We start from the raw sequence: 57,671 nt of genomic DNA, 5'->3' as shown, positions 1-57,671 counted from the left end.
CACAGAACTGGAACGCAGGATCGATGAGCACAACGGTTCGGACAAAGGGGCAAAATACACACGCGTAAGAAGACCCGTTAACTTGGTTTATAGTGAAGAATATGCAGATAGAAGTTCAGCCTCTAAACGTGAGTATGAGATCAAGAAGAAGATGAGCAGGGCAGAGAAGTTGAAGCTGATAGCTTCATCTTAGAACTCAAATCCTCCACCTGAACCTTTGCTCATACTGTCATAGACAGCCTGTACGTAGCTGTCACGTACCTCACAATCAAGCAGTTTTTCACAGCTCATACAGCTTTTGACCTGATGCTCTGACTGACAGGCTTCCAACTCGGATTTTTTCTGCTTCAGGGCGATCTGCCACTCATCGAGTATTTGATCTGACATTATACTTTCATCCCGTAGGCTTCTTTGAGTTTGTTTATTTCATAATTGGAACCGAAAAAACAAGGGCTTGTATCATGCGGATGAGCTGGTATCAATTCCATCAGTCGCACCCCTTCATTACTGATCGCCTGACCGCCAGCCTGTTCATACATGAAGGCAAAAGGGATCACTTCAAAAAGTTGTCTGAGTTTGCCATTTGGTTTGTCTGATGTCCCAGGGTATGAGAAGATCCCGCCACCCTTTAAAAGTATCTGGTGAAGGTCCGGTACCATACCGCCAGAGTATCTAAGACGGTACCCCTCAGCAAAAAGACCATCTACAAATGTTTTATGGACTTTGCTCCAGTTCTGTTGTGTTCCGCCAGGCGCATTGAGTTTTCCTTTTTCATCCAATGAGATCTCGGAGATAAAGTTGAAAAGACCTTCCTGTGCTCTGTAATGTTTGGGTTTGGCATCTCTTGTTGCTGTCACAAGTTCAATACGCGGACCATAGACAACATAGGCAGAAGCTACAAGATTTTCAGCTTTCAGTTCACCTTCATAAATACCGAAGATAGACCCTACAGAGAGGTTGACATCTGCAAGACTTGAACCATCCAAAGGGTCATAACAGATCGTATATTTTCCTTCATCATGCAATGCCAAGACACCCTCTTTCTCCTCACTCACCAAAGCTTTGACAATCGAGACATTTTTAAAAGCCTCTTCTACAATATAGTCGCTTTTTACATCCAGCTTCAGTTGATCTTCACCCGATGTATTTTCTGTGTCACTATATCCCAGGTCTTCTGTTTTAATGGCGTGGTCTATTTTGATCGCAATTTTTTCAATGGTTTCAAATATGGTTAACATCTCTTATCCTCTTTTACTTTATAGTTGTTTTGCATGGGCATGGATCCACTCTATGATCTGATCTGTGTTATTTAGATCCAGTATATCGATACTCTCTGGTATCGTATAGGTTGCCATATCGATCGTATCATCAATCGCTATGGCTTCACTGCAGGAAAAATAACTTTCGTCGATCTTGTTTCTGAAAACAGCGATTCGCGGCAGTGGGAGTGTTTTCAGTCCTTCAACAAGTAATATATCAAAGTCATTGATCATGGCTACGATATCATCGAGTGTTTTTTCTCTCTGTGAGAAGTAGGTGGTCCGTGTAGGTGATGTAACAACAACTTCAGCACCTGTTTGTGAGAATTTATGGCTGTCTTTACCTTCTACATCAAAATGTGCTTTGTCTTTAGGGTCATTTTTCATGATGGCAACTTTACGTTCTTTTATCAATATTTTTGCAATTTTTTCTACAAGAGTGGTTTTCCCACTGTTTGAAGGACCGGTAAATGCAACAGCAACTCTTTTACTCACAGTATGATTTCCTTGAATGATGATTGAATGAATTATACATTAATCTTTATTGAATGTATGTTAAAATCCGTATGAATTACAAGGAGTACGCATGGTTAGGTCATGTTTATCGTTCATAGCCATAATGCTTCTTTTTGGCTGCACATCAAAACAAGAGACAGATTTGATCGCAAGCTATAGTGACAAAATGACCTATCATAAGCATTTACAAAAAACAGAAAAGACGCAACTCTATCAAAATAATGAGACCAAGGTCTTGTTGACTGCAACATATCTTTATACTCCGAACTTTGAAAACAATGATACCCGAGATGAAGTTTTTATCGTAGGGTTGTCTGTGGAAGATAAAGCATCAGGAGAGTTAAATGGTGAGGGAAATATCTTAACTCTAAATGGGAAAAGAGCTAAATCTATCCAAGCACTTAGCCACGAGGATGAACAGTTAAAGAAATTATCTTTTGTGACCCCTTGGAGCAGTTATTATCTCGTAACTTTTCCACATGAATCAAATAAAAAGATCACGCTTCTCTTTGAGAGTACCTTATACGGAAAAGGTGAGTTACACTTCGCCAAAGTGGCGAAATATGTATTGAGTAAAGAAGCGTTCTGATCGTAAATATCTTGGGTGTTACTTTCTGAACTTATCGGTTTCAGAAGGTGAAGCCAGCACTTTTAAGAGGGGAAAGATACGTGTGGTTACACCCAGTTTATTGAGATAGATGACATAATTTGCCAATACCTTTTTCCCATACTCTTTAGCTTCCTCATTTTCCATTTTTTCCATACTCATATAGGGTTCATAAGGACCTTTCCTAAAGTTATGCTTGTTGGTAATATGTCTTCTTGTAAAACCTATCCCTCCATTGTACGCATAGGCAATAAAAAGAGGATGATAAAGGTACTTGGTAAGATAGTCAAGATGGAAGTCTGCATACTCTATGGCTTTGTAGGGATTGAATATGTCATCATAATCTATCTTCTCACCTTTCTCTTTGGAGATATGTTCGATGAGAAATGGCATGAACTGCATCATACCCAATGCAAAGGAACGTGAGACAGAGGCCGGTACAAAGCGACTCTCTTGTCTTGCAATAGCATAGATAAGTGCTTGCCTTTCGGGAGTCATATGTTTCATGGCCTTGCGGTAAGGCATAGGAAAGTAAGACTGCGTATAGTTACATGCTTTGGCTTTGAGATAGGTATAGATTCCTATTGTCTCTTGTGATTTATGATCCTCTGCCAGGTCATCCAGATCCACACCTGAATTCATCTTCTGTTTCACTTTGGCCCAATCGATCGGATCTTCGATATCAAACCCCCAGGTACTGCTTTTCCATAGGGATTCAGTGATCGTTTTAGGGTATCTCCCGTTGATGGTATCTGCTGCCATTAAGGTATAGATATTGACATCACAGCTTTCACGTAACATTTCTAGATATTTATCCTCTTTTGTGCTCAAATAGAGCCAGAAGAGAGACTTGTCTATGTCATAGCGCTGAAGATAGTTGTTACGGGCATCCTCAAAATAATCGGCTGCCTGCTTAGGTTTTCTCTGCTGCATCAAAGCAAGACCATGTTTGAAACTTTTGTGGGCATTGCTTCTTCTTCTCCAGTTTTTGTTTGTTTCTCCGGTTGCGACTATCTTTGGAAGTTCAATCGTTGACCCGGTTCTATTTTTGTAGGCCGTTCGAAGCTTTGTATTGAGCCTGCTTGCTTCATAGATGACCTTTTTGGCTTCAGCAGCTGTGGTGGTGATCTGTGAAAGAAAACGCCAGATATAGTAATCTTTTTCTATACTTTTTGGCATCTTGTGTATCTGTTCGTAGGTGAACGTTTTTGCCTGTAGTGTGGATGTACCCATAGAGAGTACAAGCAGCAATAAAATCAAAAGAAATTTCAGGTGCATTGATTATCCGAGTACAGCACGCATCATAAAGTTATCGATCAGTTGTAGACCTAAGATCACAACCAAAGGCGAAAGATCAATACCTGAAAATACAACAAAGGGCATTTTACGTCTGATGAAGTTTAAGACAGGTTCAGTTAGACGGTAGAGTACCTGTACGATAGGATTGTAAGGATCAGGTCGTACAAAACTCAGTAATGCAGCAATGATCACTATCCAGATATAAAGGTTCAGTACAGTGTGGATCGTTTGTACAATGGCGTATATAAGTGCATTCATGATGCTACCTCCAGTAAATATGGTTTAATAAGCGGATAGATCTCGGAGAGTTCAGGTCCATGCTCTGCACCCGTCAGGATGAGTCTCAGCGGTGTAAAGAAATCTTCTCCTTCCAGTCCGCTCTCTTTCAGAATGTGTGCTTTAAATGCGTTAAAGTCATTGATCATAGGAGCATTTTGGATGATATCTTCCATCGTGTGCATCTGGGCACTCCATTTACCTTCAAAATTCTTAGGTGCAAAGATCGGTTTGATCTTTGATTCAAGTTCGTTAATGGTACATACTTCCTGAAGGTAGAGTTTGGCGAGTTTTCCGATATCTGCATCTGCAAAGCCAAAGAGTGTAGAAAGACGTTTGTCATCCATCTGCTTAAGGTGTTCTGCGTTGATAGAACGGAGTGTGTCTATGTCAAATATTACAGGTGACTTGGAAAGTCTACTCAAGTCAAACCATTTTAATGCCTCAGGCATGGTGAAGATCTCTGATGGTGTTTGATTGCCAAGCAGTATCAGGTAGTTAGCGATCGCATCGGGAATGAATCCATGTTCAAATAGCCACTTGACCGAGCCGGCATCATCATTTGTACTCATTTTCTTACCCTCGGCATTAAGAATCATAGGCAGATGTGTATAGTCTGCCTGCTGCTCATATCCAAGGAGCGTTTTGATATGTATTTGTTTAGGAGTGTTTGAGAGTTGATCTTCACTACGGATGACGAGGCTGATCCCTGAGATCATATCATCACAGGCACAGGCAAAGTCATAGGTTGGTGTACCGTCAGCATTTAAAATGACAAAAGAGTCTACTTCATCGGCTGGAGTTTCGATATCCCCCTTGATCAGGTCGTGAGTGATGATAGGTGCATCCGGAGCCTTGATACGCACGACAAACGGTATTTTCTCTTCTTTGAGCTTATGAAGCTCTTCCGCACCCATAGCAGAGCACCGACCACTGTAGCGGTAAGGTACCTTGTTATGTTTTGCCTCTTCTTGCTCTTCATTAAGCTGCTCAGGGGTACAGGTACAGATGAACGCTTTTTTCTCTTCAAGGAGTCTGATCGCCAGTGTCTGGTGTATATGGAGGTTTTCACTTTGGTGAGAGACGCTGTCGTGAGGCAGTGCAAACTTCTCAATGATATCCATGATCTCCGTATCTTTGCCGGTAATGTTCCGTTCTTTGTCAAGGTCTTCGATACGTACAATGAAGTTGACATCTTTTTGTTTGGCTACCATGTAGTTAAACAGTGCTATACGAAGGTCTTCTATAGACATATCACCGGTCGGTGATGGGGCAAATCTAAGCATTTATCCTACTCCAAAAACTGTGCGTTTATAAGAGTGTAATTATAGTGGGTTTAATTTATAACTGTTTTAAAGAGCGATAGTATTGCTAGGCTTTTTTCTTTAGGAAACATCTCTCGTGATACAAGCTGCCATTTCTCTGAAGCTAAAACACTGTATCTAAGATGAGATAAGCTCTAATTAGATAAAATACAACTTTAAAATCAAAAGGTTTAATAAGAATGAGTGAGAGCAAAGATTTTTTACGTACGATAGTTGAAGAGGACTTAGCATCAGGCAAGTATCAAGAGATTCATACAAGATTTCCTCCGGAGCCCAATGGCTTCCCGCATATCGGACACGCCAAATCCATCGCTATAAATTTTGGTATTGCCCGTGATTATCATGGTCGCTGTAACCTTAGAATGGATGATACCAATCCAACGACAGAAGACACGAAATATGTTGAAGCACTCAAAGATGCTGTACAGTGGCTTGGGTTTGAATGGGATAATAGTGTGCGTTATACTTCTGACTATTTCCCTGAACTTTACAATTATGCTGTTGAACTGATTAAAATGGGCAAGGCATACGTTGACAGTCTTAGTGAAGAGGAGATCCGTGAATATCGCGGTACGGTCACTGAACCTGGAAAACGAAGTAAATACGCCGAGCGTTCTGTTGAAGAGAACCTGGACCTTTTGGAGAGAATGAAAAACGGTGAGTTCAAAGACGGTGAACACGTACTTAGAGCTAAGATCGATATGGCAGCAGCCAATATGAAAATGAGAGATCCGCTTTTATATCGTATCAGACATGCACATCATTATAGAGCAGGGGATAAATGGCATATTTACCCGATGTATGACTTTGGTCACTGCCTCTCTGACTATATTGAGGGGATTACACACTCTATCTGTACCTTGGAGTTTGAAAACAACCGTGATATTTATGATTGGGTACTTGATACGCTTGGGCTTAAGTCACCAAGACCGTATCAGCATGAGTTTGCAAGACTTGCAATCAACTATACAGTGATGAGTAAGAGAAAGCTTTTAGAATTAGTGAATGAAGGAAGAGTGAGCGGTTGGGATGACCCTAGAATGCCTACGATCGCGGGATATAGAAGAAGAGGGTATACACCAGAGTCTATTCTAAACTTCTGTGATCAAATAGGTATAGCCAAAGCAAACTCAACAGTAGATGTCTCACAACTTGAGTTTTGTATAAGAGATGATCTCAATACAAAAGTGCCTCGTGTCATGTGTGTACTGGACCCGCTCAAAGTCACCATTGAGAATTATGAGGGGGCAGAAGAACTCGATGCACCATACTACCCGCATGATGTGCCTAAAGAGGGTTCAAGAAAGATACCTTTTTCAAGAGAGATTTATATTGAGCGTGATGACTTTATGGAAAACCCTCCAAAAGGGTACTACCGTCTTACACCAGAACAACCGGTAAGACTTAGACATGCCTATATCATCACTTGCAAAGAAGTGATCAAAGATGCCGATGGCAATATCATAGAGATAAAAGCAGCGTATCATCCGGATTCCAAAAGTGGTGCTGATACCAGTGGTATCAAGGTGAAAAGTGCGATTCAGTGGGTTGATGTAGAGAAAGCTAAAAAAGTTGAACTGAGACTCTATGACAGACTCTTTAAAGATGAAGCGCCTGAAGGGTTGGAAGATATCAATCCAGACTCTTTAAAAGTGGTCAAAAATGCGCTTATCGAGCCTGCTGTCATCACAGACAAACCTGATGAGCGATTCCAGTTTGAAAGACAGGGGTATTTCTATGCTGATCCTATAGACTATACGGATGAAACACCGGTGTTCAATAAAATCGTTGGTCTGAAAGACTCTTGGAGCAAGAAGACCAAAGCACCTGAAAGCGCAACTAAAAATGAGCGTAAACCTCAAGCTAAAAAGGTACAAATTGATGGTGAAGTAGAGCCTATGAGTGAAGTTGAACAGGCACTGTTTGACAAGTATACGGGTGAGCTTAAACTCAATAGTATGGTTGCTGATATTTTAGCTAGAGATGAACAACTTTCATCATTTTATGAAGAGGCTTTATCTATAAACAATAGTCCTGTCACTATCGCAAATATCGTGGCCAATGAAGTAGCCAGAGAGTTTAAAGAGAAGCAGGCAGATGAACTAAGATTTGACGCAAAACAGATAGCTGAGCTTGTAAAGATGGTCGATGATGGGACTATTTCAAGTAAAATTGCCAAACAAGTATTTGAGGAGATGAGTAAGAACGGAGAAGACCCTGTACAGATCGTTGAAGCTAAAGGGCTTGTACAAATAAGCGACCCTTCACAGATTGCACCTATCATTGATGAGGTCATTGTGAAAAATCCAGATAATGTTGAAAAATTCAAAGCAGGAAATACGAAATTGTTAGGCTTTTTTGTAGGACAAGTACTCAAAGCCACAGGGGGCAAAGCAAACCCTCAAGTGGTCAATGAACTAGTGGCTGAGAAGTTGAAGTAATAAAAGAACGAAAACAACTCATTAAACACTTCTTAGTTTAAGAGGCTGTTCCCCTCGTTACACCTCGCATGAGGTGCATAAGGATGCATATGAACCATATAATTGACCTGACCATTAAACCGCAATATATCAAAAACTACAAGAACGGATACCCTTTGATCTCAAAAGAGTTTATAGTCGATTGGGACAAACTAAAAACAGAAGGAACGATCGTTAACCTACTTGATGATAGAAAAAAGTTTATCGCTAAAGGGTATTACGGTATCCAAAACAAAGGGCATGGTTGGATACTCTCCTGTAACAAAGAGGAAAAGATTGATGTTGCGTATTTCAGTAAGAAGATAAAAGCGGCTCTCCAATACCGAAACGATCTCTACAATGATAAAAACACTACAGCGTTCAGGGTATTTAACGGTGAAGGCGATGGTGTAGGTGGCTTAACGATAGATTATTTTGACGGCTTCTATCTGGTGACTTGGTACAGTTTAGGTATCTATGCATTCAGAGGGGTAATCTTGGAAGCATTGAAGTCTCAAGTAGCATATAAAGGGATCTATCAGAAAAAAAGATTTGATGCCAAAGGCAAATACCTTGATGACTCTGATGATTTTGTGTGTGGCGAGAGAGGTGAATTCCCTTTAGTCGTGAAAGAGAATGGTGCAAAATTCGCTATCTATCTGGATGACGGGCCTATGGTCGGGGTATTTTTAGACCAAAGGGAAGTGAGAAAAAAAATTCGTGATTGCTATGCCAAAGGGAAAACGGTACTGAATACCTTCTCTTACACCGGTGCCTTTTCTGTGTTTGCCGCTTTGGGCGGTGCAACCAAGACCACCAGTGTGGACCTGGCCAAAAGAAGCCGCAGTAAAACACAAGAACAGTTTATGCTCAACAACATCGATGTGAATGCACATGATATCATCGTTGAAGATGTCTTCAATTACTTTAAGTATGCTGTCAAGAAAGAATTATTATTCGACATCGTGGTATTGGACCCGCCTAGTTTTGCAAGGTCAAAAAAACATACCTTCTCTGTGGCAAAAGACTATGTCAAACTGCTTAAAGAGGCGATACAGATAACAAATAAGGATGGGGTGATCGTTGCATCGACGAATTATGCGAACTTGAAGATGGGTAAATTCAAAGAGTTTATAGACAAGGCATTTAAAGAGTTGGGAGGAAAGTACAAGATAGAACATACGTTTTCTCTACCCAAGGATTTCAGGGTCATGGAAAAATTTAAAGAGGGAGATTATCTGAAAGTAGTATTCATCAGAAAGGTAGTTTGAATACACTAATGTTGTCAAAATAATGCCTTTTAATAATTTTATGTTATTATAATAACCCAAAATTAGAATTAAAACGAGTACAAAAGAGTGTGTCTTATCAATATCAAGGATAAAAGATGCAAAAAACAATTTTTTTAGTACTTTTTTCTTATCTTTCCCTTCTCTATGGAGAAGTACAGTTAAAGGTACTGGACCTTTCAGACTCACACTATGAAATCGGTGAATCGATGCTTGAGTATGAGGATACGACTGCGAAGATGACATTATCCGAGATACGCCGTCTTCCTTCCAAAGATTTTATACCACTCAATAAACCTGTAGCAAGCCATCCCTTTACAAATTCAGCATTTTGGTATCAGTTCAAAGTGATCAATAAAGAAGAGACACCACTATCCAGACTGATCATCTTTGAACCGGCCTGGCTTGACTCCGTGACCTTCACTGTCATATCTTCAAAAGGAGAAGTCAAGACCTATCAGGGCGGGAATACCTATCCTTATTCAAAAAGAGCACTCGATCACTATCTTATCAATTTCGAACCACTGTTTGAACCGGGTATTTCTACCGTTTATCTTCAAGTGAAAACAAGAGATCCTTTTATTGTTGCGATGTCTGTCATGGATAAAGCAGCATTTTTAGCCGAACAGGTTGATGCGTCGATGTATATCGGTTTGGTGTATGGTGGTATTGTTGCCATGCTCTTCTATAATCTTTTTCTCTATTTTGGTGTGAAAGCCCGTTATTATGCTTATTATGTACTCTTCCTGGTTGCCTTTTTTGCGATGAATGCTTCTTATAACGGCTATACTTTTATGTACCTCTTCCCTCATTGGCCTACTGTGCAAAATTGGGCACAGTCTACATCGATCTATTTTTATGTGGTGGCCGCACTGCTTTTTGCAAAATCATTTTTAAACTTTGTGAAATACCATCATACCTTGTACATCATCACAACGATTCTGATCTTTGGTATTGTCGGGGTTGCAGTGCTCTCAGCTATGATCGGTGGCTATCATTATCATGTGATGCTTGCTATCATATCAATACTTTTGATCAGTGTCTATCTCTTTGGTATCGCACTGTATAGTCTACTCACGGGTAATCATTCAGCTCGATTTTTTCTTCTTGGTACTGCCAGTGGTCTGATCGGTGCTTTTATTACTGCGCTGACGGTCATGTCTTATATTCCGTATACCTATCTGACCTATAAGGCCAATGATTTTGGTATGTATATCGATGTGATTCTACTCTCTATGGCACTGGCTGATCGTATGAAAATGACACAGGAGAAAAGGCTCATCGCTGAAAAAGAGGCAAAAACAGATATCTTAACAGGACTCTATAACCGCAGAGCCTATTATGAGATCTCACATAAAGAGTTTAACCGTCTCTTACGGCACAATAGATGTCTATCGATCATTATGTTTGATATCGACCATTTTAAAGAGATCAATGATACGTATGGACATGACGCAGGAGACAATGTATTGAAAGCAGTAGCAAATATCGTAAAAGGTGTGATCAGGGAATATGATTATGCTTTTAGAATGGGCGGTGATGAGTTTTTGGTTTTATTGCCTGAAACCAATGAGAAACAAGCCTTGTTCCTTGCTGAACGTATCAGAAAAAGAGTAGCCAATAAAAAGTTCATGGAGAAGGATGAGAAGTTCTACATTACGGCCAGTTTTGGTATCAGCCAATATAACCACATTGAAAGAAGCATAGAGACCATTGTAAGAAGAGCCGATAAAGCCCTTTACCATGTGAAAGAGAGCGGCAGGAATAGGGTGAAAGCATTAGATAAATTTATCAGGGTGTGAGTGTAGCAAAAGGAACTTTCTACACTCTGAGACCCTATGAAGCCAGATAGTAATCGAGCGTAAATGTCATATCTTCATCCAGGTCCAGGTTGGCTCTCATCCATGTAATATAGCCTCTGTCCTCATTCACGACTTCAGCGATCTCTCTGTCTTTGTATTTCCCGAACTTGAAGGTTTTCATCATCACAGGGGTTTGGGTGAGTTTAGCCAGTTTTTGCATAGGGTTTATACCTGCAAATTTCTCTTGAGTCAGACGTACCAGTTTTGAAAGCAGCAATTTCATGACAAGTACATCACCTATCGCATCATGTGCTTTGATAGTGATACCGAGTTTTTGCGCTTCTGCCTCTTCGATCTGATAGAGTTCAAGTGCGTAGCGCAGATACTGCAGTCTGTGATTGGGACTGTCAGGAAGCAGGTGCTTGGCACATCGGAGTGTGTCTATCAGGGTGTAGTGGTTTTGAAACCCTTCTTTTTCCAGCATACCCAGATCAAAAGCAATATTATGTGCGATAAGATAATTCTCTTTTTGGTTGAACTGCTGTAATTTGAGTGCAAAATCGGTTTCATCGTAAAGTCCTTTGTCTTTGATGAGCTCCGGTGTGATGTTATGTACTTCCATCGCTTCTACAGTGATGGGTACAGGCGCCTGGCACAGTTCATCCAACACTTCGATCTCATCTTTACTGTGTACGATCATTGCACCTACCTGTATAATGCGGTCAGGTTCTTGATTTCCTGTGGTTTCTGTATCGAAAAGTACGTATATTGCCATGCTTTATCCTTGAATGATGTAGATAGATAGTATCGTATTTTATCTAACAACCCCAACCCTAAATGACAAATGGTATAATACTGCATATTATAGCTTCAATTACAGGACACACCATGGCCAAACACTTTACTTCGATCATCTCCAGTGCATTTGGAAAGTTCGCTTCTAAAGCATTTCCCTCACCGATACAACACTTTATTAACAATGGATATGTAAAACTTATGGGACTTGATATGAGTGAGTTCAAAGAGCCCAGTGCTTACCCGACACTGAACAAACTCTTTACAAGGGCTTTTGAAACTCCTAGAGCCTTGCCTGAAGATAAAGATGCTCTGATATCCGGTGTGGATGCACTCATTACGGATGCAGGGATGATCAAAGAGGGTAAAGCCTATCAGATCAAAGGAATGAGTTACTCTATTGATAAGCTTTTTGGTACCTATCATCAGGATGCGGTCAGTAAAGTAGAAGGAGGAGAGTTCATCAATTTTTATCTCTCTCCCAAAGATTACCATCGCTATCATATGCCGATGAGACTCAAGGTAAAATCATTGACACATATCCCGGGTAAACACTATCCTGTGAATTTCCCGTTACTCCGTCATAAAGTGGACCTCTTCATTGAAAATGAAAGAGTGATCATAGAGTGTGAAGATGAGAAGGGAAGAACACAGGTACTGGTACTTGTGGCTGCACTCAATGTAGGTCAAATGGTTGTAACCTTTGAAGAGAAAGTGAGAACGAATTCAGAGATAAGAGAACCGGTGCATTATGAATATGAAGATTTTTGGGTCGAGAGAGGAGAATTCTATGGCTGGTTTGAGATGGGCTCGACGATCTTGACCTTTTCAGAAAAAGGGAGTATATTCCCGGAAGTAGCGATCAATCAAAAAGTAAAATTTACTGATATTTTAGGTAAAGTATTATAGAAGATTACAAATAAAGGGGAGAAAGTATGAAAATTAAAGAGATAGAAGAGTATGCACAGGTCCGTGCGAAAGCAAGAGCATACCTTTGTTATATCATAGGAAGACATATTTCTCAAACGATTATCAATGGTGATATTTCTACAGTACTTGCAAAGTTAGAACCGCTTCATGAGAGTATCCCTACTGCAGAGGCGATTTATGCACTGGATGGTAAAGGTATACAGATCACTGAAAATATCTCTAAGGATAAAAAGCTTCAGGGGATTGGTAAAGGTGAGGATAGAAGTGATAGGGCTTATTACTATAAAACGCAAAGAGAACATCGTTGTACCTTAACAGAACCATACCCGTCGAATTTAAGTAATACGATGGTTGTCACTGCATCATTTCCAATCGTAGATGAAAATGATAATTTGATCAGTATTATTTGCGTAGATATCTCTTTGGCAAATATTTTACGTATGGTGCATCCAAGCTCTATCGACTCATATTCTGGAAAATTAAGTAAAATTGCCTATACTGCATTCTCTTTAGCACTGGCAGGTGTATCACTGTTACTCTTTGTCAAAGGTGTGACAGCATTCTTGCATTTTGGTGTTGATTTTACTGCGATTGATATTAATGAGATGTTTAAAGCCACGATCCTGTTGACCCTCTCTTTGGCTATTTTCGATCTGGTCAAAGCAATATTTGAGGAAGAAGTTTTGGGTAAGGAGAAAAAAGGGGCCACCGGCGAGGGACATCAGACAATGATTCGTTTTTTAGGCTCCATTATCATTGCACTGTCCATTGAAGCCTTGATGCTGGTATTTAAGTTTGCACTCACAGATCCGGCCCAGCTTGTGTATGCGGTCTATCTCATTTCCGGTGTTGCATTACTTCTAGTGAGCCTTTCTGTCTATGTGAAGTTCATACAGCCAAGACTTAAAGATACGGAGAAGATGAACTAGTGGATAAAAAACTGATCATTTTTGATATGGATGGCACCTTGGTCAACTCTTCATTGACCATAGCCAATGCGATCAATTATGTTCGAAAAAACCTGGGTTTTGAACCCATGGCACAAGAGTATATTTTAAGATTGGTCAATGACCATACGATCAATCCTGCACAAACCTTTTACCATGCAAAAGCCTTTGACCGGGACCATGAAAAATGGTTTTCGGAGTACTATACGAAAAACCATGCAAGCGAATTGGTACTCTATGAGGGTATCAAAGAGCTGCTTGATACGCTGAAAGGCAAAGGACACGATCTTGCTGTAGCGACCAATGCTTACAGGGGTTCAACCATAGAATCACTGACCCACCTAGAGGTCTATGAGCATTTTGATGCAATCGCCTGTTATGATGATGTCCCGCAAGGAAAACCACACCCGGACATGCTTCACAAAATACTGGATCAACTAGGTCATAGCAGCCATCAGGCACTTTTTATTGGTGACGGTCCACGTGATGCGTTGGCAAGCCAAAGGGCAGAGATAGACTATATTATGGTTGACTGGGGTTTTACAGACCATGCAGATGCTGTGCGCAGTGTCGATGAACTGCATACTATACTACTACGTTAACTATCTATTTTTAAACCTTTATATTTTAGGGATCCTGTCTTTTAAAAACAGTATCAATGCTGTCGTTAACGCAATACCCGATACGATCAAAAAAAGTCCTTGAATGCCATAGAGATGTACAATAGGTTGCATGAGCATCGGAGAAGAAAACTGTCCTAGAAAGAAGCTTGATGCAAGTACGCCTGAAGCTTTCCCTCTCTTCTGAGCAGGTACTTTCGCAAGAAACCATGAGTTGGTATTGACAAGGATCAGGCCAAATCCTATACCAATGAACGCTGTACTATAAAAAAGTTGTGCAATAGTGTGGGCTTGAGAAATGATGAAGAGGCCTGTGCCAAAAAAAATAAATGTCATAATATAGATATGGACATAAGAGAACCTCGCTTTCAGTTTGGCATACTGTCTCGAGGTAAGAGCATTGAAGATCATCGCTGTAGCAATGACCAATCCTATAGTACTTGGTTTGCCATGTAAAGTCTCTATAATGAGATAAGGCAGTTGGGTAGGCAGCATATAAAAAAGTACCATGGCAAAAAAAGCAGTGAGATATATAGGCCAGAGTTTGGCCTCTATCTCCATATCACTTTCAACATGTGTATGTTTCTCAGGCTCATGGAGAGCGGTAAGCAGCAGAGGTAGAAAGAAGAGGGGTAAGATGTAGATAGCAAAAGGGTAGGACCAATGAAGTTGCGCAAGTAGACCTCCGGCTGTAATAAACAGGATCCCTCCTAGTGCTACGGCCATCCCCTGAACAGACATAAATTTATGCCGTGCCATTTCATCCAGATAATCACCTATGAGTGCGGTAGAACTGGTCATAAGCAGTGCAACAGCTATACCTAGAACCGCCCGACCGGCAAGAATGGCATAGAAGTTCTCAAGATAAAATCCCGAACTTCCACCCAGTACAAAGAGGATGATCCCTGTATAGAGCGGTTTTAATCTGCCAAATTTATCTACAATGATCCCGGCTATTGGAGCAAAAAGTGCAATGATGATGGAAGGAATGGTCAACATCAGTTTTGAAAGAAATTCGATATGAGGAAGATCACTGAATGTTTGACTAATGAGGGGAAGAGAAGAGACAACAGTGATGCCGGACATCACACCCATCGTTGCGATCAAGAGTAGAGAGATCTGTATCTTCTTATTTATAGTTTTAGACATGGAAAGCTTTATTAGGTAATTTATCGTTAAAATCAATTATATCCTCTTTTTAATGTTGGTATATTGAGTTGATGGCGTACTATAATTCAGATTTTGCTATATTACGCAAAAAATGCAAAGAGGAACTCCAATGTCAAAAACCCTCATCACCGATCTCTTTTCTCTCCTTCTTATAGGGATAGCTTTTCTGGTGCCATCTGTCTATTATGAGATGCTGCTGTTTACAGGATTATTTGCACTCTCAGGAGCCATTACTAATCAACTTGCTATTCATATGTTATTTGAAAAGGTACCATTACTATATGGCTCCGGGGTGATAGAAAAAAACTTTACGGCTTTCAAAGCGTCTATCCGTGAGATGATGATGAAACAGTTCTTTAGTAAAGAGCAGCTGGGAGATTTTTTTGCAAAAGAAGAAGAGAATATAGATCTGACTCCTTTGGTCGAAGGTGCAGACTTTTCTCCTGCTTTTGATGCACTCTCTAAAACGGTGATGGAATCGAAATTCGGTGGCGCTATCGCAATGTTCGGTGGTGAAGCCGCATTAGAAGGTTTACGTGATCCTTTTTCACGCAAGCTCAAGAGTGCTGTAAGTGCCATCGTTTCTTCTTCTGCTTTTAAGGCACAACTTGACCATCATATACAAAGCTCAACCTTAAGTGAAGATATGATCGTTTCAGTAGAAACATTGATCGCAAAAAGATTGGATGAACTGACACCAAAAATGGTGAAAGAACTAGTACAAGATCTGATCAAGGAACATTTAGGATGGCTTGTGGTGTGGGGCGGTGTTTTCGGTGGCCTTATAGGAGTGGTAACATCATTTTTGATCTGAGATCTCTCAAACTCAGGTTAGAATGGCTTAATGGAAAAACAGTATAATAATTACTATCATAATTTTCCGGAGATATCATTTTGCCCTTCATAAAGATCCTCTTTACCCTTTTTACGCTTATTTCCATGGCAAACGCCAAGAATTATTTTAAAACACATGATGATATGTGTGACGGTACCCAAACCATACAATGTACAAATGATTTTAACACTGTACGCAATCTTCAAATTGCACTGAATAGAGATAAACACATCAATGTGAAACTCAAGGTTGACGGCAGATGGGGAGAGAAGACAAAAGAAGCAGTGATCGCTTTTCAAACGTATTATGGGCTGACTCATACAGACGGCTGGGTAGGAAAAGAAACCAAATCCAAACTTGATAAAATTTCTAAAAATATCAAATTCCCTAAAGATAAACAAGTCAAACATGTAAAATTGATGAAGTATAACAACTATGCTGACTTTAGAAAACACACAAACTTGAGAAAAAGTTACAGTATCTATGAAGATAAAAAACTGCTCAGTAAAGCAAATGGAAGAAATACAAAATTAAAAGTAGATATCTCAGAGCAAAGAATAAGGCTTTATGTCAACGATAAAGTAGCACTTTGTGCACCTTGTACGACCGGGGCCAAAAGAAAGCTTGAACCTAATACTGGGATCATCCGAAATCAAAGTACACCCAAAGGGACATTTTGTATCAAGGAGAAGATAGCAGATAAGCGTTCTACTATCTTTGGTAAAATGTATCGGGGCAAGAAGTTGGTCTACAAAGGTGACAGAAGAAAATATAAAGGTAAAAAAGCCAAATATGTGGGTGCATCACTTAAGAACTGGATGCGGCTTACAAGTGGTGGTATCGGTCTTCATGCAAGTAAATATGTGAAACGGTATCCTGGAAGCAATGGGTGTATCAGACTTCCTTATAAAGTATCAAAAACCATTTTTAACAAGGTACGTAAAGGTACACCGGTCAGTATCGTAAACTGATCTCAAATGGACTAATCTAAAAGTTTTTATCTCAAACCGCTGCTTTCTTTTTAGCGACCATAGACGTTTTCATCGTTCTGTACCCCTGGTAGTCTTCATCCCAAAACTCAGGTAGTTGTAAAAGTTCACATGTGTCATCAAAAGTGGCTTCTAGTTCACCTTCATTCAGAAGAAAAGCAGGATTGGATGTGGTACGCTCATTGTCAGGATGATGTAAAAAGGTTTCCATCAGAATGATACCGTTGGGCTTAAGAGCATCTATCATCTGTGGGAAGAGTCTACGCTCTAGAAAATAGGTACAGATAATAAGGTCATATTTCTCTTTGGGGAGGGTATAGGTATCAAAATCCACTTCTTTTGCATGGATATGAGGGATGTTCTGAAGCTGATCTATAGCCACAGAAGAGATATCAAGTGCATCGACCTCAAATCCTTTGGAAGCAAGATATCTGCTATGTCTTCCCATACCGCAGGCTATGTCAAGTGCCTCTAGTCCTGGAGCCAGTGAAGCATAGTCACTGACAAGTTTGATGGGTTCATCTGGCATTGGCTTGTTTCGCCATTTTTCATCCCAACGTTCTTTATCCTCTTGTGCCATAGCTGCCCTTTTTCTTTGAAGTCTCTTTTGGTATTATTCTATCAAAATTATAAATAAGTTTTATGAGACTCAGTTAAATTTGTATCAGGGAGATGAAATGTCAGAGCGCAATACACTAACCTTTATATCTTGGAATGTGAACGGTATCAGGGCGGTAGAGAAGAAAGAGGCACTCAAGTGGATCGATGAAGAAAATGTGGACTTTTTGGGGCTGCAGGAGATCAAAGCAGAAGCAGATCAGATCCCTGAGAGTATCTTTGAGAGGGAATACAAATTTCAAAGTATCAACTCCTCATCAAATAAAGGACAGTCAGGTGTAGCACTCTATACAGATATCAAGGGTGAAGCATCTTGTTGTTCGCATGTGGATATCTTGGATGAAGGACGCATCAATGAATACCACTTTGGAGATATCGCCTATTTCAATGTCTATTTCCCCAATGGACAGCGTGACGATGAGCGTTTGGAGTACAAAATGGCATTTTATGACCGTTTCTTAGAGCATATCAACACCTTAAGGGATGAAGGTAAGTCCATTATTGTATGCGGTGATGTCAATACAGCCCACAAAGAGTTCGACCTCGCCCGACCTAAAGCCAATGAAAAGACCTCCGGTTTTTTACCGATGGAACGGGAATGGATAGACAAACTTCTCAGCCATGGCTATATCGATACCTTTAGACATGTAAAAGGCGATGAAACAGACCGTTACAGCTGGTGGAGTTACAGAGCGGGAGCCAGGGGCAAAAACGTGGGCTGGAGGATCGATTATTTCTTCGTTTCTGATGATCTCAAAGAGAGGATCGTCGATGCAGATATACTGGATCATATTATGGGAAGTGACCACTGTCCTGTGAAGTTGGTTTTGAAGGTTTAGCTTTATCCTTTGGTCAAATGCCATCCAGAGCCATAAGGACATCTATAAACACCAAGCCGTAATTGTTTTTCCTTGGATAGTGTAGCTATCTGCTCTTTGGCAGATACTTCAGAGTCATAAAGGTCTTTGATCTCTCCATGACTGTCTCTGCAGGTACATACTTCCTTTTTTTGTACAGTGAGGTCAACTTGGAGTTCTTGAGACTTTTTTATCTGTTCCATATGCCCATTCAGTTCATGAAGGCTCTGAACATTAAAGTATTTTAATATTTGATCTTCTGAGAGGTGGGCCAGGTGAGGGTGGCTTTTTTGGAGGTGTTTGAGTATCTCTTCGTTTTTGGCTAGTTTACTTTTGATAGTTTGAAGGGATTTTTTTAAGTGCATCACATGGTAGAGCGGGATCTACTCTATCTCTCCCGTATAGTAAAACTCATCCAAACCTTCTAGAAAGGCCATGAGCAGTTCATCAGAGCATGCCTTAAAGTTCTTATGCCCTTCTTTTCGAAAAAGGGAAGCGAGTTGCTGTTTGCTGAGTTCAACATCTGCTAGACCAAAGATGATCTCTGTCTCTGCTTCTTTGAGTTCCAGAGCGATACGAAGCTTTTTGAGTATGAGGTTGTTGGTCAGCTCTACCGCTTCCTCATCATTTTGTTTTTTCGGAGATGGACCTCTTTTAAGTGTGACCATTCCATCTAAGAATACACCTAACTCTTCATAACTGGCCGGTATGAAATCTTTGTCTTGACGGCGTTTGAGAAGAGACTCCAAATGTGAAGCATCCATAGGAAAGTCTTCAAGCCTATAGGCTTCTAACATCTCTTCTGTTGTTAAATTCAGTGCTTTTTGTATACGGTAGAGTATTTCATTTGTATTGATCTGCATTATTTTTTACCTGCTTTCTGGGCAAGGGCGGCTAATGCTATTTTAGCTTTTGTCAGTATGTTTAAACAATTTTTGTCTTTAACATTGTGTTTTAATGACCAGTATTCCGGATTGGTATAAATAAAGCTTGTTTCACCCTCATAGTTCGTAGTAACAAGTATGCGAAGAGGCAGGTCCAAGCCTATAGAAGGGTTACAGTTCATCAGAACCGTTCCCATCTTTGGATTACCGAAGACCACAACCGTTTCAGGTTTCAAATTCATATTGACATTTCTTGCATTGGCTCTATGATCCATGGTACTGAAATGTGTAAGCCCTTGATCTATGATGAGTTTTTCCAGTTTGGCTACTGAAGTAGTGTGATCATTTTCACTTTTTACTGTTTCAAGAAAGGTGCCTTTTTTACTATCACAGCCAACTAAAGCAAACCCGATCAATCCAATGAATAGTAATTTTCTCATCATGGTCCTTTATTACACGTTAAATCTAAAGTGCATCACATCGCCATCTTGTACGATGTACTCTTTACCTTCCAGTCTGCTTTTACCAGCCTCTTTTGCACCGGCTTCTCCTCCACAAGCGATAAAGTCTTCATAGCTGATAACCTCCGCACGGATGAAACCTTTTTCAAAGTCATTATGAATGACTGCTGCAGCTTTAGGTGCTGTCGTCCCCTTACGTATGGTCCATGCACGTACCTCTTTGACACCTGCGGTAAAGTAGCTCATCAGGCCAAGTGTGTCAAAACCTTTGTGTATGATCTGGTCCAGACCACTCTCTTCAACACCAAGTTCTGCAAGCATCTCCTCTCTCTCTTCATCATCAAAGTCTACCATATCTTCTTCTACTTTGGCACACAGTTTGATCACTTCTGAATTTCGTTCTGCTGCATAGGCTTTGAGTTTTTTTACATATTCATTGTCTTCACTCAGACCATCTTCATCGACATTTGCACCATAGATGATCGGTTTTGATGTAAGAAGACGCAGATCCTTGTTCATCGCCAAAAAGCCATCACTCTCTTTGTCTGCAAACGTAGATACAGGATGGCCTTCTTCTATATATGCCAGGAGTGCTTCAGCGACTTCAAGCTGTTCTTTTGCATCCTTGTCGTTTCCTCTTGCTTTCTTTTTTAGCATCTCTATACGTTTGAGCACTGCATCGATATCGGCAAAGAGAAGCTCCTGCTCAATGATCTCAACATCTCTGATAGGGTCGATAGAACCTTCTGTATGAACAATGTTCTCATCATGAAAACATCTTACAATGTGCAGGATCACTTCTGTTTCACGGATATTTCCAAGAAATTTATTTCCCAGACCTTCACCTTTACTCGCACCGGCTACAAGCCCGGCGATATCAACGAAATCAATCGTTGAGTGTTGTATTCTTTCAGGGTTAACGATCTTTGCAAGTTCATCCAGTCTTTTGTCTGGTACAGGTACCACCGCTTTATTTGGCTCGATGGTACAGAACGGATAGTTTGCACTTTCTGCATTTTGTGCTTTAGTGAGTGCGTTAAAAGTCGTAGATTTTCCTACATTTGGTAGTCCAACAAGTCCGATGCCTAGTCCCATGGTATTCCTTAAGTATGATAATATGATTACCGCGATTTTAGCGAAATATTGGTGAAGAGGGGGTTAGTTCCTATCAGATGTCATTTTATTCATGATGATCATAGATGATTTATAGAAAATTTATCTATTTTACATACACTTTTGCTATGATAAAAAAATACAAGTGAGACAGAATCAAAAAAAAACAGGAAGATCAATGGAAAATGCTTTACTGATATTAATTATTACGATTGGTATAGCAACAGCACTCAATGTTGTCCTAAAAAGATTTGATATACCAACGATTATAGGGTATGTTATCACTGGTTTTACTATCTCATCAATTTTCCATTTTGCCAATGATTCCAGGGAAATGTTATCTCATTTGGCAGAATTTGGAATTGTATTTTTAATGTTTACTATAGGATTGGAATTTTCCGTTAACCACCTCAAAAGGATGAAAAAAGAGGTTTTCGTTTATGGTGCGATGCAAGTTATCATTTCAGGGGTTCTATTCACATTACTAGGTTCCTTTGCTTTTGATCTGGATATTAGAAGTGCTATCGTCATAGGTTTTGCACTTGCACTCTCCTCTACAGCGATCGTTCTGAAGATCCTTAATGAAAACAATCAAATACATTCAGGCTATGGACGTACAACGCTTGGCATTCTACTGTATCAGGATTTAGCTGTTATTCCGATACTTTTAATGGTCTCTTTTTTCACTTCTGAAACTGAGTCCTTGTCCATTCTCCTGGTTGAAACTTTTGGAAGTGCTATTGTGGTATTTTCAATTCTCTTTCTTTTCGGTAAATATTTTCTTGAACGATTCTTTGGCTGGATCACAGCATCAGGTTCAGAAGAGATTTTTCTGGTTGCGGTATTGCTTATTGTTATGAGTGCTTCCTATTTGGCAGATATATTTGGTTTTTCCTACTCATTGGGAGCATTCCTTGGGGGAATGATAATATCAGAAACAAAGTATCGTTATCGTATAGAAACAGACCTGATACCCTTTAGAGATATCCTTTTAGGCGTCTTTTTTATTACGATAGGGATGTTGATCGATTGGCATTCTCTTGTGAATTACGGAGATGTTATATTTGGGTTACTTGTAGGTATTATGCTCTTTAAAGGTTTAGTTATCTTTAGTATTTTACGCGTGTTTGTACAGACGAGAACAGCACTTAAAACTGCATTGGCACTGTTTCAGGTAGGAGAATTTGCCTTAGCTGTGTTTGCACTTGCATATGCCAATAATCTCATCTCTAATGAACTTAATCAGATCATGATCATTACGGTCATTTTTTCAATGATATTGACACCTTTTGTACTGAAAAATATTAAAAAGATTGCAGATATGCTTCACAAAGAGCCTATGGCATTACGTGACCGTGCACTTATAGGTGGTACATATAGAAATCATATTATTATATGTGGATATGGACCGGTAGGACAAAAACTTGTCAAAATGTTTAAAGAAAGAAATCTACTTTACGTCATACTTGAGCATGATGTGAAGGTAGTGGATGATGTCATAGCAAAAGGTGAAGAAGCCATTTATTTTGCCAATGCCGCACAGAAAATGGTTTTATCACATTTTAATGTTAATGCTTGTAATGCCATCATTGTCACGGTAGAAAATGAGATACAGAGACAATTGATCTGTGAAAATATTGCTTCATTCAATCATGATATCAATAGTATCGTAAGTGTAAACAATCATGCAGAAGAAGAGTTTATCTCAGCATTGGGTATCAAACATATCATCAATAGCAGAGATACTATTGCTGATATGCTGGCAGAAGAGGCATTGGCATGTCATCTTAAACTCACAAAAGAGTAAAACGATGTAACACTCTCTTGTTCTCTAGGATGCCGATTATTTATCATCCTCAGAGAGTTTTTCAATAAGTTTTACCATCATTCTCACTCCGGCACCAGAAGCACCAAAAGGGTTTTCTCCCCATGCATGTTCTACAAATGCAGGACCTGCGATATCAATATGCGCCCATTTTTCTTTATGGTCTTCATCGATGAACTCCGAGAGGAATTGACCCGCTGTGATCGCTCCTCCATAACGTGTATTGGAAATATTGCATACATCTGCTATCTCAGACTTGATCGTCTTTTTGAGGTAAGGGTTAAAGTCTAAGGCAGTGGCCAATTCTCCTGAACGTTTTGCTGCATCTACAACAAGTGATTTCATGTCATCAGAGTTCCCCATAATACCTGATGTATAGTTTCCTACACCCACTACACAGGCACCTGTAAGTGTTGCAAGATCGAAGAGGTAATCCGCTTTGACCTCCTGCTGTGCGTAGCAGAGTGTGTCTGCAAGGACCAAACGGCCTTCGGCATCCGTGTTGCGTACCTCGATCGTTTTGCCATTCTTCGCTACCAGTACATCATCAGGTTTATAGGCATCCCCGCCGATCATATTCTCTACAGCACCTACAAAACCATGTACCTCTACAGGCAAGTTCATTTCTGCTACGGCTTTCATGATACCGATGACCGCTGAACCACCACTCTTGTCCGACTTCATAGTCACCATGAAGTCAGCAGGCTTAAGGCTTAGTCCACCACTGTCATAGGTAAGACCTTTACCTACTAGGGTCACGACACATTTTGCATCTTTTGGCTTGTGTGTAAGGTGTATGACCCTTGGTCTATGTCGGCTTGCACGTGCCACAGCAAGCAGTGTCTCCATCTTCTCTTTTCTCAGCTCTTTGGGCTTAAGTACTTTACACTTCAGACCTGTTTCATCTGCCATGGTCTCAGCGATCTCTGCCATGACATTCGGATAACAGTCATCCGGTGTTGTGTTGACGATGTTACGTGTGAAGTTGGTGGCATCAGCTATGATCTGTGCTTTATGGATGACTGTAGAAGCTTTTTCTACATCTACCTTGTATCCGTTATACTCTTCAAGTGAGATAGAGATATGTTTGATCTTCTTCTTACTTTTTTTTGTTTTATAATTCTCAAATGTGTATGCACCCAGGACAAAGCCTTCCACCATAGCACGAAGAGAGTTCATACATTTCTCACTGGAAAGATAGGTTGCAATTTTGATAGATCTGTACTCTTTCCCATTGAGTGCTTTAATGGCATTGGCTGCAGCCGTTCTGATATCTTTACTGCGTGTTGAGTCTGCACCCACATAGAGTCTGTCTTTACTTACAAGGAGACATGTTTCATCCTGTCCCCCTTCAAAACCTGCTTTTTTTAAAAGTTTTTTATCTTGTACGAACGTATGATCTGTATTTTTGTCGATGACAATGATGACTTCTATATCGCCTTGGATATCTGCCACAGAGAGTTGAGTTAATTCGAAATTCATGGATAGCCTTTGGTTTGTTTTATTCTATGGAGTATATCAAAATATTGGTAAATACGCGTATGAGAATAAAGAAGACGACCACTTCTAAAAAGACTAAAGATACTTTTTGTAGTATACTATGTAAAAAGATTGCAAGGAGAAATGATGCTGTTAATTGTTATTGTGATAGCAGGAGCACTAATGGGTTTTATGTATGGTAATATGACAGATGGGTTTATTTTCGATAAAAACATTTGCCTCTTTGCAGGTCTTACACTCATCATGCCATCACTTTTTAAATTCAAGGTAAGAGATACTATGCTGGTATGGGAGTATAGGTCAGTTCTTTTTAAAGGATTTATCATTAACTATCTGCTTTTACCGATATTTGCACTGGTTATCGGATTTATAACGAATGATTTTGGCATTACTGCAGGCTTGTTTTTACTTGCTGTATTGAGTGGTGGAGGTATGGTCATGCATTGGATCAAAAGATCCAATGCTGACACCTCTTTAGGTTTCTTGCTTCTTTTCATTAATCTTGTTTTTGTTTCACTCTCATTATTGATGTTGCATCTTTTTGCTACGTATAGTGCAGGGCACTTTGGGGTGACCTATGATGAGAAGATCACTATCAGTAGATTTGTAGAACCGGTGATCACACTTTTAATCGTGATACCTTTCTTGGCAAGCAGGGTGGTACTCTTAATAAAACCATTGCTTACATGGATCGAAACTTACAGTAAATTTATCAGCCGTATCAGTATCTTTATCATTTTATTCTATCTGTTCGGTTTACAGAGTTCCCAACAGTTGATCGACATTTATGATTTTGAACCGGAACTTTTCTTTATCGCTCTGATTGCAGTAGCGGTATTCTATCTGCTTGTATTGATAGTTTCAAAATTGATCTATAATTTGGACTCACCGCAGGAGAGAGCGGCATTTTGGCAAAGTATTACACGATACATCACCTTGGCTTTGGTGCTTTCTACCTTTTCGGCAAGTACCTTTGGTGTTTCAATGCTTCTGCCTATCATGTTTTCCTATCTCGTGCAGATACCATTATCTGTCGTCATCAGCAATAGGTATATGACCGATGTATAGGTTGTGATGTTTAGGCAAACTGGTCTTTGAGTATATCTTTTGCCTGTATCATATCTTTATCACCACGTCCTGAAAGATTGATCAGGATCGTTTTACCTTTGATCTCCTCTGGTTTCATCTTTTTAAGGTAGGCAATGGCGTGTGAACTTTCAAAGGCAGGAATGATACCCTCTGCCTGAGAAAGCCATACAAATGCATCCAAGGCTTCATCATCTGTGATATAGTCATATTTTGCGATACCTTCATCTTTTAAAAAAGAATGTTCAGGCCCTATACCAGGGTAATCAAGTCCTGCTGAGATAGAGTGTGCCTCTTGTACCTGACCATCTTCATCCTGAAGGATGTAGCTCAGTTGACCGTGAAGCACACCTGGGCTTCCTTTAGCCAGTGAGCAGCCATGTTTAGAGTCAAGTCCTAGTCCGCCAGCTTCTATACCAATACACTCTACGCTTTCATCTTCTAAGAAGTGATTGAAAATACCAAGGGCATTAGACCCTCCACCGATGCAGGCGATCACTTTGTCAGGTAGACATCCTTCCACTGCATTGAGCTGTTGCTTCGCTTCCCATCCGATGATAGACTGAATGTCACGTATCATCATTGGATAAGGGTGGGGACCTGCTACTGTACCGATGATATAGTAGGTATCGCGTGCATTGGTCACCCAGTGTCTAATGGCCTCATTCATCGCATCTTTGAGTGTTTTACTTCCAGATTCAACGGCATGCACTTTTGCACCAAGCAGTTTCATACGGAAAACGTTCAATTCCTGGCGTGCAGCATCTTTGGCACCCATAAATATTTCACACTCCAGCCCAAAGAGTGCGGCAACCGTAGCTGTAGCTACACCATGTTGACCTGCACCGGTTTCTGCGATCACTTTTTTCTTACCGAGTCGCTTTGCAAGTATTGCCTGTGCTACCGTGTGGTTTATCTTATGTGCACCTGTATGGTTAAGGTCTTCACGCTTTAGGTAGATCTTTGCATCAAGTTCTTTAGAGAGATTCTCAGCAAAGTAGAGCGAAGAGGGGCGACCTACGTAGTTTTTGTAGTAATGGTCCACTTCTGCCCAAAACTCTTTATCAAAACGTACGGCTTCATAGTCAAGTCGAAGCTTCTCAAGTGCCGGCATCAATGTTTCAGGCACAAAACGTCCACCAAAACCTACCTGCCCATTTTCAAGGCTGCCAAAATGCCCTAGATTATCGGGATCATGTGGACTTGGTTTAGGGATATATATTTCTTTATGTAAGTTCATCTGTTTCTCTTGTATAGTAATTGGGCAGATTATATCGTATGGGAGGTTATAAATTGCCTTATGGTGAGCAGATGAGACGAGTCAGATCAAACAATGTAGGCGATCTCGGCTTGTGAATCCAGTCTCATAGGCGGTCCCCAAAACCCGATACCGCTATTGACATACAGGTGGCTGCCATTGGAAAGTCTATGCAGTCCTTTGATATAGGGCTGCTGCAGTCTGACCAAATGCCCGAAAGGCCAGATCTGTCCACCGTGTGTATGCCCGCTGAGAATGAGATCAGGTCTATAGTTTCCAAGCTCTTCTATATATTTGGGTTGGTGGGCCAGAAGTATGGTCTTATAGGTGTCATCGCACCCTTTAAAGGCTTTATCTATATCCGGTTCGAGCAGGTTCATACGATAGCCTATAAGGTCTGTTACACCTACGACATTGAGCTTTAATGCATCTATCTTTTCATTCTCATTGAGCAACAGTGTGATCTTTGTGCTTTTGATAAACTCAATGATCTCCAGGGGATTGTGAAAAAACTCATGATTACCAAAAATATAGTAGATACCGTGTTTAGCACGGATATTGTCAAGTTCTCTGATACTCTCTTTTATCTCTTCCAGCGCAGTATCGACAAGATCGCCGGTTATAAAGACGATGTCCGGTTTGAGCGCATTGATCTTAGAGACAGAGGCTTTAACAAAATCTCTGTCGATCAGGCCTCCTATATGAAAATCACTGATCTGAATGATAGAAAAATCAAAATGATCAAACTCCACTACATTGACGACGGGCTCCTTCATCCCCTCATAGGCACCGGCACTGACATAAGAGGTAGAGAGTGCGATCAACGCAGCATCACCACTGTTCTTAATGAAGTTTCTTTTCGAAATGTCGACACTTCTGAGTGTTTTATGAAACAGGTTAAGCACTTCATGAACAATAAGATATAAAAGAAGCACAAAAGAGATACCGATGGAGAGAGAGAAGAGATAATAAAAAGGCGTGTTGATAAGATCTGTATAACGGCCTAAGACATAGAGTATATTGAAAATAAAGTTCAGGCCTAACAGGAGGGTCAACTTCTTTTTTACTGCTTCAGGTACCAAGAACTTTTTGATGACCCTGGAGTAAAAAAGGTAATGTATTGAGAAAAAAAGTAGAAGAAAAATTGAAAAAAATATATAGACTCTCATCATAACACCTTGTTAATATCTTTACATTATACTCTATATTGCTTGTTTATTGGTGAGGGAGTATTATCATCTGATGAAAGTATAAATTTTGTTCATAGTGTGCTTATGTAGGAACACGCCATAGCTCTTAATCTATCTCTAAAACAGAATAGACAGGGGCATCGAATCCTTGACGTCCATTGAGGAAAGCAAGCTCCATGATGAAACATGCCTCCACACAATTTGCACCCACTTTATCTATGAGGTTAGCAGCAGCTTTAGCTGTTCCGCCTGTGGCGATAAGATCATCTATGAGAAGTACCTTTGGATTTTCTTTTTCTCCAAATGCATCGATGTGGATCTCTACTTCGTCAAATCCATACTCAAGACTGTATTTCTCAGCCACAGTGGTATAGGGTAGTTTTCCTTTCTTTCGTACAGGTACAAAGCCAACTCCCAGTCTATCAGCCAAAATGGAACCAAAGATAAATCCTCTTGCATCGATGCCTGCAACATAGTCCAAGTCATAACTTTCATAACGGTTTGCAAGGTGCGTCATCAAAGTATTAAAAGCATCTGGCGTAGAGAGCAGGGTAGTAATATCTTTAAAGATGATACCTGGCTTTGGAAAGTCTGGGATGTCTCTAATACTGTCCAGAATGATTTTTTTATCTTCGGAGGTGAGTGTCATGTTATTTCCTTGAGATGAAACTGTTTTTTTGGATTAATTGTAGCATAGTTGCTTGAAGGTTGTATCGAATGTAGTACAGACCTATTTGTAGATATTTTCGATGAAATTGATCGTTCTCATTTTTTCAAATGCTTTTTTCTCAATGTTCTTTACCTTATCCTCATCCATATTGCCACCTATCGTATAGGCTGTATCTTTATAGAATCTTTTGAGTATGATGGTTTTCAAGATCACATAGATCTCCATAGGCTCAATATATGAGAAGATCTCATTCCATGTAAGTTCATCTTTGATCCTTGCCTGTAGAGCCCTTTCTATCTTTATTGCCCCATCACTGAAAATAGCAGAGATGATATGTATATTTTCAAAGACGATCTTTGGAGAGTAGAGTTCCATTTCTGACCTGAAATCAATTGTATACATGGTTCTACTCATAGTCCTCTCTCTAAGTCTTCGAGAAACATTTCTCAACTCTCTTTTAACTTTTTGTCTTCTTTCCCAAAGAGCGTCTACTACGTCGTTTGCTTCTTTAAGTGCCCATAATGCAAGATCATGTTCTCTATCCAGATCCTCTAGTTTCTCTCCTAGTTCTTTATACAAAATCTTATCTTTTTCTTGTTTTACATAATCGATTTCCGCGTCGTCCATCCAATTTGTCATTGTTGTTACCCTTTTCCCTCATTGATAATGTATAACATATTTGATCCATGATCACAGAGGTTGTCTTAGATGAATTTTTCTATATCTTATATGACAACTCTGAACATATATCTTCCCAATCTTTGTACATACTATATAGTATATGATAAAATGTCTTGCTATTGCAAGAAGTATCATTAAGTATTGACTGTTTTACTGTTTTTTGTGGAATAAATATACATTTATTATAATTTCTTATCTCATCTATATATGAGAAAAAGTGTGATCTTGAAAATCTACAATGGTTTAGTAAATCTATAGAGACTTCAATGGTCTATATGTATGTTAAGTAAGAGAGGAATAAGGATAGGGCAGTGTGCCCTTTGGATGCTATGTAGTAAATACTAACCTAAGTCGGAACCGAAAGCACAAACACTTTCTATCTTTGCGACACGTCCGGTATGTCTACCGCCTTCAAATTCTGTGCTAGCAAATGTTTCTATCATATCTTCTATCACACCTTTACCTACGACACGTTCACCAAAGCAAAGGATATTTGCATCATTGTGCTGTCTTGTGAGTTTTGCCGTATAGGTATCATGGCAAAGTGCTGCACGTATACCAGGTACTTTGTTCGCAGCGATAGAGATACCGATCCCGGTACCACAAATAAGAATACCAAAACTGCCCTTGTCAGCAAGTACGGCATCTGCACACTTTTTTGCGAAATCGGGGTAGTCCACTCTGTCTGCAGAGTCCGGGCCAAGATCAATGATCTCATGTCCTAGTGATCTCACAAAGTCTTTAACGTAGGCTTTAAGCGCATATCCTGCATGGTCTGTTGCAATGTAAAATTTTTTCACGTCTTTCCCCTTTACTCTATAGGTTGTTCTGTTTGTATCGTTTCTATACGTCTTCCTACACGTCCCCAGCGGACCGTAAATCGTTGTTTGTTCCAGAGCTCTTCACACGCTTTACTATCAATCGCTATTTCACCGCATAGACGTTTAAGTCTTGCATTGTCCTTCCCGCTGCCATATTCATCACCATGGAGTACACTCTCATAAGAACGGTGTTCTAAACTCATATAGTTCAGCCAAGGCTTTCCTACGATAAGCTTATAAGGAACGGCACCCCAGAAACGGCTGTCATTTGAGTTGTCACGGTTATCACCGATCATATAGAAGTGGTCCTCATCTACTTTTACATAGAGTGCATTGACACCTTTTCCTGTGATCTCATAGGTAGGTGTATCAAGACCATCTACATAGACAGGTACCATATCGATCTCTTTATTGTATGCATAGTACTTTAGAAGAGACTCAAAGATATTTTCCCCTTCAGGTGCATACTGTATACCTGGATATTTTGACATATAAGGATTTTCTACCCAAAGCTTACCTCGAAGCGAAACCAGTTTATCTGAAGGATAATTTGCTTTCATATATGCTTCACCTTCATGAAAGTGAATAAGCAGTTTTTCATTGGCATAGAGTATTTCATCTCCGCCTACAGCGACACAACGCTTGACATAGTGTATTTTATGGTTTTTTGGATAGCGGAAAATAACGATATCTTCTCTTTGCGGTCTAGGACCTTCTATAAGATGTCCATTCCCGTTAAAATCCGGTAAAAGAGGGATCTCTAACCATGGCAAGTGAGGGGTAGGGATTCCATAGGAAAACTTCTTGGCAAATAAAAAGTCACCTATCAGTTGTGTTCTTTTCATCGAACCTGATGGAATGACAAAAGATTGTGCCACAAAGAAGATGAGAAAAAGTACGATGATGATCGTTCCGGTCCATGAACTGGCAAAACGGCCCGAAGCCTGTATAAAACCTTTCATTATGCTCTGGCTTTCGCTGACTTCAGTGTATTGCTCAAAAGCATTGCTATGGTCATAGGACCCACTCCGCCTGGTACAGGAGTAATGTAAGAACATTTTGGACTTACATTTTTAAAGTCTACATCACCTACGAGTGAACCGTCTTCTATACGGTTGATACCGATATCTATGACGATAGCACCTTCTTTCACCATATCTTCTTTGATAAGCCCAGGAACACCTACACCTACAACAATGATATCTGCTTTGCTTGTATGTGCTTTCAGGTCCTTGGTATGGATGTGGGTAATGGTCACTGTGGCTTCTGCATTAAGAAGAAGGGAAGCCATAGGTTTACCGACGATGTTACTTGCACCTACCACACATACATCTTTACCTCTGAGGTCAATCTCGTACTCTTCAAACATTTTCATCACACCAAGCGGCGTACATGCCACAAAACTGTCAAGTCCTGTGACCAAACGTCCAACATTATAGGCATGGAAACCATCCACATCTTTTTTCGGATCTATGACTTCAAGTATCTTGTCCGTATCGATCTGTTTAGGTAAGGGAAGCTGCACCAATATACCATCTATACGCGGGTTGTTGTTCATCATCTCTATGGTTGCTATGATCTCATCTTGACTGATCGTATCAGGCATGTTATGTGTGATAGAGTAAAATCCTACATTCTCACACGCTTTTGCTTTCATTTTAACATAGGCATGACTGGCAGGATCATCACCTACGAGGATGACTGCAAGTCCTGGAACGATATTTTTTTCTTGTTTGAGTTTTGCGACTTCAGTAGCGACTGTAGTTTGCACTTTTTTGGCTAAGGATTTACCATCGATGAGTTGCATAGAGTGCCCTTATATTTTTTATTGTATTATATCAAAAATACTTTAGGCAACAGAGTTTTGGCCGGTTTGGAGTGAACGTTGATACTATCATGAGACTATTATTGATATTACTGCCTTTAATGTTATGGGGAGAAGAAGATTTTATTTCACACTATGAGTATGGTGAAATGCTTTATGCGAATCCCAGAGGCGTAAGCTGTGCACAATGTCATGGAGAAAGCGGTGAAGGCCAAATCATTGTTGAATACCGGGATATACATGGAAAACAGGCTTTAAAAGGTTCAGATATACGTAGAGACTCACTCGATGACATGATCAAAGCAGTGAATACCTATCATAAAGTCATGCCCCGTTATTATTTGACCAATGAAGAGGTCAAAGCGATCTATGATTATCTGCAGAAAAAAAATCAGGCATACCTGTCACAATTCACAGAGAGTAACAGTACAGAATAATTGGTTATAATCATTCTTATACTCGAAAGGATGATCGATGAAATTCACTACTTCTCTTGCCATACTACTTTTAAGTGGAAGCATGAGCTATGCTTCTTCTCTTGCTGTCTATCAGGACAATACTTTTTACACATTTACACCAAAAAACAATTTTCTAGGCTTTTCTAAAGGTCTAAAAACAAGGTGTGGGGGAAGCACACTCCCACTGGCGATAACGACCAGTTGTCCTTCGGATGATAGATTATGTCAGGTTATGACGGATTTAAAAAATGTAGAGCAAAAGCTGCAAGCTGTGCAGCACAACAGTAAGTTTTTAAAACAACTTGCATCATTGCCACAACCAGCAACTGTAGATGCCAATTTATTGATCGAGTCTGCAAAAGAACTTGGCAACGCACAGGCAAGACTTTTAGAAGAAGAGAAGGGCTTGCATCAAGAAGTAGAAATGAAAGAAAGTGCATTTGATAAACAGGCACCCAGCAGACGTGCAATAGAGACTGTGAAGAATTGCGATCAAGAGCTTGATCTTACCCTTCCTTACGGGTATGTCTCTTTTTCTACAGCCTATGAAGCCGATATAGAAGATGAAAAAGAAGTAGAGGTGACACAATACCTCTCTATCACTAACAGAAGCGGTATCGATATTGAAGCAGATAGCGCTATGTTCTATTATCGTGATGCCCATCAAACGGTCTACCCAACACACTTTTATCCATGGGTGGTCAGAAAGTATGAACCAATGCCACTCGTAGCTAAAAGGGCTAAGGAAAAAAGAGAACAAATGGATATGCTGATGATGGCAGAACAAAGTGCTGCACCTTCAGTCTCTTATGAAGATGCCAGAGAGTATAAGATAGACAAACTCGTGTTGCCTTCAACCGGTGTACCTTTGGAGGTAAAAGTAGTGAGCTGGAAAGCACCACTTTCATGTGAAATCCGTGCCTACCCTTATACCAATACACAAGCATTTCATGTCTGTTCTTTTGAACCAAAATATCAAATAGAGCATAATCAATGGAAAGTAATGTTTTCTCAGGAGTTGATCAACGAAAAGGCACAAGGAGAGTATAGGGAAGGGAGATACGACCTTTACACCAAAGTAGAAGAAGATATTAACATAGTACGCAAGCCCATTGTGAATAAGGAACGTGAAACAGGTATATTTGGCGGTACTGTACGTAAGAAGGATGGGTATGGGATTTCGATCACAAACAAATCTGACAAGGTAAAAACACTTACGCTTATAGAACGCATACCTACATCTACAACAGAAGAGATCACATCAAAACTTTTAAGTATTAACTCTAAGAAAAAAGTTGACTACAACATACTTAAAGAGGGACAGATAGAAATAAAACTTACGTTAGCACCCCATGAAATGAAAAAAATAGAAGTACTGTTTGAATTATCGTACGATAAAGATCTGAAAGTGAAGTATTAAGAGGGAAAAATAAAGAGGAATAAGTTGCAGGCACAAAGCCTGCAAGACACTACTAGAGTGCAGTTACGTTCTCAGCTTGTGGCCCTTTTTGACCTTCACCGATTTCAAATGTTACCGCTTGACCTTCGTTCAATGTTACACGACCACCATTTTCGTTGTTCACTTGACGAAAATGTACGAATACATCGTCTCCACCATTTTCTTGTTGAATAAATCCGTAACCTTTTTCATCATTGAACCATTTAACAGTTCCGTTTACTAATGTTGCCATTTTTTGTACCTTTGGGTAATAATTTTCACTTATAATTAAGCGGAATCAAAATCAGAGAGAAGTCTTTCGGGGTCTAGCAATAACACTTAACACGCGAAAGATGAACTCGAACCTCATCTTTCTTCAACTATATTGTAGCCTCTTTTTTCAGTTATAAGCTTAGTTAAAATTAAGATATTTATTTTAAATATATTTTATGGTATCTACCGTCATATTATTCGGTATAAAGGGACTTTCAGCCGTATTGATATCTATTATTTTTAGAAAGTTATATAATTTCTGTTAATTTTAAAATCATATGATTAAGTTCTTTGGCTGCTTTTTCGGCTGCTTTTTGGGCTTCTGCTTTAGCATCACTGTAAATATACAGGAGCTCTTTTTGTTTCTCTTCCCAAAAATCTTCACTCTCCATCTTTGCAAGATGTACTCTTAGTGCTACAATATCCAGCTCCTCTTGTGCATTATTTGAAATCTTATCACTAAACTCAAGTGTAGCCTCTTGAATCTTTTCAACACGATCGCGAGCCTCCATGATCCCTAAATGTCCTTGGAGTTCTGCTTGGTCTTCAAAGTGTTCATACGTTTCTTTTAGTTTGTCTTCAAGCGTGGATAGATGTTTTTTCAGATCGATCCAAAATGCATTGACCTCTTCTGTAAAGTCATCGCTTTTCGTTTCTATCTTCTTTTCAATTTTCTCTAAGGACTTCTTAGAATCTTCTATGATCTTTTTAAACTCTTTTTCCATTTTTGATCCTTTCAGTAGACTATTAGAGTTATTATAGCATTTTTGAAGGCTGATATTTCAAGAAAAATATCATTGTGATCTGCAGTATATAGACCCTATACAGGTCTCTTTCTTGTTTACATACTGTTTATTCTAATGAAAGATCATTATCAGATAGAGATCATTTACCCTTCATTGTTTTTGATCCACTCACAAAGCGGGGTGAATTCATCTATGCTTTTGGGTTCAATCCTTAGAATTTCGGTAAAACTTTTCACCCCCATAGAGAGCAGGTATTGCAGGTTGTTATCAAATGTAGCATTCTCTATGACATAGATCTTGTCTTTATGGATCTCAAACATAAATCCACCGTTTGGTATGGGTGACATGGAGAGTGTAATGGTGTAGTGGTCTTTGATGATACTCTCTTTTTGTGAATACATCAGTCCTATATTGTACCCTTCATTTCCAAAACCTTTGATCGCTACGACCAATACTTGATTTTTACCTTTTTTGGAAGAGTTGAAAATACCTACGAGTTCCCTGATCGTAGTGTATCCGGGTATTTTGGAAAATAGGTATTCAAAGAGGTTTGCAAGTTTTGTCCGTGCAAGATGTCCGAGAATATAAAGTATAATTAAAAAGACAACAACAGCCAGAGCTTCCCATAAAAAGAGATACTTTTCAGGCATGAATCCGATAAGTCTGAACATACTACCCAATACATTTTCTATATTGGTATAGAGCCATGAAATGATAATGATCGTAGCAACGATCGGTAAAAGCCAGAACAGCCCCTGGATCATCGTGTTGATGAAGTGTTTTATCGTATTGTTGGATCTCATTTCTCTAACTCCTCTAACCAGATCTCTACATCTGCATCACTGGCCATCTTCCAATCTGCCCTGGGGCTTAAAGATATCGTACCTACTTTGGGCCCATCTGGCATACATGAACGTTTGAACTGCTGGGTAAAGAAACGTTTTAAGAAGAGTTTGAGCCATTTTGTAATGGTCTTTTCATCATATTTCCCCTCAAAGGCCAAACCGGCCAGGAAACGTATCTTCCTTGGTCTGGCACCATACTTGATGAAATGGTACAGAAAGAAATCATGCAGTGCATAAGGACCAACGATACTTTCTGTCTCCTGGACGATCTCATCCTCTTTATGCGGAAGCAGTTCAGGGCTTATAGGTGTATTCAGGATATCGTCTATGACGTCAGCTATGCTCTCATCATATTTAAAATACTCGATCACATACTGTATGAGTGTCTTTGGGATACCCGAATTGATCGCATACATACTCATGTGGTCACCATTGTAGGTAGACCAGCCTAAAGCCACTTCGCTAAGGTCACCTGTACCGATGACAAGCCCACCCTCTTTGTTGGCCATGTTCATCAGTATGGAGGTTCTTGCGCGTGCCTGCACATTCTCATAGGTCACAGAGTGTTCGTTGACGTTATGCTCTATGGCTTCAAATTCTTTGTGAGAGATATCGGTGATATCTATCGTTCTTAGTGTAACGCCCAGGGCTTCACAAAGTTTGACCGCATTGGATTTGGTACGGCTTGTGGTACCAAAGCCAGGCATGGTCACTGCGATGATATTGGTATGGTCCCATCCCATGATCTCAAATGCTCTGTGCGTGGAGAGTAGGGCAAGTGTAGAGTCAAGTCCCCCAGAGATGCCTATGACTGCTTTTGTGATATGTGCATGGCTCATACGCTTAATGAGGCCATGGGCTTGGATCTGCACGATCTCGTCGCAACGGTGCTTTTTCTCTTCAAAAAGTGAAGGTACGAATGGCATTGGGTTGATCTTGCGATCTAGTGTAGTGATCTCTGGCAGGTTATCCACTTTGATGATCCGTGTTTTTTTACGTCTGCCATCAGAGTAGCTCGATTCATTGAGTCTGAGCCATCGTAAACGTTCCAGGTCTACATCCGCTGTGATGAGAGTGCTCTCTAGGCTAAAACGCTCATTTTGAGCCAAGGTAGAACCATATTCAGAGATGATGGCATGCCCTCCAAAAACAGTATCAGTGGTAGATTCACCTACGCCTGCAGAAGTATAGACATAGGCAGCCATACAACGACCACTCTGTGTACGTACCAGTTCTTCGCGGTATTCGGCTTTACCTATGAGTTCATTACTTGCCGAAAGGTTAAAGAGGAGGTTTGCACCATTGTTTGCCATATGGTTGCTAGGAGGGGTCACAGCCCAAAGGTCTTCACATAGCTCCACACCAAAGGTCATCTCTTTTGAATCACTGAAAAGAAGGTCCACCCCGAAAGGTATCTCCTCTCCGTACAGCTCTGTGGTGGTTCTGGTGATATCTCTGCCTGTGATAAATTGACGTTTTTCATAGAACTCTTTTTTGTTCGGCAGATAGCTTTTAGGTACGATACCCAGGATCTTTCCGTTTTGCAGTACAGCGGCACAATTGTAGAGCCTGTCTGCTTCAAGCAGTGCTAAGCCGATGATGGCAATGGTATGTATATCTGATGTTTGTTGTAAGATATATGCGAGTTTCTCATTTTGGGAGGCAATGAGTGTTTGATTAAGGAAAAGGTCACTGGCAGTGTATCCTGTAAGCGTCAGCTCCGGAAATACAACGACACTAACCTCTTTAGCGTGTGCATCTTGGATAAGTGTGATGATCTCTTCGGCATTTTTTGCAGGATTTCCTACGATGGTCTTATTCACAGCCGATGCAACTCTATAATATCCAAACATACAGTTCCTTTTAGAATATCCCCGGACAAAAGTCCAAGGATGATAAACAGTTAATTACGCTCTTGACTCAAGCACTTCAATACTGATGATGTCATCATTTTGTTGAATCTGGTCTAGAACCATGAAACTCTCAGTATCATCTTCATCGATCGCACCAAATACAGTGTGAACACCGTCAAGGTGTGGTGTCGCAACGAATGTGATGAAGAATTGGCTTCCACCTGTGTTTGGTCCTGCATGCGCCATAGAGAGTACTCCTCTTCTGTGCGGGTGTGTACTTGTGTCAGTCTCACAGTCTATCTGCCACCCTGGACCACCTGTACCAGCCATAGCCGGATTATCTTTAGAGTGTGGGCAACCACCTTGTGCCATAAATCCAGGGATCACTCTGTGGAATTTGAGGCCATTATAGAACCCTGTTTCTGCAAGGTGAGCAAAGTTTGCAACTGTGTTAGGTGCATCGTCTTTAAAGAGCTTAGCCCAGATCACACCTTTAGAAGTCGTGAATTTAGCGTAGTTGTATGTATCCATTACAGATTGAACGATATCGTATCTTTTTGTTTCTTTTCCAAACATGTGTGTTTAGTCCTTATATATTAAAATTTTGATATTATTATACCACTAAAAGATAAGAGGTTTAAACCATGGAACTATGTGTAGCACTTGATCTGCCGTCAGCTGAAGAGAATCTGGCTCTAGCCGAGTCACTCAAATCATACAATGTTTGGATGAAAGTAGGATTCCGTGCCTACATCCGTGACGGAAAACCTTTTATAGAAGCCCTCAAAGCGATCAACACTGATTTCAAGATATTTTTAGACCTCAAACTTTACGATATCCCCAACACTATGGCTGATGCAGCAGAAGAGATAGCCAAGATAGGTGTAGATATGTTCAACATCCATGCATCAGCAGGGGCTGTAGCGATGAGAACAGTGATGGAGAGACTGGCTCCTTATGAAAACCGTCCGTTAGTACTAGCTGTAACGGCTCTGACCTCTTTTGATGAAGCAAACTTTCAGAGTATCTACGAGAAAAGCATAGACGAAAAAGCTGAACAGTTCGCAAAAATGAGTTATGAAAACGGTTTGGACGGTGTGGTATGTTCAACCTTTGAGAGCAGGGCGATCAAAAATGCAACCTCTGAGACATTCTTGACCCTCTGCCCTGGTATAAGACCTTTTGGAGAAGATGCAGGAGATCAACAGCGTGTGGCAACACTCGATCTAGCAAATAAAGAGGGAGTAGACTACCCTGTAGTAGGAAGACCTATCTACAAAGACAGTGACCCTCAAAGCAAAGTAGAAGAGATACTGAAAGTAATCACTACTTTTTGATCTCTTTTTTTGATTTGGTCATATGGACAGCATTGTCCATACCCTTCATCATAAAATAGGCACCTGCAGCAAACATTGCCAGTACTAGAAGGGGCGTAAGTTTTTTTAACATTTCGAACCTTGTTTGGTAATTCTATGATGTAATGATAATCAGTTTTTTTGTGATTTTCCTAAAATATAATTGATCGATGTGAAAAAATATAAATTTAAAAAATTTTAAGCTTCTATTTAAGCCAATGCTATTATAATCTCATCCACAAAACACAAGGACAGTTGGGTGAGTTGGCTGAAACCACATCCCTGCTAAGGATGCGTATTCGTAAGGGTACCGAGGGTTCGAATCCCTCACTGTCCGCCACTTTAATCCCCTAAAACACGAACTTTCAGACTAACCAATCATTTACTCTGCCAAAACTCTGCCAATTTTAGACAGATCAGGTTTTATTCTACCCGTATAATGTTCACGGTTCACGCCATCTTCTACATGACCCAACTGGTCCAATATCCAATCTAGCGGTAGCCCGTATTGTTTAAGCAGGGTATTGCAGGATCTTCTTACCGTCTGCATCGTTCCGGCTTTGATACCACATTCATTACAAAGTTTTTTGAGACGATCACTGATCACATTAGGTGTCGTATATCCTTTACCATGCTGCGAGATAAAGACATAGTCATTTTTGAGGCCAGTAAGAAGTCTTTGTCTTTTGAGTGCTTTTCTAGCTTGAGGGAGCATGTCAATGATCCTGACCCTCTTTGATTTTGTGACATCCTCAACGCCTCTACGTATACGTGTATCTACTTTAATCGTATTTGAATCAAAATCAATGTCATTCCAGCGAAGAGCTATGAGTTCACTAGGTCTAAGCCCTGCAAAGAAATTGAACATCAGAACATTTTTTAGCTGTCCCGTACTTTTTTCGATCAAAAGCATTATCTCATCTTGATTGAATATATGTATCTCTTTATGAACCTTCTTAGGTATCCTGACGAATTTCACAGGATTTTTTCTTATGAGTTCGTCATAATCGGCCATTTCCATGATGCGATTGAGGGTAGACCTGTAGTTTCGTATCGTCTTAGGTGCAAAACCAGACTCATTTTGCCATTTTGCTACATCAAATGCTTTTATATCAGAGATTTTCATATCTCCAAAAGTTTCACATAACTTGTTGAATCTGTATATCTCTTCATTTTGTGTAAATTCATTTCGGTTATTTTTGGTAATCTCTAGAATCTGTAAACCATACTCTTTGAAAGTTATAGACTCATTTGATGCAGAACCAAATTTTTGCTCGTATAATTTAAAGAACTCGTCATCTGCATGACGTTCATACCAAGACAATAGACGATTACCTGCTTTCTTACCAGTTGTAAGTCTATGCCGTTTACCATCTACGGTGCCATCTAAAATGATGATATCGTAGTTATTTACTGTTACTTTTGCCAACGTTGTTTTCCTTTCGTTGGCTGTTGGCATACTATTCATTATACTACCTTTCTCTTTATAAAATGAATTACAGAAATATGGATATACCAATTCTTGCCACGCTTTTCAAACTTTTCAGGAGGCAGATTGTTATAGCACCATTTTCGAAGCCCATCAATTGTCTGATATCCACATTCATTGGCGTACTGTTTTGATATAGGTATCCATTCAGGCAATGCTTGATGGATGGATAGTATTTCATCAAGCTTGTCATTTATTACATCAAATATCATGCTGGATCCTTTTATTTTGATATTGAAGCATTCTAGCATACAGGGGGGTGTAAAAATTGGGTAAAACTTTTCAGCAGAGAAAGAAAAGTGTTTTTATAGACAAATGGGGGACATTATAGAAGTGCTTATACAAGTACAATTCTACTACTCGATTACCCATATATAAGTCTTCAGGTATATGAAGTAGATTTCAAGTCTCAGTAATTCACCACTAGATAGCACTTTTGCATTCCAGCTTTTCTTCGTTGATTATTTTAAAACCCGCTTTGAAACAGTTCTCATAGTATTCATTGATGTCACGATTCCATTTAAGCAATCCATGGTTTTCATTTCTTGTGGTTATTTTTTGAATATATTGTTTTGGAGGTAAAGCATCACTTTTAATAAGATTGCAGTTTGAACAAGCCTGTACCAGATTCCATATCTCATCTTCATAGATATATGACCAGGGTATAAAATGGTCTATATGTATGGTTTTATTGTCAAAAGATTCTCCGCAATAAAAACATTTGTTATCCATTTCCAAGAGAATTTTCCTAAATTTGTTTAGTGAATTTCTTTTGGGATCTTTCATAAGTTCTATTTTAGATATGAGTCTTGGCGTAAAGTTCGTTTTTTCAAGAAACTTTGCCCACTCTAAAATCAAAATCTTAGTTAACGTTTCATATTCTTCTTTAAAAAAAGAGAGCGCTTTGTAATTTAATATAATATGCCTTTTTTCAGTTTGGGGTGGCATAAATTTTCGTTCACTTTCAGAGATTTGATGAAAATGCATATAAAAAGGGTTTTCTCCATCAGATTGAAATCTGGGAATCACATCCTTAAAACATTGTTTTTCTATATCAGATATGAGTTTTTTTTGTATATCTTTTTTATCTTGAAAGTATTTCTCATAAGTTTCAGGGATATATTCCGTACCACAATATTTCTGTATTAGCCGAATCACTACGGGCATTTTATCTTTATTAAAATCTTGTTTGAATTTATATTTACATTCCTGGAACCAGTAGTACTCTAAAAATTTTGTAGCAATCTCATTATAACTGATAGTGCAATCGGAAATAATTTTTTTACTTCGGGAGTAATCCAGAAGAAATTTTGCTAAAGCAAATTTGTATGTGTTGCTGTTAGACCCCTTGGCTACGTATTTGATAAATGCATGCTCCATAGATTATTCTTCTTTTTTGACAACACAGGTAAGCCAAACGATTCCATCTCTATTGAGTCCATCTCCGGTAATTTTTGAATATTTGAACCGCATACCATACTTTTCACAATAACTGATCCATTCACTCTCAGGCATAGTGGTGAAATGTCTCCCCATTTTATCTTTTCCTTGATTATCAATGTCATCTCTTTGAATTGATACGGAGAAGAGAAAGTTAGCACCTTTTTTAATGATTGTAGAAATTTTATAAATAGTAGATTCAATCTCATTTTTTTGTAGATGCATTAAAGTTGCTATGGAGTAAACGCCGTCAAAAGAAGAAGGTTCAAATGAAAGGTCCTCAGGAATCTGCATTAAACAAAGTGAATTGCTTATTTCAGGGTGGCATTGTTTTGCTGTTTCGATCATTTCTTTGGATCCATCTGTGGCAAGAATGTCAAATTTATTTTTTACCATGAAGGAAGCATCTCTCCCTGATCCACACCCAATTTCCAACAAATGAGATCTATTTGGAAAGATATCCAGTAGTAAAGAATGCAAATGGTCAACATTTGCAGATTCATATCTGTCTGATAAATGCATTGCATTTTTATCATAATAGGATAGTGTATTATATGTCATTTAAACCCAGTCAATAGTTTAAATCATTCTAATGGAAATATAATTAAAGAATGTTGACTCAGGGTAAAATGAAAAAGATTCTTTAAATTAATATTCCCTGTGTATAGTCTTCCTTAATATTTTGCTTCATAAATGACGGAACAACAATATATTATGTAGTCATTTGTAAGTGTCACTGTATTACTAATAATTACTGCAGCAGAATATGCTTATGAAATCAAGTTTATTTGTTTTTGTGAGCTCCAAGTTCACCACCCGGTGAGAGATTATAGTGAGGTTTCTCTCTTTCAATATATTCCTTTTCCAACGTTCCTAAAAAAATAGGCGTGACATTGGTAAATTCCTCCAGTACTTTCACCTTGAAATGTTCAATACCATGAAAAGCCATAGAATTATGAAGATAACTGGACTTCCCTTTATGACCTTTTTGCATTCTTCTTGTTTCATCCGCATGAGCTTTTAACCTTTTTTGTGATGTCATGGTTGTATACCCGATATAGAATTTGTTATTTTTTGTATTTGTGATTTTATATATACACCCATAATCACGAGGAATATTTTGTGTCCGACGGTTTCTAAGTTGCCTTATTTTATTTTTTCTCTTAATGATTTTTACCATTTTATTCTTATTGCATACTTCGCAACCAGCATAACGATCTTCTGCTTTGAGTGCACGTACCAACCGTTTAAAAGGCTTTGTATTACACTGGTTGCATTTAACCGTAATTATTGAATTTTCATTCTTATATTCTATTTCCAAATAAGGATAGGCATATCTTCCTTTATGCCTATTGAACATGCGAACCTTAAACTCTTTAATTCTATGTTTGATATTTTTGTTCCATCTGGTTTCTTGTACAGTTTGTTTGGGTACATAGCAATGTGGACAGGTACCCTTTTGATTATCACTTTTATTAGTATGTACAAACGGATAAACTTTAAAAGGAGGGTTATCACACATATTACACTTTATATGTACAGGGGTCCTATTATTTTTATATTCATTATGAACTGCAGAATAATCATACCGATTGCTTCCATGTTTCTTTTTCCCAAGATAAATAAAATTATCTATACGTTTTTGTAGTGTCCTTTTATCTCTTGACTCAAATTTCATGTTTACTCCTGAATGATTTATGGATATTTAATATTCATATAGATAATAATTACATACAAATACTTATCAATGGGTTAAATTTATCTATTTGTGTAATAATTATCCATAAATTTACATATAAAGATTAAAAAATGATAAAAAAAGAAATGATTGAAAACTTTGGTGTGACCAGAAAAACACTTAACAACTGGCAAAATGATAAAAATTCACAGCGATATATTCTTTATCGGACACTTGAAGCACTTCCTCTTGAATATGTCGAGAATATAAAAAAACTGATTCAAGAGGAGAAAGAGAATTATAAGTTATTGGAAAAATAAAATTTTTTAGCTAACAGACAATTTTTTATTTAACACGATGATCAACCCCAGTATTTATATAACTAAAAGTAATACTTTAAAGAATCGAGTTACTAGGTATTGGTATTATTTGAGTTTAATCATTATGTATACAAATAAAATTGTACTAAAATATTGAACACCATGTTCAAAATTTTAGTATTTTTCTCAAAAACAAGCTTTGCGGTGTATTGGGCATTTAAATTTTAAATATCTGAGGAAATGACTTTTTTTTGAGGGATATAAAAAAATGATTTTTGTACCAACGTATTGGTACAAAGTGAAAAAATATTCCAAAATAAGAAATGATACTCGATGTGTAGTCGATGTGTAGTCGATGTGTAGTCGAATGATACTCGAGTATCATTTCTTCGTAATTAAATATGCTTTTTTTGCAACCAAGGTTTTGATTTTTTTTGTTTTAGTATCAATATTACCATTTTTGATACTCGATGTGTAGTCGAATGATACTCGAATGATACTCGAATGATACTCGAATGATACTCGAATGATACTCGATGTGTAATTGGAAGTAAAATCACAATAGGACATTATTACATTTTGTTATAATTAAAAAATGAGTTTGAAAAAAGATATAATCAAAATTTCAACAGTCAAAAGGTGTTAGCAGAATAATTTTATGTCTATGAAAGTGTTGACATTCCATACTGATATATAAAGGTTATTTCTATTTGTGAAAAAAATAGAGTATTATTACATTAATAAACTATGAAAATTTATTTGAATAGAGAGGGTATTAAGTTGGAAAAAGCATTTTGGTTGTCATATGATTTAGGGGTAAAAGGAGATTATACGGGTCTTTATGAGTGGCTAGATAATGTCGGTGCTAAAGAGTGTGGAGATAATCTGGCTTTTTTTCTATATGAAATCAATAAGGATGATGATATAAGAAAAAAGATAAAAGAAGACATCCAAAGTAAAGTGAATATTGAAAAGCGTGATAGAATATATTTAGTTTATAGAGAACCAGATGGAACACGTGTAAGAGGAACTTTTATTTTTGGTAGACGTAAAGCTTCCCCTTGGGAAGGTTTTGGTGATAAAACAGTTGAAATAGACGGATAAGATGCCACTGAATATTGTTGTAGATAGTGGTTTTTGGTTCGCATTATTTGATGAAAGAGACTCATATCACGAAGAAGCCTTAGAACTTGTTACTTATATTGAAGATTTTAATGTTTTAATACCATGGCCAACTCTTTATGAAACATTAAACACTCGTTTAGTAAAGAGACCAGAACGGCGAGAAGCTTTTAAAAGATTTTTTGAAGGCTCAAATGTAACGAAAATAGATGATACTCCATATCGAGATGATTCTATTATTGTTGTATTAAATCCTCTAATGGGACAAGAATATAGTTCAGTAGATTATATTATTAGACAAATACTAGAAGATACGGATATAAAGACTGATGCACTAATAACATTTAACGCTAGGGATTTTGAAGATATTTGTTATCAAAAAGGAATAGAGCTTTTACCATAATAGTCATTTTAAAAATAGTTACATTTATTCAAACAATATATTAAAATCCTTTTATACCTCCAGAATAAAAGTCTCTGAAGCCTTGATTACTTACATACCCTCTAAAATAATTAGACTTTCTTATCCCTACTTGAGTTTTACTTTTTTACCATATAAAGACAGCATATCCAAGAGCATCCAATACTTCATCAAAAAGCTTAACTGTACTTCTGTAGATTGATCATTATTATCAAGTTTACATGAGTAAGATTCCGGTCCCTTATTTAGATTTACACTGCCTATATTCACATTAAGCTTTTTACTCTTAAAATAATCAACCTCTGCAAGTACATCTTTTTTGCAGGCTAGAATTTTCTGTATCTTTCAATGGTTATCGTTTGTATCTTGTCTGGATTTGCTGAGTCAGCATAAATGATATTGTCCATTTTGATTTTTTTACTTTTCATAAGCTGATGAGGTCAGTTACAAGGCTTTGACTTATTCAAATATTCACACGATTAAATGAAAATAAAAACCTTTGCATATTTCATTTTTTGTTCTAAAATTACTATTTTGATTATTTATTATGTTAGAACTAATATCCGCTAATATCATATGTAATATATTGAGGATATTTTAGATGTTATTGTAAGTATGTAACTAAATAAGTTTAATTCGTTAGAATACACCTTAAAATTATTTTAAGGTATCAAATGGAACAATTTATAGTAAAAGCAGATAGAAAAATGTCCAATTGTACTCAATACAAGAGTGATCCATATATAGAACTGAAGAATGTAGAAAACTTTAAAGACATATGGCCACAACTTAATTTTGGTATTATTAAGACAATTAATAATAAAAAACCAAATAGAGAATCAGGATCGGATAAGTTTGAATTTACACTTATTGATACCTATACCGACAAAGAGTATACTGCCAATATTTCAAAAGTTTCAAATGGTATTAGATTTAGAATCAGTGCTTTTTCGGAGTATATGGATTTGTTACCCAGTCAATTTATTGTTATTACTATGCATAAAGAAGCTTCAAATTGTAATATTGGTATCAGAGCAGGTGGATTTTATAAATATCTTTTAAAAAAAGTACAAAAAAGTAAAACCGCAAAAAAAACTAAAGATCAGACTGAAAACAAATACTATATTGAAGAAGAAGAATGTTCTAAAATGACATTGTCAAGTAATGTATCAGAATATCTACTACAGTTTGGTATTGTTCAAAGTGGTAGAACGGTCCCGAAAGGAAAAGAGAACTTTGAGTATCAAATGTATGAATTTGAGGGATGTACAAAAGACTATATTGGTGTACCTTTCAATACCATATTAGATGTTGATTGTTTTGATGACTTTGAGGAAGTACTATGAGTATTTGGATCTGTAAAAACAATAATACAGTAAATGTAAAAAAAGAAGTCGAAGATTTACTGTCTTCAGTAGGGAAAATTGAATATAAAGATATTATTTATGTGTATAGTGATGATTATAGTCACGGCGGATTGCGTCTCAAATATAAATATATTGTTGGTTTGAATTTAAAACTGAAAAGAGAAGAAGAATTAAATAATGAGGTGGACCTACCATATACTATTCTATATAACACTAGATCTTCTAAAAATTTAATTAAGCTAGATGAAAAAGCAATCAAGTTTATAATTGACGAAACGAATATACATGAAACTCCTCCTGTAGAAATCATTTCTGAAGATAATGGTAAATCAGATACGAACTTTGAATATAAAAATATATTACTCAAAGGAGTTCCCGGAACAGGAAAGTCCCATCTGATAGATAAAACACTTATAAATAAAGAACTGAAATTAAGTACCAATGATGAAAATGTTTTGAGAATAAATGTACATTCCGCTTCAAGCAATGCAGACCTTATGCAGGGAATTGGAATTAATACAACTACATCACATGATATTGAGTATAAAGAAAAGCAGGGGCTTATTCTTGATCATATTTATGAAGCTATACTTCATCCCAAACAGGCATTTGTACTTGTGCTTGAAGAGATTCAGGAAAACAGTCTGAATGAATTGATAGGAGATCTTATTTATTTGATTGAGCCTTCAAAAAGAACAAACATAGCAAAATATGTATTGGAAGGGAAAGATTTAAAGGATGTAAAAGAAGAGTATAAAGATATAAAAACTTTAGATAATTTAATTACTAAAATAGTTTCAACTCCTTTTACTAAAAGTGGTGGAGAAGCTGAGTTTGCACACTTTGTGGAAATTCCGAGTCTTGTATCAACTGATATTAAAAAAAGAAAAATGATCTTTCCGGATAATTTATATGTTTTTTGTACTTCAAATTTCAGAGAAGACAAGAAAGTTATTGAGGACAACTTATTGAGAAGGTTTGACACAATTGAAATTTACCCTAACTATAATGACGATATCTATGAAGAACCCAAAGTTGCAAAGTTTTTGTCATCATTAAACAGCAAAATCTTAAGTAAAATGAAGGATGATGAAGTTCATCCTGACAGATTTGTTATAGGACACGCAATCTGGAGAAAAGTAAAAGACAAAAAAACTTTTTACAAAGCCTTACTCAAAGTAGTTGTTGAGTTTAAGGATGTCAAAGAGTTGGAGTATGATGATTATCTAAAAGAAATACTATCCAAAATCACCGATTATCCTTTTGGTATTACTAAAGATGAAATAAAAAAAGAATCATACAAAGATCTTATCGAATATTTACAAAATAAAAGTTACGATTTTTTACCAGAGAATAGTACTGTAGAGACAGAAGAAACTGATGCTAATACAGAAGAAGAGAAATCCATTACTACTCCGGAAAATATTGATGAAACTAATTCTAATACGTAGAATAAGATGATTTATACAAAGACACTTTTCTTTAATGAAAATGAAAATCTCCTAGATTATTTTTATGATAATAAAATTGCTTTGTCTGATATTTCTAGAAAAAATATAAAAGAGATTGTCAAGAAATCAAATAACAATTTAATCGGATATTATCAGTTTAAAGAAAAAAGCTATTACTACAAAATCTATGTACTTCCTAAAATCTATAAAAAGTCTGATGATGAAACAAATAAAAGCTATTTTTTTTCATTTGTAAAAAACTACTATGAATTAAAAAAAGATAATCCTAAGATAAATCCAAAAGTTATAAATTCAAATATTGTTGATATGGCTTTGGAAAACAATTCACCACTTGAACATGTCAATAATATGGATGATTTGATAGAACTTAAATATCTTGATGCGTTAAAAACAATTAGAAGCTTTTTTAAGAAACATAATAAAAATACGTCCAAACTAGTTTCATATACCTCACAGTCAGTTAAACATAAAATTAATCTTGGAAAAAATATAAGAGAACTGGATAAGTCGAAAATACACCAGGACAAATATGTATCTGTTTTATATTCGAAGTTGGCATTTATATCAATCAGTTCATTGGAATACTTTTTAAAGAATAGAGTACCCTCAGGTATCCCTGAAAATAAAGAAACAAGAAAATTTGCGAGTTTGACTAAACATATTATCCTTAATAAGTTTGTGTCCGATAAGAGCTTTTCTTTTAAAACGAAAGATATAACAAAAGAGAAAATAAGTGGACTGTTCAAAAAAGACAATAAATATCGTAAGCTCTATAATGCATTACTCACATTATTGGGAGTCGAGTATTATTCCAGTGGTGACAACAAAAAAGAAGTAACAAAAGTCAGTCATATGACATCACTTTATTTTGCGCCGGACCGCCTGTATGAATGGTATGTTTATCAACAGATCATGACACCCGACAATCCTTATTTTAATATAAATAACTGCACTATAAAATTTGATAAAATTAATTCAGCAACAAGTTCAAAATATACAATTTCAAGTGAAAAAGTTTACATATCCGAGCGTACATCCAATCCTGATTATATACTTGAATATGATGATAAATTAATTATTATAGATGCAAAATGGAAAATTTTTGAAAATGACAGTGATGAGTCACACGGTTTGAAAATAGAGGATGTAATAAAGCTTCAGCGTGATGTTGAAATAAGAAAAAACCCGGATATTTCTAAAGAGATCCATGCAGTTCTGATATTTCCAAAAGTTTTAGAGAGTTACAAAAATAAGGAATTTAAAATGCATTACCCTTCTAACAATGATGTTTTCAACTTTGAAGTTATTGAAGTGCCTTATCTATAGTAACAACAATATTATCCTAATTTTTCAGCCTTTCCTTATTAAATCAATATTGGCCAGAATTTTGCATAAATTCTTATAAAAACTTCAAAATGTACTAATTTTTCAGTAATCATGTTTTTATGTTAAAATTAGCTGATGAAAAGAAAGAAACAACCAATAGGCCGTTCTGAAAATATGCGTCGTATTAAATCCAAAGATACGTCTATTGAAATTCTCTTGAGGAAAGAACTTTGGAAAAGAGGATTGCGATATCAAAAAAATGCAAAAGATGTTTGTGGGAAACCAGATATAGTCTTTAAAGGGAAAAAACTGGCAGTATTCGCAGACTCTGAGTTTTGGCATGGAAAGTATCTGCTTGAAGAAAAATATATCCCAAAAACGAATACCGAATTCTGGGTCAAAAAGATCACAAGAAATATTGAACGGGACAAAAAAGTAAATGAAGAACTAAAAGATAAGGGATGGATTGTTTTGCGTTTCTGGGAAGCAGATATCCGAAAAAATTTATTAGATTGTGCAGATAAAATCGAAGCTGTATTTTACAGTCTTTAGTTTTAATAGGTTATTATTCTCACCAGTATGACAATTTGACATATTTTTAACAGGACAAAAATTATCAGTATATAATTGGTAACATTGATGTCATTAGTATTTGGAAAAGAAATTATTTACATTAAATGTGTATAATAAATACATTTAAATGTATATTTAATTTAATATAATGTATTATAAATACATTTTAATGTAATTATGGATATAATCTATTTATGGAATTAAAAGATATTTTAAAACAGATTCATCGTACCATTGAAGTTAAAAACAGCAGGGACTATAAATATCAGGATATGGCAGACTATATAGGGGTCAATCCAAGAACCTATGGAGAATATCTAAGAGGAGGAATTGCTCCTCTTGCCATGAAAACCCTGCTCGATATGCTGTCAAATCTGGATGATGCTGATATTGTACATATAGTAAGACTATGGGAAGAAACACAAAAGGAAGGTGAAAAGTAATGACTATTTCATACAGTGGAACATCTGAAGAAAACAAAAAGTCTTCAAATGAAAAACCTTTGACATTCATTGATCTGTTCGCCGGGGCAGGAGGATTTGCGGAAGGGTTTTACCAGGAAGGGTATAAGGCACTTTCCCATATAGAATTTGACAAATATGCCTGTGATACACTGAGACACAGAATGAAGCATTACGGATATGATGAGGAAGACATAAAACATGGTGTTTTGTGTGAGGATATTACATCCAAAGACATTATTGAAAAAATGGACAAGTCTGTAAAGGGTAATGACGTAGATATAATTATCGGTGGTCCACCATGCCAATCATTTTCGTCACAGGGAAAAGCAAGAGATCCACACTCCATGAAGTGTGATCCCAGAAATTATCTCTATGAGAGTTATCTGAAGATTCTAAATCACTACCGCCCCAAATTTTTTGTTTTTGAAAATGTGACAGGACTGTTGTCAACAGAGATAAACGGCAAAAAAATTATAGAAACCATTATGAAGGATATGAAGAAAAACTACAATATAGTCGAAGAGAAATCAGAGATTGTTTTAAATTCTTCGGATTTCGGTATACCTCAGGAAAGAAAGAGAGTTATTATCATTGGGGTGAGAAAGGATATAGACATTCATCCAAAAGCAATATATGAAGATCTGGCAGAAATATCGAAAAATGAACCAAAAGTGACAGTTCAGGATGCGTTGGCCGATCTGCCCAAACTAAAAGCAGGACAGGGTGAAGACTGTATTGATTTTATCCCTGAAAAAACGAATGAATATCTAAAAAAGATCCGGTCAGAGAATTACGAAAAACTACATCACCATGTTGCCAGAACTCATAATGATCTGGACAAGAAGAGATATAAACTAATGAGTAAGAACAACTGGACACTGGGTGAACTGTATGATAAAAAACCAGAGTTGAAACACCCTAAAAAAAGACTTTTCAACAACAGTTATGTTGTTCAGCGATTTGATATGCCATCAAAAACCATTATTGCACATTTATATAAGGACGGCAACCAGTTTATACATCCTGATCATACGCAGGAAAGAACATTTACCCCTAGAGAAGCTGCACGATGCCAGTCTTTTCCGGATGACTTTGTCTTCCCGTGTTCCAAAACTCAGCAGTACAAACAGATAGGGAATGCTGTACCTCCACTGTTGGCAAAGACCATTGCAAGTGTACTAAAAAAATATTTGACACAATTGGATTAAACAGAGTATGCTTTTTAAAAATGTAAACAAGTTAACAGAAAAAAATGAGAAGAAATTCTTTATAGAAAAAATCAATATCATAAATGAACTGGTTAAAAAATATTGTCTAAAAGAGAATATAGATTTTAATGCTGTTGTTGCAGATGAAGACAGGGTATTTGCCGAACTGGTAAAAATAGGTTTTATCGAAAACAAAGAAGATATAGGAACAGCTCGGAAAATACTGGGCAGAGAATTTGATGTTTTGAGAAAAAGCCTGACAATATATTCACAACAAAACTGGCAGTTTCTAAACAAATTTTATAACTCATACAGACAGGAAGAACAGACAAAAAGCAGTAAAAGTGACAAACCAAAAATAATAGATTTGTTTTGTGGTGCCGGCGGTTTCAGTTTGGGCTTTATACAGGAGGGTTACAAAGTTGAGTTGGCCAATGATATTGAACCAGTAGCTCTGGAAACATACAAATACAATCATCCAGATATCAGTACGGATAAAATTCTAAGTGGTGACATAAAAGAGATAGTTAACAATATTGACAATCATGTTGACACAGATATTGATGTAATTATCGGGGGACCTCCCTGCCAGTCCTTCAGCAGTGCGAATCAGCAGAGAGTGATTGATGATCCGAGAAATGTACTGTACACCTATTATGTGAAGGCAGTTGAGAAAATACAGCCAAAATTTGTTCTTATGGAAAATGTAAGAGGAATGATAAAAGTTGCGGACCAGGTAGTAGAAGATTTCAACCGTATAGGTTATGATGTGGAATACAGACTGTTTGACTCCAGTGAGTTTTCTGTTGCACAAAAAAGAGTACGTTTACTTTATATAGGGGTAAATAGAGTGTATGCAAAAAAACACAATATAACTCCGTCCCAGCTTATGAAAGAGGTTGAATCTGAGATTAAAAACAAACCAAGGTATGTATTAAAAGATGCACTGGAAAATATAAAGCCTTTAGAGTGTCCAACAATTAAAAATACTACAGAGATTGATTGTGAGCTGTCAGGTAAGAAAATAGACATAAATATTTATAAAAACAAATCTAATGACTATATGAAGCTGGTTAACAATAATAAAGAATTTGATTTTACTTTCAATCACAAAGCCCGATACCAAAATGAAAACAATATAAAAATATACAAGACATTGCAACAAGGTGCAGATTCAACTTGTGAGTCAATAAAAGACATTATGCCATACAGTCACAGGAATCATGTATTTAAAGACAAATATTTTAAATTGATCGAAAATGAACCCTCAAGAACAATTACAGCCCACATGAAAATGGACTGTCATTCACATATACATCCTTCCCAAACAAGAAGTCTGACTCCACGTGAAGCTGCAAGAGTTCAGTCTTTTCCGGATGATTATATATTTATGGGAGCGTATTTGAAAACATACATGCAGATAGGGAATGCGGTTCCTCCGCTTATGTCACAGGTTTTTGCCAAAATTTTTAAAAATAATTTATAACAACTTTAATAATAACAGGATATTATCTATCTTCTAACTAAGTAGGAAAGTATATAGATGATTATATTTAAAACAGTGGCAAATCGTCAACTTTGTGAATATTCAGGAAGTGATAAATATATCAATGTAACTTCAGAAGAAATCTTCAATAAAATTTTTAATGGTATATTGGCTGGAAGTATTACAAGTATAAACAATTCAACTATTAGACAAGAAATAAAAGGTAAGACAACCAATATACATTTTACTACAATTGATTCTATTCTTGGAAAAAAATATGATACTTTTTTTTGCAAAAGGTTCAAGAGAGTTAAGATATCAGCTGACAAAATATGTTCAGCTTGAACAAATTATACCTGGTGACATTATTAGTATATTTATTGTAGAAGATGGAAGTAACTATAATATATCTATTAAATCAGAATCTATTTACAAATATATCTTAGAACGTAAATCAAGATCTGACAATAGGTACAGACTTATGATTGAGCATCCAAATAGTTCAAATAATGCTGGAATTGTACCAAACGAATTTACAGATGTTTATTTGAGTAAATTTGGAATTGACAAACTTGATGAAACAATTACTTTTGGTAAATCATCTACTCAATTTACACTTTATTCGCTAGAAAACTGTAATAAAACATTTATAGGGGTTCCATATGATACTACATTGGAATGTGATTGTTTTGATAAAGCAGAGGAGATTATATGAGTATATGGCTATGTAAAGAAAAAGAGAACTTGAATTTAAAAGATTTAGAGAATTATGGGAGTATACAAAATGGCGATACCATTTATGTTTATTCAGAAGATAATATTAATGGTGGTTTCAGCCTGATTCAACAGTTTACATTTGATGGTAGTGATTTGATTGAAAATGAAAGCTTCTCCTCAACAAATATTGATTTGCCATATACTTTGTTTTATCAAACAAAAAGATCAAACCGGCTTATTCAAATAAACAAGAATGAAATTGACTTTATTTTACAGAATACAGGAACAGAAAATCAAAAAGATATAAGAGAATTATTTGCAGATTATATTAATCATGATTGGAATATAGAGACAAAAAAAGTTGAAAAGAGAATTGAGTATTTAGATAAAATTTTGCCTGAGAGATTAGATAGTGAAAATCCTATAAGTATTTTTGAAATTTTTGATATAAATAAGTTAAAAGATATTGTAAATACTTTAAAAAAAGGCCATAGTAATTATGAATGGGACAGAAGCAAAGGTGGCGGTGGAGAAATCCAACAAACTTTAAATCAATACATAAAATTTGTAGAAAAAATGAAAAATGAAGATTTTGATGAACCTTCTGAAGAAATAGAAGACGATTCCAATATTGTAGATTTAGATAAAGATAGGTTTCAATCGTTTATTAAAAAAATTGAATATAAAGAGGAAGCTCAAATTGACAAGAAGTGGAAAAATATTGAATTTGTTATAGGACAACCAAATACTGGTAAAAGCTATAACTTTGAAGAATCTAGACTTTTAAATATTAAGTATAAAGATAATTATAGATACAAAAAGATACCTGTGTCTGGAGGTATTGGAAATGAATACAAAGGTCTACAAAATACAGATCTTGCACTGACTTTTGATCCTATAAAAGAAGAGATTAAATTTGGTGAGTTTTTGCAAGTGCTAATGTCTGCAATTGCAAATCCAAAAGTTCCTCATGTAATATTTTTGGATGACTTTCACAATCAGGATATTTCTTCTTTGATGTCTGAATACACACCTCTTTTCAAATCTCAGCAAATGAGAGACATAGGTAAAGTTGACACAGAACATGAAATATTCACCAGAACAAGTTATGCTGATGCGGATGAGTTCATAAAAACTTGGAACAACTTTGTTGAAAGCAACTGTAATGATATTCCACAAGTTCCACTGACAAACAGAATATCAGGAGAGTCACTCAATCTTGTATTCCCTTCAAATTTTTATTTACTTGGTGCGGCCAACTTTAATGAAAATACATTAAATATATTTGCAGACTGGGAAGACAGAGCAAAAATTACTTACAAAGACCCTATTGAGACTTTTGATCTTGAAAATGATGAAAGTGGTTTTGTTGAGTGTTGTAAAAAACTAAATACTAACCTAAGGTTAATTCTTGAAAAAAACAACATATTTGATTACGAGAAGTATTGTTTTGGTATGTGGAAGATTGTAGATTCGGAAGGAAAACCAATTAGTCAATCAAATAAACAAGCTGAAGTTTTCAAGTTTTTATTTGGCATGATAAAGAATGCACTTAGATTTAACAATAAAAACAGTGAAATCAACAAGATAGGTTGGAACTTAATCACAAATATGTATAGCAGTAGTGACAATGAGTGGTTTAAAACATTTCTCAAAAAAGAACTTAAGGATAAAGAATTAGATTATACTACAGATGAGATCAGTTACAAGTATAAAGTTTTACACAAACTTAATATCTACGAAGATGAAATATAATAAACAATAATGATTTTAACTGATCAAAAAGACAATCATTTATATCTTGTCATACAAGACTTTGAAGATGACATTGAAACTGTATATTCCAAAATACAGACTTTTCCTTCCAACACACCGAATCTCATAAAAAAGATTTTGGACAAGAACTTTTTTTCAGTTACACTGGAAAGGCAGAGAAGCTATATAAGCAGTATAACAACATATATCGATGGTATTTACGAAAATGATCAACAATATTTTCTTCATCTTTATATTTTGCCCAAAGATCTGGATATCCAAGATAACGAAACAGATACAGATGAACAAAAGATAGAAAAATGTGAACAATTGTCCTTTAAGCTTTTTAATCTCTACTCCCAGCTAGGTTTGGGAGAGAGGGGTATGGAACTTTTCCGCCACGACAGAGGAAAAAGTTTTCTTCAGCTTGAAGCAGCCTTCTATATAGACAAACTGGATAGGCTTTACAGTTATCTGTTAAATTACAAGGCACATCATGCCAACAAAGTGATATGCAGTGACAAGAAGATCGGTATAGAGATTTATGAGCTGAACAGACTGGAAAGCAACCCTCTGAAAAACTACCAGTTTATTAAAGTTGCATATCAAAAGGAGTTAATCCATTTTATCTATTCTATTCTGTCCTTTTTGAAAAAATTCAGAATTGAGGTATTCAGATCAACATGCGATGAAGAGTTTGGATTCTTGCACAAGAAGATTAACAGAATAAACAATCTTCTGCTTAAAATATCTACCCACAAGGATATGGTAGATAATGGTATCAAAAACGACAATGACAGTCTAGAAAAATATTTAAAACAAAACAAAAACAAAAAAGAAATAAAAAGAAATAGAAAAATATTTACATTGATTGAATCGATATTTTATACACAATTAAGTGAAGATGTACAGTTTTTCCAAAGTCTGGATCTGCCTACAATTTTTGAAAAGATTACAGAACAGAAGCTGGTACACTACTCAGAAAAGTTGTATATAGGAGATGAAAAAAATAAACAAATAACATTTAAGGGCAAGAAAGATAAAAAGCTGAATAATGAAAATTTTCTTGTCAAAGTGAATGGGAAAAAAAGAAAAAGACAATATCCAGATTTTTTACTTAAAGATGATATAGAAGGTACAGAAGTGTATCATATAATGGATGCAAAGTATAAACTCGTAGACAAAGTAGTAAACGAAGCTGATATAAGACAAATATTGGTTTATTCTATTCTGTTTAACAAAGCATATTCAAAAGAACTCTCAAACCAAAAGAATATTAAAAAGGTCATTGTCTATGCCGACAAATCCGTAGTTGACCTTGACAACATTGATACTTTGTCATTAAATACTGATCCCATTGATTTGTTTGATATTGAGCCCGATATTATATGTAATGACAATGTTCTTGATTCCCAAATTGAATATATAGGAATTAAAACATTGAAAAATTGCTCTGGGGTGTAAGGCTGGAATCTTTTAGTAGAAAAGTTCATAGGATAAAGATAATATATTGATCTATTATGAATAAGGAATTTCAATAACTTTAAAGTTAAAAACATCATTATTGAAAGGATACTTCATTTTGAATATCCGATTTTTGTAACTGTCTAAAACTTTTGGATATACTAAAGCTGCATAGATCTCTTTTTGTACATTTGGATCTTTTCTTAGTTCAACATCACGCTGAAGCTTGATTACATCTTCAATTTTCAATCCACAAGACTTATCACTGTTATTTTCAAAAATTTTCCATTTTGCGTCTATAATAATTATTTTATCATCATTCCCAAGTATATAATCAGGATTGGATGTACGCTCGGATATGTAAACTTTTTCACTTGAAATTGTATATTTTGAACTTGTTGCTGAATTAATTTTATCAAATTTTATAGTGCAGTTATTTATATTAAAATAAGGATTGTCGGGTGTCATGATCTGTTGATAAACATACCATTCAT

Annotated in this window: 62 protein-coding genes and 1 tRNA gene (2 of these 63 cut by a window edge); 30 read left to right on the top strand and 33 right to left on the bottom strand. The window is 37.1% G+C overall.

Annotated elements, in window-relative coordinates; translation table 11 throughout:
* Positions 1-193 carry the 3' portion of a GIY-YIG nuclease family protein gene (locus tag SULAR_RS04300; RefSeq protein ID WP_008243368.1) on the top strand. 56 nt of this gene lie to the left of the window's left edge, so the window shows 193 of its 249 coding nt (coding positions 57-249); its start codon lies beyond the left edge, outside the window; it ends in the stop codon at positions 191-193.
* On the opposite strand, the gene SULAR_RS04295 is transcribed toward SULAR_RS04300, so the two are convergent.
* From SULAR_RS04295 to mobB, 3 genes are read right to left on the bottom strand one after another with little or no spacing between them, the layout of a single operon-like run.
* Positions 190-387, bottom strand: a complete 198-nt coding sequence (locus SULAR_RS04295) for a hypothetical protein (RefSeq protein WP_008243367.1) — start codon at positions 385-387, stop codon at positions 190-192. The two genes, SULAR_RS04300 and SULAR_RS04295, sit on opposite strands and share 4 nt — an antisense overlap.
* On the bottom strand, positions 387-1,238 hold the full coding sequence (locus SULAR_RS04290) for a class 1 fructose-bisphosphatase (protein WP_008243365.1): 852 nt from the start codon (positions 1,236-1,238) through the stop codon (positions 387-389). Before SULAR_RS04290 ends, SULAR_RS04295 begins: the two co-directional genes overlap by 1 nt.
* A gap of 18 nt (positions 1,239-1,256) precedes the next feature.
* Positions 1,257-1,754: a molybdopterin-guanine dinucleotide biosynthesis protein B gene (gene mobB, locus SULAR_RS04285; RefSeq protein ID WP_008243364.1), complete on the bottom strand. Its 498-nt coding sequence runs from the start codon at positions 1,752-1,754 to the stop codon at positions 1,257-1,259.
* 91 nt (positions 1,755-1,845) lie between these two features.
* Between mobB and SULAR_RS10900 the strand changes: the two genes are divergently transcribed.
* A complete protein-coding gene (locus SULAR_RS10900; RefSeq protein ID WP_008243363.1) occupies positions 1,846-2,364 on the top strand; it encodes a hypothetical protein in 519 nt (172 codons plus the stop codon).
* An 18-nt stretch (positions 2,365-2,382) separates the two neighbouring features.
* Here SULAR_RS10900 and SULAR_RS04275 read toward each other — a convergent pair whose 3' ends face one another.
* From SULAR_RS04275 to gltX, 3 genes are read right to left on the bottom strand one after another with little or no spacing between them, the layout of a single operon-like run.
* Positions 2,383-3,660 (bottom strand): transglycosylase SLT domain-containing protein, encoded by a 1,278-nt coding sequence (locus tag SULAR_RS04275; RefSeq protein WP_008243362.1) that lies wholly within the window; start codon positions 3,658-3,660, stop codon positions 2,383-2,385.
* 3 nt (positions 3,661-3,663) lie between these two features.
* On the bottom strand, positions 3,664-3,939 hold the full coding sequence (locus tag SULAR_RS04270) for a YggT family protein (RefSeq protein WP_008243361.1): 276 nt from the start codon (positions 3,937-3,939) through the stop codon (positions 3,664-3,666).
* Positions 3,936-5,243 (bottom strand): glutamate--tRNA ligase, encoded by a 1,308-nt coding sequence (gltX, locus tag SULAR_RS04265; protein ID WP_008243359.1) that lies wholly within the window; start codon positions 5,241-5,243, stop codon positions 3,936-3,938. The genes SULAR_RS04270 and gltX overlap by 4 nt, the downstream gene beginning before the upstream one ends.
* Positions 5,244-5,461: 218 nt before the next feature.
* Between gltX and SULAR_RS04260 the strand changes: the two genes are divergently transcribed.
* The 3 genes from SULAR_RS04260 to SULAR_RS04250 all read left to right on the top strand — a co-directional run bounded on the left by SULAR_RS04260 (position 5,462) and on the right by SULAR_RS04250 (position 10,832).
* Positions 5,462-7,723 (top strand): glutamine--tRNA ligase/YqeY domain fusion protein, encoded by a 2,262-nt coding sequence (locus SULAR_RS04260; protein ID WP_008243357.1) that lies wholly within the window; start codon positions 5,462-5,464, stop codon positions 7,721-7,723.
* Positions 7,724-7,812: 89 nt separating this feature from the next.
* Positions 7,813-9,012, top strand: coding sequence for a class I SAM-dependent rRNA methyltransferase (locus tag SULAR_RS04255; RefSeq protein WP_008243355.1), 1,200 nt, complete (start codon positions 7,813-7,815; stop codon positions 9,010-9,012).
* A gap of 116 nt (positions 9,013-9,128) precedes the next feature.
* Positions 9,129-10,832 (top strand): diguanylate cyclase, encoded by a 1,704-nt coding sequence (locus tag SULAR_RS04250; RefSeq protein ID WP_008243353.1) that lies wholly within the window; start codon positions 9,129-9,131, stop codon positions 10,830-10,832.
* Positions 10,833-10,866: 34 nt separating this feature from the next.
* Here the strand turns inward: SULAR_RS04250 and SULAR_RS04245 are convergent, their stop codons facing one another.
* On the bottom strand, positions 10,867-11,607 hold the full coding sequence (locus SULAR_RS04245) for a 3'-5' exonuclease (protein ID WP_008243351.1): 741 nt from the start codon (positions 11,605-11,607) through the stop codon (positions 10,867-10,869).
* Positions 11,608-11,720: 113 nt separating this feature from the next.
* Here SULAR_RS04245 and SULAR_RS04240 point away from each other — a divergent pair, with 113 nt between their 5' ends.
* From SULAR_RS04240 to SULAR_RS04230, 3 genes are read left to right on the top strand one after another with little or no spacing between them, the layout of a single operon-like run.
* Complete coding sequence (locus tag SULAR_RS04240) at positions 11,721-12,536, top strand: phosphatidylserine decarboxylase (protein ID WP_008243348.1); 816 nt, start codon at positions 11,721-11,723, stop codon at positions 12,534-12,536.
* Positions 12,537-12,562: 26 nt separating this feature from the next.
* On the top strand, positions 12,563-13,486 hold the full coding sequence (locus SULAR_RS04235) for a PDC sensor domain-containing protein (protein WP_008243347.1): 924 nt from the start codon (positions 12,563-12,565) through the stop codon (positions 13,484-13,486).
* Positions 13,486-14,106: an HAD family hydrolase gene (locus SULAR_RS04230; protein WP_008243346.1), complete on the top strand. Its 621-nt coding sequence runs from the start codon at positions 13,486-13,488 to the stop codon at positions 14,104-14,106. The genes SULAR_RS04235 and SULAR_RS04230 overlap by 1 nt, the downstream gene beginning before the upstream one ends.
* A gap of 18 nt (positions 14,107-14,124) precedes the next feature.
* On the opposite strand, the gene SULAR_RS04225 is transcribed toward SULAR_RS04230, so the two are convergent.
* Positions 14,125-15,273, bottom strand: coding sequence for an MFS transporter (locus SULAR_RS04225; RefSeq protein ID WP_008243345.1), 1,149 nt, complete (start codon positions 15,271-15,273; stop codon positions 14,125-14,127).
* 130 nt (positions 15,274-15,403) lie between these two features.
* On the opposite strand from SULAR_RS04225, the gene SULAR_RS04220 reads away from it, so the two are divergent.
* Entirely contained in the window at positions 15,404-16,108 is a 705-nt protein-coding gene (locus SULAR_RS04220) for a hypothetical protein (protein ID WP_008243344.1), read from the top strand.
* Positions 16,109-16,188: 80 nt separating this feature from the next.
* Positions 16,189-17,100: a L,D-transpeptidase family protein gene (locus SULAR_RS04215; RefSeq protein WP_008243343.1), complete on the top strand. Its 912-nt coding sequence runs from the start codon at positions 16,189-16,191 to the stop codon at positions 17,098-17,100.
* A gap of 31 nt (positions 17,101-17,131) precedes the next feature.
* Here SULAR_RS04215 and SULAR_RS04210 read toward each other — a convergent pair whose 3' ends face one another.
* A complete protein-coding gene (locus SULAR_RS04210) occupies positions 17,132-17,698 on the bottom strand; it encodes a bifunctional 2-polyprenyl-6-hydroxyphenol methylase/3-demethylubiquinol 3-O-methyltransferase UbiG (protein WP_008243342.1) in 567 nt (188 codons plus the stop codon).
* 97 nt (positions 17,699-17,795) lie between these two features.
* Between SULAR_RS04210 and SULAR_RS04205 the strand changes: the two genes are divergently transcribed.
* Complete coding sequence (locus SULAR_RS04205) at positions 17,796-18,575, top strand: exodeoxyribonuclease III (protein WP_008243341.1); 780 nt, start codon at positions 17,796-17,798, stop codon at positions 18,573-18,575.
* A gap of 2 nt (positions 18,576-18,577) precedes the next feature.
* Here SULAR_RS04205 and SULAR_RS11235 read toward each other — a convergent pair whose 3' ends face one another.
* Genes SULAR_RS11235 through ychF form a run of 4 tightly spaced genes read right to left on the bottom strand, consistent with a single transcriptional unit; the run spans position 18,578 to position 21,033 of the window.
* The gene (locus tag SULAR_RS11235; RefSeq protein WP_188084878.1) at positions 18,578-18,961 is read right to left on the bottom strand and encodes a hypothetical protein; all 384 of its coding nucleotides are present in this window, start codon (positions 18,959-18,961) and stop codon (positions 18,578-18,580) included.
* Between the two features lie 15 nt (positions 18,962-18,976).
* Entirely contained in the window at positions 18,977-19,456 is a 480-nt protein-coding gene (locus SULAR_RS04195; protein WP_008243336.1) for a DUF1456 family protein, read from the bottom strand.
* Complete coding sequence (locus tag SULAR_RS04190; protein WP_008243334.1) at positions 19,456-19,917, bottom strand: DUF302 domain-containing protein; 462 nt, start codon at positions 19,915-19,917, stop codon at positions 19,456-19,458. The genes SULAR_RS04195 and SULAR_RS04190 overlap by 1 nt, the downstream gene beginning before the upstream one ends.
* 12 nt (positions 19,918-19,929) lie before the next feature.
* The gene (gene ychF, locus SULAR_RS04185) at positions 19,930-21,033 is read right to left on the bottom strand and encodes a redox-regulated ATPase YchF (protein WP_008243332.1); all 1,104 of its coding nucleotides are present in this window, start codon (positions 21,031-21,033) and stop codon (positions 19,930-19,932) included.
* Between the two features lie 196 nt (positions 21,034-21,229).
* Here ychF and SULAR_RS04180 point away from each other — a divergent pair, with 196 nt between their 5' ends.
* Positions 21,230-22,858, top strand: coding sequence for a cation:proton antiporter (locus SULAR_RS04180; RefSeq protein ID WP_008243331.1), 1,629 nt, complete (start codon positions 21,230-21,232; stop codon positions 22,856-22,858).
* Between the two features lie 36 nt (positions 22,859-22,894).
* Here SULAR_RS04180 and SULAR_RS04175 read toward each other — a convergent pair whose 3' ends face one another.
* Positions 22,895-24,358 (bottom strand): leucyl aminopeptidase, encoded by a 1,464-nt coding sequence (locus tag SULAR_RS04175; protein ID WP_008243320.1) that lies wholly within the window; start codon positions 24,356-24,358, stop codon positions 22,895-22,897.
* Positions 24,359-24,502: 144 nt separating this feature from the next.
* Between SULAR_RS04175 and SULAR_RS04170 the strand changes: the two genes are divergently transcribed.
* Positions 24,503-25,444 (top strand): hypothetical protein, encoded by a 942-nt coding sequence (locus tag SULAR_RS04170; RefSeq protein WP_008243318.1) that lies wholly within the window; start codon positions 24,503-24,505, stop codon positions 25,442-25,444.
* Between the two features lie 10 nt (positions 25,445-25,454).
* On the opposite strand, the gene trpB is transcribed toward SULAR_RS04170, so the two are convergent.
* The 7 genes from trpB to folD form a co-directional block, all read right to left on the bottom strand.
* Positions 25,455-26,702, bottom strand: a complete 1,248-nt coding sequence (gene trpB / locus SULAR_RS04165) for a tryptophan synthase subunit beta (RefSeq protein WP_008243317.1) — start codon at positions 26,700-26,702, stop codon at positions 25,455-25,457.
* Positions 26,703-26,788: 86 nt separating this feature from the next.
* Complete coding sequence (locus SULAR_RS04160) at positions 26,789-27,889, bottom strand: metallophosphoesterase (protein ID WP_008243314.1); 1,101 nt, start codon at positions 27,887-27,889, stop codon at positions 26,789-26,791.
* A gap of 127 nt (positions 27,890-28,016) precedes the next feature.
* The gene (locus SULAR_RS04155; protein WP_008243312.1) at positions 28,017-28,559 is read right to left on the bottom strand and encodes an adenine phosphoribosyltransferase; all 543 of its coding nucleotides are present in this window, start codon (positions 28,557-28,559) and stop codon (positions 28,017-28,019) included.
* Between the two features lie 81 nt (positions 28,560-28,640).
* Positions 28,641-29,219 carry a hypothetical protein gene (locus SULAR_RS04150; RefSeq protein WP_008243307.1) on the bottom strand — a complete coding sequence of 193 codons (579 nt, stop codon included), beginning with the start codon at positions 29,217-29,219 and terminating at the stop codon, positions 28,641-28,643.
* 383 nt (positions 29,220-29,602) lie between these two features.
* Complete coding sequence (rpiB, locus tag SULAR_RS04145) at positions 29,603-30,061, bottom strand: ribose 5-phosphate isomerase B (protein WP_008243305.1); 459 nt, start codon at positions 30,059-30,061, stop codon at positions 29,603-29,605.
* An 11-nt stretch (positions 30,062-30,072) separates the two neighbouring features.
* Positions 30,073-31,044, bottom strand: coding sequence for a signal peptidase I (lepB, locus tag SULAR_RS04140; protein ID WP_008243303.1), 972 nt, complete (start codon positions 31,042-31,044; stop codon positions 30,073-30,075).
* Positions 31,044-31,889: a bifunctional methylenetetrahydrofolate dehydrogenase/methenyltetrahydrofolate cyclohydrolase FolD gene (folD, locus tag SULAR_RS04135; protein ID WP_008243294.1), complete on the bottom strand. Its 846-nt coding sequence runs from the start codon at positions 31,887-31,889 to the stop codon at positions 31,044-31,046. Before folD ends, lepB begins: the two co-directional genes overlap by 1 nt.
* A gap of 89 nt (positions 31,890-31,978) precedes the next feature.
* On the opposite strand from folD, the gene SULAR_RS04130 reads away from it, so the two are divergent.
* Positions 31,979-32,344 carry a cytochrome c gene (locus SULAR_RS04130; protein ID WP_051002494.1) on the top strand — a complete coding sequence of 122 codons (366 nt, stop codon included), beginning with the start codon at positions 31,979-31,981 and terminating at the stop codon, positions 32,342-32,344.
* Positions 32,345-32,381: 37 nt separating this feature from the next.
* Positions 32,382-33,785 (top strand): DUF4139 domain-containing protein, encoded by a 1,404-nt coding sequence (locus SULAR_RS04125; protein ID WP_008243292.1) that lies wholly within the window; start codon positions 32,382-32,384, stop codon positions 33,783-33,785.
* Between the two features lie 52 nt (positions 33,786-33,837).
* Here SULAR_RS04125 and SULAR_RS04120 read toward each other — a convergent pair whose 3' ends face one another.
* The 5 genes from SULAR_RS04120 to SULAR_RS04100 all read right to left on the bottom strand — a co-directional run bounded on the left by SULAR_RS04120 (position 33,838) and on the right by SULAR_RS04100 (position 38,096).
* The gene (locus tag SULAR_RS04120; protein ID WP_008243291.1) at positions 33,838-34,056 is read right to left on the bottom strand and encodes a cold-shock protein; all 219 of its coding nucleotides are present in this window, start codon (positions 34,054-34,056) and stop codon (positions 33,838-33,840) included.
* A gap of 268 nt (positions 34,057-34,324) precedes the next feature.
* Entirely contained in the window at positions 34,325-34,801 is a 477-nt protein-coding gene (locus SULAR_RS04115; RefSeq protein WP_008243290.1) for a hypothetical protein, read from the bottom strand.
* A gap of 164 nt (positions 34,802-34,965) precedes the next feature.
* Positions 34,966-35,625 (bottom strand): DUF502 domain-containing protein, encoded by a 660-nt coding sequence (locus SULAR_RS04110; RefSeq protein WP_008243288.1) that lies wholly within the window; start codon positions 35,623-35,625, stop codon positions 34,966-34,968.
* Entirely contained in the window at positions 35,622-37,520 is a 1,899-nt protein-coding gene (locus SULAR_RS04105) for an NAD(+) synthase (protein ID WP_008243286.1), read from the bottom strand. The genes SULAR_RS04110 and SULAR_RS04105 overlap by 4 nt, the downstream gene beginning before the upstream one ends.
* 54 nt (positions 37,521-37,574) lie before the next feature.
* Positions 37,575-38,096 (bottom strand): peptidylprolyl isomerase, encoded by a 522-nt coding sequence (locus tag SULAR_RS04100; protein ID WP_008243284.1) that lies wholly within the window; start codon positions 38,094-38,096, stop codon positions 37,575-37,577.
* A 68-nt stretch (positions 38,097-38,164) separates the two neighbouring features.
* Between SULAR_RS04100 and pyrF the strand changes: the two genes are divergently transcribed.
* Entirely contained in the window at positions 38,165-38,857 is a 693-nt protein-coding gene (gene pyrF, locus SULAR_RS04095; protein ID WP_008243282.1) for an orotidine-5'-phosphate decarboxylase, read from the top strand.
* On the opposite strand, the gene SULAR_RS11410 is transcribed toward pyrF, so the two are convergent.
* Entirely contained in the window at positions 38,847-38,969 is a 123-nt protein-coding gene (locus tag SULAR_RS11410; RefSeq protein WP_255344707.1) for a hypothetical protein, read from the bottom strand. The two genes, pyrF and SULAR_RS11410, sit on opposite strands and share 11 nt — an antisense overlap.
* Positions 38,970-39,124: 155 nt before the next feature.
* On the opposite strand from SULAR_RS11410, the gene SULAR_RS04090 reads away from it, so the two are divergent.
* Positions 39,125-39,215, top strand: a tRNA-Ser gene (locus tag SULAR_RS04090).
* A 42-nt stretch (positions 39,216-39,257) separates the two neighbouring features.
* Here the strand turns inward: SULAR_RS04090 and SULAR_RS04085 are convergent.
* From SULAR_RS04085 to SULAR_RS10895, 5 genes are all read right to left on the bottom strand, one after another.
* Positions 39,258-40,343, bottom strand: a complete 1,086-nt coding sequence (locus SULAR_RS04085; RefSeq protein ID WP_008243281.1) for a tyrosine-type recombinase/integrase — start codon at positions 40,341-40,343, stop codon at positions 39,258-39,260.
* Positions 40,343-40,576 (bottom strand): hypothetical protein, encoded by a 234-nt coding sequence (locus SULAR_RS04080; protein ID WP_008243280.1) that lies wholly within the window; start codon positions 40,574-40,576, stop codon positions 40,343-40,345. Before SULAR_RS04080 ends, SULAR_RS04085 begins: the two co-directional genes overlap by 1 nt.
* Before the next feature lie 211 nt (positions 40,577-40,787).
* Positions 40,788-41,744 (bottom strand): HNH endonuclease, encoded by a 957-nt coding sequence (locus SULAR_RS04075; RefSeq protein ID WP_008243273.1) that lies wholly within the window; start codon positions 41,742-41,744, stop codon positions 40,788-40,790.
* A gap of 3 nt (positions 41,745-41,747) precedes the next feature.
* Positions 41,748-42,326 (bottom strand): bifunctional 2-polyprenyl-6-hydroxyphenol methylase/3-demethylubiquinol 3-O-methyltransferase UbiG, encoded by a 579-nt coding sequence (locus tag SULAR_RS04070; protein WP_238536357.1) that lies wholly within the window; start codon positions 42,324-42,326, stop codon positions 41,748-41,750.
* A 262-nt stretch (positions 42,327-42,588) separates the two neighbouring features.
* On the bottom strand, positions 42,589-43,482 hold the full coding sequence (locus SULAR_RS10895; protein ID WP_008243269.1) for a GIY-YIG nuclease family protein: 894 nt from the start codon (positions 43,480-43,482) through the stop codon (positions 42,589-42,591).
* 131 nt (positions 43,483-43,613) lie between these two features.
* Here SULAR_RS10895 and SULAR_RS04060 point away from each other — a divergent pair, with 131 nt between their 5' ends.
* From SULAR_RS04060 to SULAR_RS04000, 13 genes are all read left to right on the top strand, one after another.
* Entirely contained in the window at positions 43,614-43,802 is a 189-nt protein-coding gene (locus SULAR_RS04060; protein ID WP_008243267.1) for a hypothetical protein, read from the top strand.
* A gap of 780 nt (positions 43,803-44,582) precedes the next feature.
* Positions 44,583-44,906: a hypothetical protein gene (locus SULAR_RS04055; RefSeq protein WP_008243265.1), complete on the top strand. Its 324-nt coding sequence runs from the start codon at positions 44,583-44,585 to the stop codon at positions 44,904-44,906.
* A 1-nt stretch (position 44,907) separates the two neighbouring features.
* Entirely contained in the window at positions 44,908-45,327 is a 420-nt protein-coding gene (locus SULAR_RS04050; RefSeq protein ID WP_008243263.1) for a type II toxin-antitoxin system VapC family toxin, read from the top strand.
* Positions 45,328-46,019: 692 nt separating this feature from the next.
* Positions 46,020-46,691, top strand: coding sequence for a two component transcriptional regulator (locus SULAR_RS04045; RefSeq protein ID WP_008243261.1), 672 nt, complete (start codon positions 46,020-46,022; stop codon positions 46,689-46,691).
* Complete coding sequence (locus SULAR_RS04040; RefSeq protein WP_008243259.1) at positions 46,688-48,163, top strand: AAA family ATPase; 1,476 nt, start codon at positions 46,688-46,690, stop codon at positions 48,161-48,163. The genes SULAR_RS04045 and SULAR_RS04040 overlap by 4 nt, the downstream gene beginning before the upstream one ends.
* A 6-nt stretch (positions 48,164-48,169) precedes the next feature.
* The gene (locus tag SULAR_RS04035) at positions 48,170-49,510 is read left to right on the top strand and encodes a hypothetical protein (RefSeq protein ID WP_008243257.1); all 1,341 of its coding nucleotides are present in this window, start codon (positions 48,170-48,172) and stop codon (positions 49,508-49,510) included.
* Positions 49,511-49,645: 135 nt separating this feature from the next.
* Positions 49,646-50,062, top strand: a complete 417-nt coding sequence (locus SULAR_RS04030; protein ID WP_008243256.1) for a very short patch repair endonuclease — start codon at positions 49,646-49,648, stop codon at positions 50,060-50,062.
* 215 nt (positions 50,063-50,277) lie between these two features.
* On the top strand, positions 50,278-50,526 hold the full coding sequence (locus SULAR_RS04025) for a hypothetical protein (RefSeq protein ID WP_008243254.1): 249 nt from the start codon (positions 50,278-50,280) through the stop codon (positions 50,524-50,526).
* A complete protein-coding gene (locus SULAR_RS04020) occupies positions 50,526-51,755 on the top strand; it encodes a DNA cytosine methyltransferase (protein ID WP_008243245.1) in 1,230 nt (409 codons plus the stop codon). The genes SULAR_RS04025 and SULAR_RS04020 overlap by 1 nt, the downstream gene beginning before the upstream one ends.
* A gap of 7 nt (positions 51,756-51,762) precedes the next feature.
* Positions 51,763-53,241 carry a DNA cytosine methyltransferase gene (locus SULAR_RS04015; protein WP_008243234.1) on the top strand — a complete coding sequence of 493 codons (1,479 nt, stop codon included), beginning with the start codon at positions 51,763-51,765 and terminating at the stop codon, positions 53,239-53,241.
* 277 nt (positions 53,242-53,518) lie between these two features.
* Entirely contained in the window at positions 53,519-53,956 is a 438-nt protein-coding gene (locus SULAR_RS04010) for a hypothetical protein (protein ID WP_008243232.1), read from the top strand.
* Positions 53,953-55,713, top strand: coding sequence for a hypothetical protein (locus SULAR_RS04005; protein ID WP_008243229.1), 1,761 nt, complete (start codon positions 53,953-53,955; stop codon positions 55,711-55,713). Before SULAR_RS04010 ends, SULAR_RS04005 begins: the two co-directional genes overlap by 4 nt.
* Before the next feature lie 9 nt (positions 55,714-55,722).
* A complete protein-coding gene (locus tag SULAR_RS04000; RefSeq protein WP_008243228.1) occupies positions 55,723-57,177 on the top strand; it encodes a hypothetical protein in 1,455 nt (484 codons plus the stop codon).
* A 54-nt stretch (positions 57,178-57,231) separates the two neighbouring features.
* Here the strand turns inward: SULAR_RS04000 and SULAR_RS03995 are convergent, their stop codons facing one another.
* Positions 57,232-57,671, bottom strand: the 3' portion of a protein-coding gene (locus tag SULAR_RS03995; RefSeq protein WP_188084877.1) for a hypothetical protein. 97 nt of this gene lie beyond the right edge of the window; the window shows 440 of its 537 coding nt (coding positions 98-537); its start codon lies beyond the right edge, outside the window — the gene reads right to left on this strand; it ends in the stop codon at positions 57,232-57,234.

Origin of the sequence: Sulfurovum sp. AR (genome assembly GCF_000296775.1) — a bacterium.
GTDB lineage: Bacteria > Campylobacterota > Campylobacteria > Campylobacterales > Sulfurovaceae > Sulfurovum > Sulfurovum xiamenensis.
Note: the sequence above shows the minus strand (reverse complement) of the source record. Positions and strands in the feature narration are given on the sequence as shown.

Bases quoted from the DNA above. Each gene is read 5' to 3' on its own strand.
- SULAR_RS04295 (WP_008243367.1), bottom strand. From the start codon at position 387: ATGTCAGATCAAATACTCGATGAGTGGCAGATCGCCCTGAAGCAGAAA.
- SULAR_RS04290 (WP_008243365.1), bottom strand. From the start codon at position 1,238: ATGTTAACCATATTTGAAACCATTGAAAAAATTGCGATCAAAATAGAC.
- SULAR_RS10900 (WP_008243363.1), top strand. From the start codon at position 1,846: ATGGTTAGGTCATGTTTATCGTTCATAGCCATAATGCTTCTTTTTGGC.
- SULAR_RS04275 (WP_008243362.1), bottom strand. From the start codon at position 3,660: ATGCACCTGAAATTTCTTTTGATTTTATTGCTGCTTGTACTCTCTATG.
- SULAR_RS04270 (WP_008243361.1), bottom strand. From the start codon at position 3,939: ATGAATGCACTTATATACGCCATTGTACAAACGATCCACACTGTACTG.
- gltX (WP_008243359.1), bottom strand. From the start codon at position 5,243: ATGCTTAGATTTGCCCCATCACCGACCGGTGATATGTCTATAGAAGAC.
- SULAR_RS04260 (WP_008243357.1), top strand. From the start codon at position 5,462: ATGAGTGAGAGCAAAGATTTTTTACGTACGATAGTTGAAGAGGACTTA.
- SULAR_RS04255 (WP_008243355.1), top strand. From the start codon at position 7,813: ATGAACCATATAATTGACCTGACCATTAAACCGCAATATATCAAAAAC.
- SULAR_RS04250 (WP_008243353.1), top strand. From the start codon at position 9,129: ATGCAAAAAACAATTTTTTTAGTACTTTTTTCTTATCTTTCCCTTCTC.
- SULAR_RS04245 (WP_008243351.1), bottom strand. From the start codon at position 11,607: ATGGCAATATACGTACTTTTCGATACAGAAACCACAGGAAATCAAGAA.
- SULAR_RS04240 (WP_008243348.1), top strand. From the start codon at position 11,721: ATGGCCAAACACTTTACTTCGATCATCTCCAGTGCATTTGGAAAGTTC.
- SULAR_RS04235 (WP_008243347.1), top strand. From the start codon at position 12,563: ATGAAAATTAAAGAGATAGAAGAGTATGCACAGGTCCGTGCGAAAGCA.
- SULAR_RS04225 (WP_008243345.1), bottom strand. From the start codon at position 15,273: ATGTCTAAAACTATAAATAAGAAGATACAGATCTCTCTACTCTTGATC.
- SULAR_RS04220 (WP_008243344.1), top strand. From the start codon at position 15,404: ATGTCAAAAACCCTCATCACCGATCTCTTTTCTCTCCTTCTTATAGGG.
- SULAR_RS04210 (WP_008243342.1), bottom strand. From the start codon at position 17,698: ATGGCACAAGAGGATAAAGAACGTTGGGATGAAAAATGGCGAAACAAG.
- SULAR_RS04205 (WP_008243341.1), top strand. From the start codon at position 17,796: ATGTCAGAGCGCAATACACTAACCTTTATATCTTGGAATGTGAACGGT.
- SULAR_RS04195 (WP_008243336.1), bottom strand. From the start codon at position 19,456: ATGCAGATCAATACAAATGAAATACTCTACCGTATACAAAAAGCACTG.
- SULAR_RS04190 (WP_008243334.1), bottom strand. From the start codon at position 19,917: ATGAGAAAATTACTATTCATTGGATTGATCGGGTTTGCTTTAGTTGGC.
- ychF (WP_008243332.1), bottom strand. From the start codon at position 21,033: ATGGGACTAGGCATCGGACTTGTTGGACTACCAAATGTAGGAAAATCT.
- SULAR_RS04180 (WP_008243331.1), top strand. From the start codon at position 21,230: ATGGAAAATGCTTTACTGATATTAATTATTACGATTGGTATAGCAACA.
- SULAR_RS04175 (WP_008243320.1), bottom strand. From the start codon at position 24,358: ATGAATTTCGAATTAACTCAACTCTCTGTGGCAGATATCCAAGGCGAT.
- SULAR_RS04170 (WP_008243318.1), top strand. From the start codon at position 24,503: ATGCTGTTAATTGTTATTGTGATAGCAGGAGCACTAATGGGTTTTATG.
- trpB (WP_008243317.1), bottom strand. From the start codon at position 26,702: ATGAACTTACATAAAGAAATATATATCCCTAAACCAAGTCCACATGAT.
- SULAR_RS04160 (WP_008243314.1), bottom strand. From the start codon at position 27,889: ATGAGAGTCTATATATTTTTTTCAATTTTTCTTCTACTTTTTTTCTCA.
- SULAR_RS04155 (WP_008243312.1), bottom strand. From the start codon at position 28,559: ATGACACTCACCTCCGAAGATAAAAAAATCATTCTGGACAGTATTAGA.
- SULAR_RS04150 (WP_008243307.1), bottom strand. From the start codon at position 29,219: ATGACAAATTGGATGGACGACGCGGAAATCGATTATGTAAAACAAGAA.
- lepB (WP_008243303.1), bottom strand. From the start codon at position 31,044: ATGAAAGGTTTTATACAGGCTTCGGGCCGTTTTGCCAGTTCATGGACC.
- folD (WP_008243294.1), bottom strand. From the start codon at position 31,889: ATGCAACTCATCGATGGTAAATCCTTAGCCAAAAAAGTGCAAACTACA.
- SULAR_RS04130 (WP_051002494.1), top strand. From the start codon at position 31,979: ATGAGACTATTATTGATATTACTGCCTTTAATGTTATGGGGAGAAGAA.
- SULAR_RS04125 (WP_008243292.1), top strand. From the start codon at position 32,382: ATGAAATTCACTACTTCTCTTGCCATACTACTTTTAAGTGGAAGCATG.
- SULAR_RS04120 (WP_008243291.1), bottom strand. From the start codon at position 34,056: ATGGCAACATTAGTAAACGGAACTGTTAAATGGTTCAATGATGAAAAA.
- SULAR_RS04115 (WP_008243290.1), bottom strand. From the start codon at position 34,801: ATGGAAAAAGAGTTTAAAAAGATCATAGAAGATTCTAAGAAGTCCTTA.
- SULAR_RS04110 (WP_008243288.1), bottom strand. From the start codon at position 35,625: ATGAGATCCAACAATACGATAAAACACTTCATCAACACGATGATCCAG.
- SULAR_RS04105 (WP_008243286.1), bottom strand. From the start codon at position 37,520: ATGTTTGGATATTATAGAGTTGCATCGGCTGTGAATAAGACCATCGTA.
- SULAR_RS04100 (WP_008243284.1), bottom strand. From the start codon at position 38,096: ATGTTTGGAAAAGAAACAAAAAGATACGATATCGTTCAATCTGTAATG.
- pyrF (WP_008243282.1), top strand. From the start codon at position 38,165: ATGGAACTATGTGTAGCACTTGATCTGCCGTCAGCTGAAGAGAATCTG.
- SULAR_RS11410 (WP_255344707.1), bottom strand. From the start codon at position 38,969: ATGTTAAAAAAACTTACGCCCCTTCTAGTACTGGCAATGTTTGCTGCA.
- SULAR_RS04085 (WP_008243281.1), bottom strand. From the start codon at position 40,343: ATGAATAGTATGCCAACAGCCAACGAAAGGAAAACAACGTTGGCAAAA.
- SULAR_RS04080 (WP_008243280.1), bottom strand. From the start codon at position 40,576: ATGATATTTGATGTAATAAATGACAAGCTTGATGAAATACTATCCATC.
- SULAR_RS04075 (WP_008243273.1), bottom strand. From the start codon at position 41,744: ATGGAGCATGCATTTATCAAATACGTAGCCAAGGGGTCTAACAGCAAC.
- SULAR_RS04070 (WP_238536357.1), bottom strand. From the start codon at position 42,326: ATGCATTTATCAGACAGATATGAATCTGCAAATGTTGACCATTTGCAT.
- SULAR_RS10895 (WP_008243269.1), bottom strand. From the start codon at position 43,482: ATGAAATTTGAGTCAAGAGATAAAAGGACACTACAAAAACGTATAGAT.
- SULAR_RS04060 (WP_008243267.1), top strand. From the start codon at position 43,614: ATGATAAAAAAAGAAATGATTGAAAACTTTGGTGTGACCAGAAAAACA.
- SULAR_RS04050 (WP_008243263.1), top strand. From the start codon at position 44,908: ATGCCACTGAATATTGTTGTAGATAGTGGTTTTTGGTTCGCATTATTT.
- SULAR_RS04045 (WP_008243261.1), top strand. From the start codon at position 46,020: ATGGAACAATTTATAGTAAAAGCAGATAGAAAAATGTCCAATTGTACT.
- SULAR_RS04040 (WP_008243259.1), top strand. From the start codon at position 46,688: ATGAGTATTTGGATCTGTAAAAACAATAATACAGTAAATGTAAAAAAA.
- SULAR_RS04035 (WP_008243257.1), top strand. From the start codon at position 48,170: ATGATTTATACAAAGACACTTTTCTTTAATGAAAATGAAAATCTCCTA.
- SULAR_RS04030 (WP_008243256.1), top strand. From the start codon at position 49,646: ATGAAAAGAAAGAAACAACCAATAGGCCGTTCTGAAAATATGCGTCGT.
- SULAR_RS04025 (WP_008243254.1), top strand. From the start codon at position 50,278: ATGGAATTAAAAGATATTTTAAAACAGATTCATCGTACCATTGAAGTT.
- SULAR_RS04020 (WP_008243245.1), top strand. From the start codon at position 50,526: ATGACTATTTCATACAGTGGAACATCTGAAGAAAACAAAAAGTCTTCA.
- SULAR_RS04015 (WP_008243234.1), top strand. From the start codon at position 51,763: ATGCTTTTTAAAAATGTAAACAAGTTAACAGAAAAAAATGAGAAGAAA.
- SULAR_RS04010 (WP_008243232.1), top strand. From the start codon at position 53,519: ATGATACTTTTTTTTGCAAAAGGTTCAAGAGAGTTAAGATATCAGCTG.
- SULAR_RS04005 (WP_008243229.1), top strand. From the start codon at position 53,953: ATGAGTATATGGCTATGTAAAGAAAAAGAGAACTTGAATTTAAAAGAT.
- SULAR_RS04000 (WP_008243228.1), top strand. From the start codon at position 55,723: ATGATTTTAACTGATCAAAAAGACAATCATTTATATCTTGTCATACAA.